The 57,671-nt window shown below is 39.4% G+C and carries 52 protein-coding genes (2 of these 52 cut by a window edge); 22 read left to right on the top strand and 30 right to left on the bottom strand.

Going from position 1 to position 57,671, the window contains the following annotated elements; all coding sequences use genetic code 11:
- The 8 genes in view from R2Q66_RS11420 to R2Q66_RS11385 are tightly spaced (at most 37 nt apart) and all read right to left on the bottom strand, a layout consistent with a single transcriptional unit that may run on beyond the window.
- Positions 1–1,018 carry the 5' portion of a glycosyltransferase family 4 protein gene (locus R2Q66_RS11420; RefSeq protein WP_316748975.1) on the bottom strand. Its footprint begins 83 nt before the window's first position, so 1,018 of the gene's 1,101 nt are visible here — the first part of the coding sequence; it begins with the start codon at positions 1,016–1,018; its stop codon lies off the left edge, out of view.
- Positions 1,019–1,035: 17 nt separating this feature from the next.
- Positions 1,036–1,713: a class I SAM-dependent methyltransferase gene (locus R2Q66_RS11415; RefSeq protein WP_316748973.1), complete on the bottom strand. Its 678-nt coding sequence runs from the start codon at positions 1,711–1,713 to the stop codon at positions 1,036–1,038.
- Entirely contained in the window at positions 1,658–2,950 is a 1,293-nt protein-coding gene (locus R2Q66_RS11410; RefSeq protein WP_316748971.1) for a hypothetical protein, read from the bottom strand. The genes R2Q66_RS11415 and R2Q66_RS11410 overlap by 56 nt, the downstream gene beginning before the upstream one ends.
- 37 nt (positions 2,951–2,987) lie before the next feature.
- Positions 2,988–3,584, bottom strand: coding sequence for a sugar transferase (locus R2Q66_RS11405; protein ID WP_316748969.1), 597 nt, complete (start codon positions 3,582–3,584; stop codon positions 2,988–2,990).
- A 20-nt stretch (positions 3,585–3,604) separates the two neighbouring features.
- Complete coding sequence (locus R2Q66_RS11400; RefSeq protein WP_316748967.1) at positions 3,605–4,714, bottom strand: glycosyltransferase; 1,110 nt, start codon at positions 4,712–4,714, stop codon at positions 3,605–3,607.
- 23 nt (positions 4,715–4,737) lie between these two features.
- Positions 4,738–5,610, bottom strand: coding sequence for a glycosyltransferase (locus tag R2Q66_RS11395; protein WP_316748966.1), 873 nt, complete (start codon positions 5,608–5,610; stop codon positions 4,738–4,740).
- Positions 5,611–5,620: 10 nt separating this feature from the next.
- Positions 5,621–7,060, bottom strand: a complete 1,440-nt coding sequence (locus R2Q66_RS11390; protein WP_316748963.1) for a lipopolysaccharide biosynthesis protein — start codon at positions 7,058–7,060, stop codon at positions 5,621–5,623.
- Positions 7,061–7,064: 4 nt separating this feature from the next.
- Positions 7,065–8,357: a nucleotide sugar dehydrogenase gene (locus R2Q66_RS11385; RefSeq protein ID WP_316748961.1), complete on the bottom strand. Its 1,293-nt coding sequence runs from the start codon at positions 8,355–8,357 to the stop codon at positions 7,065–7,067.
- Between the two features lie 633 nt (positions 8,358–8,990).
- On the opposite strand from R2Q66_RS11385, the gene R2Q66_RS11380 reads away from it, so the two are divergent.
- The 8 genes from R2Q66_RS11380 (at position 8,991) to R2Q66_RS11345 (ending at position 14,681) form a co-directional block, all read left to right on the top strand.
- Positions 8,991–9,359, top strand: coding sequence for a helix-turn-helix transcriptional regulator (locus R2Q66_RS11380; RefSeq protein ID WP_316748959.1), 369 nt, complete (start codon positions 8,991–8,993; stop codon positions 9,357–9,359).
- Positions 9,360–9,551: 192 nt separating this feature from the next.
- Entirely contained in the window at positions 9,552–10,508 is a 957-nt protein-coding gene (locus R2Q66_RS11375) for a helix-turn-helix domain-containing protein (protein ID WP_316748957.1), read from the top strand.
- A 110-nt stretch (positions 10,509–10,618) separates the two neighbouring features.
- Positions 10,619–11,599, top strand: a complete 981-nt coding sequence (locus tag R2Q66_RS11370) for a helix-turn-helix transcriptional regulator (RefSeq protein ID WP_316748955.1) — start codon at positions 10,619–10,621, stop codon at positions 11,597–11,599.
- 198 nt (positions 11,600–11,797) lie between these two features.
- Positions 11,798–12,439, top strand: coding sequence for a hypothetical protein (locus tag R2Q66_RS11365; RefSeq protein WP_316748953.1), 642 nt, complete (start codon positions 11,798–11,800; stop codon positions 12,437–12,439).
- Between the two features lie 106 nt (positions 12,440–12,545).
- The gene (locus R2Q66_RS11360) at positions 12,546–13,022 is read left to right on the top strand and encodes a hypothetical protein (protein WP_316748951.1); all 477 of its coding nucleotides are present in this window, start codon (positions 12,546–12,548) and stop codon (positions 13,020–13,022) included.
- A 354-nt stretch (positions 13,023–13,376) separates the two neighbouring features.
- Positions 13,377–13,835, top strand: a complete 459-nt coding sequence (locus tag R2Q66_RS11355) for a MauE/DoxX family redox-associated membrane protein (protein WP_316748949.1) — start codon at positions 13,377–13,379, stop codon at positions 13,833–13,835.
- A gap of 115 nt (positions 13,836–13,950) precedes the next feature.
- Positions 13,951–14,271, top strand: a complete 321-nt coding sequence (locus R2Q66_RS11350; protein WP_316748947.1) for a hypothetical protein — start codon at positions 13,951–13,953, stop codon at positions 14,269–14,271.
- Positions 14,272–14,339: 68 nt separating this feature from the next.
- On the top strand, positions 14,340–14,681 hold the full coding sequence (locus tag R2Q66_RS11345; RefSeq protein WP_316748945.1) for a hypothetical protein: 342 nt from the start codon (positions 14,340–14,342) through the stop codon (positions 14,679–14,681).
- Here R2Q66_RS11345 and R2Q66_RS11340 read toward each other — a convergent pair.
- The 6 genes from R2Q66_RS11340 to R2Q66_RS11315 form a co-directional block, all read right to left on the bottom strand.
- Positions 14,678–16,219 carry a TlpA disulfide reductase family protein gene (locus R2Q66_RS11340; RefSeq protein ID WP_316748943.1) on the bottom strand — a complete coding sequence of 514 codons (1,542 nt, stop codon included), beginning with the start codon at positions 16,217–16,219 and terminating at the stop codon, positions 14,678–14,680. The two genes, R2Q66_RS11345 and R2Q66_RS11340, sit on opposite strands and share 4 nt — an antisense overlap.
- A 2-nt stretch (positions 16,220–16,221) precedes the next feature.
- Complete coding sequence (locus R2Q66_RS11335; RefSeq protein WP_316748941.1) at positions 16,222–17,619, bottom strand: RagB/SusD family nutrient uptake outer membrane protein; 1,398 nt, start codon at positions 17,617–17,619, stop codon at positions 16,222–16,224.
- 10 nt (positions 17,620–17,629) lie between these two features.
- On the bottom strand, positions 17,630–21,073 hold the full coding sequence (locus R2Q66_RS11330; protein WP_316748939.1) for a SusC/RagA family TonB-linked outer membrane protein: 3,444 nt from the start codon (positions 21,071–21,073) through the stop codon (positions 17,630–17,632).
- Positions 21,074–21,410: 337 nt separating this feature from the next.
- On the bottom strand, positions 21,411–22,514 hold the full coding sequence (locus R2Q66_RS11325) for a FecR family protein (RefSeq protein WP_316748937.1): 1,104 nt from the start codon (positions 22,512–22,514) through the stop codon (positions 21,411–21,413).
- Positions 22,515–22,664: 150 nt separating this feature from the next.
- A complete protein-coding gene (locus tag R2Q66_RS11320; RefSeq protein WP_316748936.1) occupies positions 22,665–23,252 on the bottom strand; it encodes an RNA polymerase sigma-70 factor in 588 nt (195 codons plus the stop codon).
- A 976-nt stretch (positions 23,253–24,228) separates the two neighbouring features.
- Positions 24,229–24,738 (bottom strand): GNAT family protein, encoded by a 510-nt coding sequence (locus tag R2Q66_RS11315; protein WP_316748934.1) that lies wholly within the window; start codon positions 24,736–24,738, stop codon positions 24,229–24,231.
- A 315-nt stretch (positions 24,739–25,053) separates the two neighbouring features.
- Between R2Q66_RS11315 and R2Q66_RS11310 the strand changes: the two genes are divergently transcribed.
- On the top strand, positions 25,054–27,525 hold the full coding sequence (locus tag R2Q66_RS11310; RefSeq protein ID WP_316748932.1) for a transglycosylase domain-containing protein: 2,472 nt from the start codon (positions 25,054–25,056) through the stop codon (positions 27,523–27,525).
- Between the two features lie 165 nt (positions 27,526–27,690).
- Here R2Q66_RS11310 and R2Q66_RS11305 read toward each other — a convergent pair whose 3' ends face one another.
- On the bottom strand, positions 27,691–28,041 hold the full coding sequence (locus R2Q66_RS11305; protein ID WP_316748930.1) for a GIY-YIG nuclease family protein: 351 nt from the start codon (positions 28,039–28,041) through the stop codon (positions 27,691–27,693).
- 134 nt (positions 28,042–28,175) lie between these two features.
- Between R2Q66_RS11305 and R2Q66_RS11300 the strand changes: the two genes are divergently transcribed.
- The 3 genes from R2Q66_RS11300 to bioD all read left to right on the top strand — a co-directional run bounded on the left by R2Q66_RS11300 (position 28,176) and on the right by bioD (position 30,784).
- On the top strand, positions 28,176–28,952 hold the full coding sequence (locus tag R2Q66_RS11300; protein ID WP_316748927.1) for an XRE family transcriptional regulator: 777 nt from the start codon (positions 28,176–28,178) through the stop codon (positions 28,950–28,952).
- A 94-nt stretch (positions 28,953–29,046) separates the two neighbouring features.
- Complete coding sequence (locus R2Q66_RS11295) at positions 29,047–30,171, top strand: 8-amino-7-oxononanoate synthase (protein ID WP_316748925.1); 1,125 nt, start codon at positions 29,047–29,049, stop codon at positions 30,169–30,171.
- Position 30,172: 1 nt separating this feature from the next.
- Positions 30,173–30,784: a dethiobiotin synthase gene (gene bioD / locus R2Q66_RS11290; RefSeq protein ID WP_316748923.1), complete on the top strand. Its 612-nt coding sequence runs from the start codon at positions 30,173–30,175 to the stop codon at positions 30,782–30,784.
- A gap of 91 nt (positions 30,785–30,875) precedes the next feature.
- Here the strand turns inward: bioD and rplT are convergent, their stop codons facing one another.
- The 8 genes from rplT to R2Q66_RS11250 all read right to left on the bottom strand — a co-directional run bounded on the left by rplT (position 30,876) and on the right by R2Q66_RS11250 (position 39,219).
- On the bottom strand, positions 30,876–31,220 hold the full coding sequence (gene rplT / locus R2Q66_RS11285; protein ID WP_316748921.1) for a 50S ribosomal protein L20: 345 nt from the start codon (positions 31,218–31,220) through the stop codon (positions 30,876–30,878).
- 74 nt (positions 31,221–31,294) lie between these two features.
- Positions 31,295–31,495, bottom strand: a complete 201-nt coding sequence (gene rpmI, locus R2Q66_RS11280; protein WP_062547998.1) for a 50S ribosomal protein L35 — start codon at positions 31,493–31,495, stop codon at positions 31,295–31,297.
- Between the two features lie 27 nt (positions 31,496–31,522).
- Positions 31,523–32,092, bottom strand: coding sequence for a translation initiation factor IF-3 (infC, locus tag R2Q66_RS11275; protein ID WP_316748917.1), 570 nt, complete (start codon positions 32,090–32,092; stop codon positions 31,523–31,525).
- Between the two features lie 13 nt (positions 32,093–32,105).
- The gene (gene thrS / locus R2Q66_RS11270) at positions 32,106–34,031 is read right to left on the bottom strand and encodes a threonine--tRNA ligase (protein ID WP_316748915.1); all 1,926 of its coding nucleotides are present in this window, start codon (positions 34,029–34,031) and stop codon (positions 32,106–32,108) included.
- Positions 34,032–34,426: 395 nt separating this feature from the next.
- Complete coding sequence (locus R2Q66_RS11265; RefSeq protein WP_316748913.1) at positions 34,427–35,164, bottom strand: (Fe-S)-binding protein; 738 nt, start codon at positions 35,162–35,164, stop codon at positions 34,427–34,429.
- 32 nt (positions 35,165–35,196) lie between these two features.
- Positions 35,197–36,501 (bottom strand): MFS transporter, encoded by a 1,305-nt coding sequence (locus R2Q66_RS11260; protein ID WP_316748912.1) that lies wholly within the window; start codon positions 36,499–36,501, stop codon positions 35,197–35,199.
- Between the two features lie 44 nt (positions 36,502–36,545).
- On the bottom strand, positions 36,546–37,256 hold the full coding sequence (locus R2Q66_RS11255; protein WP_316748911.1) for a head GIN domain-containing protein: 711 nt from the start codon (positions 37,254–37,256) through the stop codon (positions 36,546–36,548).
- Between the two features lie 55 nt (positions 37,257–37,311).
- Positions 37,312–39,219, bottom strand: a complete 1,908-nt coding sequence (locus R2Q66_RS11250; protein ID WP_316748909.1) for an ATP-dependent DNA helicase RecQ — start codon at positions 39,217–39,219, stop codon at positions 37,312–37,314.
- Positions 39,220–39,280: 61 nt separating this feature from the next.
- Here R2Q66_RS11250 and R2Q66_RS11245 point away from each other — a divergent pair, with 61 nt between their 5' ends.
- Positions 39,281–42,520: an amidohydrolase family protein gene (locus tag R2Q66_RS11245; protein ID WP_410479430.1), complete on the top strand. Its 3,240-nt coding sequence runs from the start codon at positions 39,281–39,283 to the stop codon at positions 42,518–42,520.
- An 81-nt stretch (positions 42,521–42,601) separates the two neighbouring features.
- On the opposite strand, the gene R2Q66_RS11240 is transcribed toward R2Q66_RS11245, so the two are convergent.
- Together R2Q66_RS11240 and R2Q66_RS11235 are read right to left on the bottom strand one after the other, a co-directional pair.
- A complete protein-coding gene (locus R2Q66_RS11240) occupies positions 42,602–42,997 on the bottom strand; it encodes a DUF1801 domain-containing protein (RefSeq protein WP_316748905.1) in 396 nt (131 codons plus the stop codon).
- A 20-nt stretch (positions 42,998–43,017) separates the two neighbouring features.
- Positions 43,018–43,284 carry a hypothetical protein gene (locus tag R2Q66_RS11235; RefSeq protein ID WP_316748903.1) on the bottom strand — a complete coding sequence of 89 codons (267 nt, stop codon included), beginning with the start codon at positions 43,282–43,284 and terminating at the stop codon, positions 43,018–43,020.
- Positions 43,285–43,481: 197 nt separating this feature from the next.
- Here R2Q66_RS11235 and R2Q66_RS11230 point away from each other — a divergent pair, with 197 nt between their 5' ends.
- Positions 43,482–44,336 (top strand): cupin-like domain-containing protein, encoded by an 855-nt coding sequence (locus tag R2Q66_RS11230; protein WP_316748900.1) that lies wholly within the window; start codon positions 43,482–43,484, stop codon positions 44,334–44,336.
- 149 nt (positions 44,337–44,485) lie between these two features.
- Here R2Q66_RS11230 and R2Q66_RS11225 read toward each other — a convergent pair whose 3' ends face one another.
- Entirely contained in the window at positions 44,486–45,715 is a 1,230-nt protein-coding gene (locus R2Q66_RS11225) for an NAD(P)/FAD-dependent oxidoreductase (RefSeq protein ID WP_316748897.1), read from the bottom strand.
- 17 nt (positions 45,716–45,732) lie between these two features.
- Here R2Q66_RS11225 and R2Q66_RS11220 point away from each other — a divergent pair, with 17 nt between their 5' ends.
- Positions 45,733–46,872, top strand: coding sequence for a 5-(carboxyamino)imidazole ribonucleotide synthase (locus R2Q66_RS11220; RefSeq protein WP_316748895.1), 1,140 nt, complete (start codon positions 45,733–45,735; stop codon positions 46,870–46,872).
- The gene (gene purE / locus R2Q66_RS11215) at positions 46,872–47,363 is read left to right on the top strand and encodes a 5-(carboxyamino)imidazole ribonucleotide mutase (RefSeq protein WP_316748893.1); all 492 of its coding nucleotides are present in this window, start codon (positions 46,872–46,874) and stop codon (positions 47,361–47,363) included. Before R2Q66_RS11220 ends, purE begins: the two co-directional genes overlap by 1 nt.
- 77 nt (positions 47,364–47,440) lie before the next feature.
- Here the strand turns inward: purE and R2Q66_RS11210 are convergent, their stop codons facing one another.
- Positions 47,441–48,004, bottom strand: coding sequence for a YqgE/AlgH family protein (locus tag R2Q66_RS11210; RefSeq protein ID WP_316748891.1), 564 nt, complete (start codon positions 48,002–48,004; stop codon positions 47,441–47,443).
- A gap of 49 nt (positions 48,005–48,053) precedes the next feature.
- Between R2Q66_RS11210 and pdxH the strand changes: the two genes are divergently transcribed.
- Genes pdxH through R2Q66_RS11190 form a run of 4 tightly spaced genes read left to right on the top strand, consistent with a single transcriptional unit; the run spans position 48,054 to position 52,239 of the window.
- Positions 48,054–48,704 (top strand): pyridoxamine 5'-phosphate oxidase, encoded by a 651-nt coding sequence (pdxH, locus tag R2Q66_RS11205; protein WP_316748889.1) that lies wholly within the window; start codon positions 48,054–48,056, stop codon positions 48,702–48,704.
- A 23-nt stretch (positions 48,705–48,727) separates the two neighbouring features.
- Positions 48,728–49,618: a 3-hydroxybutyryl-CoA dehydrogenase gene (locus tag R2Q66_RS11200; protein WP_316748888.1), complete on the top strand. Its 891-nt coding sequence runs from the start codon at positions 48,728–48,730 to the stop codon at positions 49,616–49,618.
- A 36-nt stretch (positions 49,619–49,654) separates the two neighbouring features.
- Positions 49,655–50,677, top strand: coding sequence for a Holliday junction branch migration DNA helicase RuvB (gene ruvB / locus R2Q66_RS11195; protein WP_265839913.1), 1,023 nt, complete (start codon positions 49,655–49,657; stop codon positions 50,675–50,677).
- 53 nt (positions 50,678–50,730) lie between these two features.
- Entirely contained in the window at positions 50,731–52,239 is a 1,509-nt protein-coding gene (locus R2Q66_RS11190) for a GNAT family N-acetyltransferase (RefSeq protein ID WP_316748885.1), read from the top strand.
- A gap of 78 nt (positions 52,240–52,317) precedes the next feature.
- On the opposite strand, the gene R2Q66_RS11185 is transcribed toward R2Q66_RS11190, so the two are convergent.
- On the bottom strand, positions 52,318–52,536 hold the full coding sequence (locus R2Q66_RS11185) for a hypothetical protein (protein WP_316748883.1): 219 nt from the start codon (positions 52,534–52,536) through the stop codon (positions 52,318–52,320).
- 86 nt (positions 52,537–52,622) lie between these two features.
- On the opposite strand from R2Q66_RS11185, the gene queG reads away from it, so the two are divergent.
- The gene (queG, locus tag R2Q66_RS11180) at positions 52,623–53,561 is read left to right on the top strand and encodes a tRNA epoxyqueuosine(34) reductase QueG (protein WP_316748881.1); all 939 of its coding nucleotides are present in this window, start codon (positions 52,623–52,625) and stop codon (positions 53,559–53,561) included.
- A gap of 59 nt (positions 53,562–53,620) precedes the next feature.
- Here the strand turns inward: queG and R2Q66_RS11175 are convergent, their stop codons facing one another.
- Both R2Q66_RS11175 and R2Q66_RS11170 read right to left on the bottom strand, forming a co-directional pair.
- Complete coding sequence (locus R2Q66_RS11175) at positions 53,621–55,483, bottom strand: M1 family metallopeptidase (RefSeq protein WP_316748879.1); 1,863 nt, start codon at positions 55,481–55,483, stop codon at positions 53,621–53,623.
- An 84-nt stretch (positions 55,484–55,567) separates the two neighbouring features.
- Entirely contained in the window at positions 55,568–56,557 is a 990-nt protein-coding gene (locus R2Q66_RS11170; protein ID WP_316748877.1) for an exonuclease domain-containing protein, read from the bottom strand.
- Between the two features lie 240 nt (positions 56,558–56,797).
- On the opposite strand from R2Q66_RS11170, the gene R2Q66_RS11165 reads away from it, so the two are divergent.
- Positions 56,798–57,671 carry the start of a DUF3857 domain-containing protein gene (locus R2Q66_RS11165; RefSeq protein WP_316748876.1) on the top strand. It continues 1,100 nt past the right edge of the window, so only the first 874 of its 1,974 coding nucleotides appear in the window; its start codon is at positions 56,798–56,800; its stop codon lies off the right edge, out of view.

Below are 57,671 nucleotides of genomic sequence, written 5' to 3'. Positions count from 1 at the left end.
CCCTGATTCTAGACTTATCCTGGGAAAATACGGCTTCCTTTATCGCCCGATAATAACTATCCACGCTATTGTCCTGACTTAAAAAACCGGTATCCTTGTGGTTGATCATATTTTGAATACCGCCTACTGCTGTGCATATCGAGATACAACCAACTGATAGTGCTTCAATTAAGGAAATCGGCATCCCTTCATAAAAACTGGACAGGCAGAAAAAATCGGCGATACTCAGGTAATCCACGATATTTTCCTTTCCACCAAGGAATTCTATGTATTGATCATCCGCTACCAGCGCCAGGAGTTTTTGGTACAAAAGTTCGTCACGAACTTCCCCAATGATTAACAACCTGCATTTCTGCGCTTCTCTTCTATTGAATTTTTGTACAGCTTCAATTAATAACTGCTGATTTTTCACTTTAATAATCCTGCCCACATGAATCAAAAGAAAAGCATCCTGATCTTCTTTGTATTTACTGACCAGTTTTGGATATTCCTCGGTTTTGGTTAAAAATGGCCTGCCATTTTCAATAACCAGATCATTGTCCAGCCCATAATATTTACGGAAGGACTCACTTCCATCATTTGAAACTACAATAGGGGTGATTAAATTTCTTTTGTATAGATTTTTCCGGAATGATTTCAGGAAAAAACCAGGGCATTCTGCTTCTGCTGTAGAGTGAATTGTATGAAAGAACCTGGTATTCTTTTTTTTTAACCGATATAGCATTAAATATTCCAGGGCATTTAAATGGGTATGAACCACCTGGATGTCCTGCGCAACCAACCAGGAACTGAGCTCTAAAAGCACACGTAAGCTGAATCCAGGTGTTTTATCAAAAGATACATAGTTTACCTTCGTACTGATTTCCGTCACAAAAGTAGTATCTGGATGATTGTCAAACAGGGAGACCAGATACACTTCATTTTGTTCGTTTTCTGCAAGTTCATTACATAAATCAACCACAAAACGTTCCGCGCCACCTCTTTCCAAAGAACCAATAATATGTGCTATTTTGTTCATGAGCCAACGTTTTTTTACTATTTCTCAGCTACACCGATCAGGATGTAATGCATTTTACCCGGAATCATCTTTTCTATTTTACCATCTATCCTTCCCAGGATATTTCTTTGCGTTTCATTTCTTCCCAAACAACCTAAAAAGCCCACTGTAGTAAAATTGACACTTTTATAAGACTGAAATATATCTTCAATCTCATCTAGCCTGACATAATTCCAATCTGGTGTACCAAAATTCTTCCGGAGTATTTTGTGAAGCATAGAGGCTTCCAGATTTTCCGCAAACAACAACTTTCCGCCCGGTTTAAGGGCTTTATGTATTTCGTTTAATGTTTTCAGTTTGTATTCATTGCGTCCATTCTGGCTGATTCCGCCGAGTATTGATTTAAAAGCAACAATGTCAAAATGATTCTCAAAAGGTATGCTGGTTGCATCCATTGCCAGATATTCAATATTGGGGTGACAATGATATTTTTGGTGAATATTTCGCGCGGCTTCTTTTGGCTCCATCAGATCAGTACAAAGGACTTTGTTATGATGTAGTGATAACCATAATGATAATCCACCATTAGCGGTTCCCAACTCCAGACAATTATATCCTTTGTTTTTCAGGTCCACATTTTTCTCCCAGTAGTCTAAGGCTTTAGCCCAGTTCACGACATCCCAGTTTATGATTTCTTTGATTGTTACTTGTATCATAATTAAAGCCGTTTAGTTTATGATCATACTCATCAAGGGCTATTTCAGCGGCTTCCTGAGTATTTTTTTGGTGTTGAATTTTCGCGAGGTGAAGGATACTGAAATATAGAAACAAGGTAGGTCCATCCGCACTCACCAACCAGCCATTGTGCGAGAATGCGTTAATGGATACTCCTAAAAATGAAAAGCATAAACCGATTAACAGTGCATTCTCCTTTAGTTTGATCTTGAATAATACACCCAGGAATATTTTTCCTATCCTATAATACAAGGATAAAAGCAATCCTAATCCAAGAAAGGGACCCAGATAAGTCAAGAACATCAGGTAGGCATTATGGGAGGTTAGTCCGGAAGAGAAGATCGTACTTCGGTAAGTAACATCGCTCCAGTTTTTCCCATAAAAAATCAGGCCATAAGGGTAATCTGCGTATATTTTCAAATTCTCTTCAGACATCCCTACCCGGTTATAGTAGTTGGCATTCTTTCCCTCATTTTTAGTCAGAATATTATTTTTAGCATCGAAATTCCCTTTAATGATAAAAGCATAAGAAACGAAGCCAAATAGTACGGCTGCAGTAATGATAAAAATAGATTTATACCTATAATAAAAAACCACAAACAGGAAGGAAGAAGTTAAAAAGGTGACAAACACAGACCGGTTCATTCCGAGGTATATAAAAATAATACAGATGACAAAAGCGAGAAGTTTAACCAGGATATTTAACCGGAATACATGAGTAAAAACAAACAAGAAGGACACCAAAGCGGCCAACTGATATCCATAGTTAAACTGGGTTAGCGCCAATCCTGCCGGGCTTTGTATAATGGTATCATCCAGCAATGTCCCCCTTAACTGGTCTATTCTGCCCGGAAGAAAATGATTCAGCACCATGATGATCGCGGAGAAAAAAAGCAATACATAAAAGATCATCATCGAAATATTGAATCTGCGTCTGTTATAGCCTATGAAATAATTAAAATAAAGGATACAACAGGAAACTACAATCAGACTTGCAAAAAAACCTATACGATCTCCCATCCCAATAAAATCATAGGTAAGAATGGCTAAGAAGAATAAAAAAGCTTCTTTAGCGTATAAAAAAGGAGGCTTTTTCTCACTGAAAAACAAAACCAGGGGAATGCACAAAACAAGTGGTGCAGGAATTCTGAAAATATGAGTCATGAAGATCCCGAAAGACAACGTATAAAGATAGGCTGTCATAAATACTGTGATCATTAACTTTTTGAATAACATATCTCTATATTTTTACTGATTACCTGATCATTATTTTTTTTAATGTCAGAAATATGATGGTGAGGTCAACCCAGATGTCATGCTTATTGATATATTCTAAGTTCTTTATGATTTTGGATGGGATAATTTCTTTGATATAAAAGTTTTCAGGATCATCCGACTGCTCTAAAAGTTCATTCTCATCAGAAAAGGCTATCGATGCCCAATCCGTAATTCCAGGTTTAACAGAAAGAACCTGTTGCTGTTGTGCATCATATAATGCGACATATTTGTTAACCTCAGGCCTTGGTCCTACAAAACTCATATCCCCTTTCAGTACATTAAAAAGCTGGGGGAGTTCATCGATTTTATACTTCCTAAGCCAGTATCCCAGTCTGGTGATTCGTGCGTCATGACTCCCAACAGTTAATAAACCCCTGCGATCTGAGTTCAGATACATTGTTCTGAACTTCAACAATTCGAAATCAACCATATTCCTACCCACACGTATTTGCTTGTAAAAAACACCCCCATTAGAGTCCATTATAATTAATACGGACACAATTAGAAAAAGCGGCAGCAAAAATAATATGCCCAGGAAGGCCAGTATAATATCAAAAGATCTTTTAGCGTACATAATTGATGGCGATTAAGAGGTTAGTTTACCTGGACCTGGCTCAATATTAATTCCTCCCATTTTGAGGTAATGGCCTTTTGGGAATTGGTTTCATTGATCAGTTTTGCCTGCTTTGATAATCGTTTCTTGAGCCGGTCATTATTCAGTACTACAGACATCGAGTGTGCCAGCATAACTATGTTTTCATCTTCGACAAGAAAACCATTTAAGCCGTTTTCAATAATCTCTGATGGGCCAAATTCACAATCCATTGCAATACTAGGGCATCCCATACTCATGGCTTCAATTAAAGCGTTGGGATAACCTTCATTTCTGGAAGACAGGACAAATAATTCCGCCTGTGCGTAATAGTCCTGTAGGTTATCTTTTGATCCGACTAAAAACACCTGCTTAGATAAGCCGAGTTCCTCAATTTTTTTGGTCAGGCTTTCGCGTTCCATACCTTCCCCCACAATAACCAGGTCAATTTCCCCGGTTTGAATTTTGCTATAAGCTTCGATCAATTGGTCGAAACCCTTCTGTTGCGTCAGCCGACCTACACCAAGAATAAACTTCTTATCGTGAACTGGTTTTAAATCTAAGGGCTGAAAGACGCTCACATAGTTTTTTATGGAAATGAAATTATCCAGCTTTCTGAACGACCTGGTTTTCTTTAAGCAGGCCTCCATGGCTTTCGCTGGCAGTACAATGGCTTTTGATTGACGGTACACCATATAAGAAAGCCATTTTAAGAAGGGGTTAAAACTGTTAATGGTGAGGTCCGGTGTGATCCGTTCAGAAACGATAAAAGGAACCCCCGTTAAGCTACAAGTTAAACCCGCCCAGAGATTCGAAGAGGTCATAAAAGAAATGACACATCCTGGTTTCTCTTTAATTAGTAAATGTAGGAGTTTAAAAAAAGTAATCAGTCCAAATCTCATCCTGTCAAATATCCCATGCCTGTTATCTCTTTTGGTAAGTTGAATCAGGTGTACACCATCGTTTACCGGATAAACCGGACGCCCATCATTAAGGCAAATCATGAATACCTGAAAACCCTGGTCATTAAAGTAATTCGCCAGATTGGTTACCACACGCTCTGCCCCACCCGGGTTTAATGCGTTAATTACAAAGAATAATTTTGGCTTCATGGTATGGAGTTGAACATTTTCAATCATTGCTTCAACAATAAATATTTGATGGTATTAAAGGCATTGTTTATCTGGAGGTTTCGGATATCATGACGCAGGTAATTCCTGCCATAGACTTTTAATAATTTCCATTTCAGGGCAGCGGGATATTTAAAGTTTTTGATAATTACGTTAAAATCATTCAGCATCCTACCTGTTATTTCCCTGGGGTCCACCATGCTCCATACCCCCCCAACATGTTTTCTATAGCAACTCATCACTTCCGGCATCACATAGATCTTCTTGCCGGTAACGGCTGTAGCATACAGTTTTAAAAATTTATCCGGAGCATGGCAGTTGATGTACCAGTCTTGCATACTCATGTGAGTTACGTCGAGGCTGGTCCTGTAAATTAGCGTAGCGGTAGCTGTTTCATCTTTATTTCCCTGTAAAACATCTTCATAGCCAAACTCCAGACTTACTGGCTGAGGGTGTACGTATAGCAAATCACCTTTTTCATCAATAATCTTAGAATAGTGGCAACACATAATGTATTCCGGGTGACTTTCGAGAAAATCAATTTGCTTTTGAAGCTTGTATGGATCAGTCCAGAAATCGTCCCCTTCACACATGGCCATATATTTACCTTTGGCTGCATCGACAATCCGATTGAAATTATTCTTTATTCCTACATTTTTAGCTGAGGTCACTAGTTTAATGATTTCTGGATGTGCCTTCTGGTAAGCATCTACAATTTTCCTGGTTCCATCGGTAGAACAATCTTCTCCAATCAGAACTTCAAACTTAAAATTGGTCTTCTGCATTAAAAAACCTTCAATTGCCTCAGCAATAAACTTTTCATGATTGTACGTTAAGCAGGAAATGCTAACTAAAACATTAGAATCCTTTGTTTCCATAGCGCTGTATTTATTTTTTCACCAATAATTTAAAATCTATAATGGCCGAGAGGTTAATAAAGTTGCTAAAGCCCAGATAAATAGAAAAGTAAAATAGAAAGACTACGATGATCCGCGCCAAATCGGGAAAGAGAAGCGGAATCATGAAATATTTATCAAATAAATAGGTTGATATTCCAATAAAAGCGGATAAAGCGATGGTCGGTAAAATATCCATGACTTGTTCTTTGGCAGGATAACCGATCAGTTTTCCACTATAAACGGAATTGATATAAAATCCCAGGAATGAAAAACCCATTTGAAAGTAAAGCAATCCATAAATTCCGAATGGGATTACACTGATGATGCCAATCGCACCGATTACTTTTTTAACAATTTCCAGTTTTAAAAAGAGATCACTTCTACCTTTAACCTTTAATATGTTCAGATTATAAGAGTGTAAAGGATACATGATCCCGGTGAGGCAAAGTATTTGAAAATAAGGAACTGCTGGCAACCATTTGTCTGTGAGCAGGAATCTAAAAAGGGGTTCCGCCACAATGCAAAGAAAAATCAGTATCGGTGCATTCCAAAAAATGACCTGTTGGGTTACTTTTTTATTCACGCGTTTAAGTTGTTCATTGTTCTCAGCTATCTGCGAGAACATGGGATAGGTTACTTTATTAATCGCTGCAGAAATATTTGAAATGGGTAGCTGACTAATAGAGTCTGCTCTGGAATAAAAGCCAAGTTGTGTTGCCGAATAATATTTACCAATGATCAGTGTATAAATGTTTTGGTAGGCGGTTTCTAATATTCCTGATAGCGTCATTTTATATCCAAAATGAAAGTGGTGTTTGAAACTCACTTTATCAAAAACTAAGGAAGGGCGCCAATCTGAGTATATCCAATTAAATACGGTAGAAAGAAATGCGTTTAACAGGGCCATCCATACGAGGCTCCAAACGCCATATCCCATTTTGGCAAGTACAACCCCAAGGATGCCAGCGATGATCGCTGAAGGTATCTGTATATTGGTTTGTATTTTAAATTTCATGTCCTTGATAAGCCGCGTACTCTGCACAACAAAAAAGGCATTTAGAATCAATGTTAAACCGTAAACTCTAACGATACTACTGAGCACAGGTTGATGGTAAAACAAGGCGATCCATGGCGCGCTGAAATATAAAATGAGGTATAACAGTACACTTCCAAGGAGATTAAAATAGAATACGGTAGAATAATCATTCTGGCTAACCTCGGAAGACCGGATTAATGAGGAAGTTAGGCCGCTATCTAACAGCGTGTTCCCCAGCGCTATAAATACGGACAACATGGCGATTAATCCGAATTCAGCAGGTGTTAAAATCCTGGCAAGCACTATGGTGATCACGAAGCCAACTAGCTTTGAGCTAAATTGCTGGGTAAGGGACCATATAATTCCAGATATTGTTTTTTCTCTTAAGCTCATCAGATTAAAGGCGGGAACTTACCATGGCATCTGGCAAAATAGATTTGATGTCATACACCACAGTGTTCTTTTTACATAGGGTTGCCAGGTCAATATTTTTAAATTCCCGATGGGCCACAGCTAATAGAATCCCATCGTATTTCCTGGTTTTTGACTCCCCATTCTCACATATAATTCCGTATTCATGTTTGGCATGTGCCACATTTGCCCAGGGATCGTGAACAGTTACCTCCACATTGTACTCTTTCAGCCTGTTGATAATATCAATCACCTTAGTGTTCCTGACATCCGGACAATTCTCTTTAAATGTAAAACCAAGGACCAGTACCTTTGCACCCACAATATGTGTGTCCTTTTGAATCATTTGCTTGATGAGCTGGTCCGCTACATAGGCGCCCATGCCATCATTCACTCTCCGCCCTGCCAAGATAATTTCCGGGTGATACCCTGCTTCTTGTGCCTTCTGCGCCAGGTAATAAGGATCTACCCCAATACAATGTCCGCCAACCAGGCCGGGTCTGAAATTTAGAAAGTTCCATTTGGTACTTGCTGCATCCAATACCTCATTGGTATTAATCCCCAGGCGGTTAAAAATCATTGCCAACTCATTTACAAAGGCAATATTGATATCCCGTTGTGCATTTTCGATGATCTTGGCAGCTTCTGCAACTTTAATACAGGATGCTTTATGAGTGCCGGCAACAATAATGGATTGGTACAATTGATCTACGATCTCTGCAATCTCAGGCGTAGAGCCAGAAGTTATTTTCAGGATATTGGCCAGGGTATGTTTTTTATCCCCGGGATTAATCCGTTCCGGAGAATAACCGGCAAAGAAATCTACATTGAATTCCAGACCGGAAATTTTAGCTAAAACAGGCACACATTCATCTTCGGTAACTCCGGGATAAACTGTTGATTCATAAATTACAATATCACCTGGTTTAAGCGCCCCACCTACCGTAATGCTTGCATTGATTAAAGGCATTAAGTTAGGTCGGTTATTTTTATCTACCGGAGTAGGTACGGTCACAATAAAAATAGTACAGTTTTTTAAAATTTCGGGATCATTGGTACAGTACAATCCTTGTACAGTAGTACAATCTCTGGTGAGCACCTCAGTTAACAGTTCTTCTTCAATTTCAAGCGTATGATCAAATCCAGAATTAAGTTCTGAAATACGTTCTTCATTAGTATCAAAACCCAATACCTTGTATTTCTTTGCGAATTCTACAGCCAGAGGTAGCCCTACATAACCGAGACCGATAATGCCAATTTTAGTACGCGAGTCAAGCATATTAAAGGTTTTAGAAATAGATGAATCAGAAAATTTATAGAATCTTTTTTGCCTGAGCGGCGGGATGGAGTACGTCAATATAGCTTCGCCAATTCAGTTACAGTAGCTGATTTTGAAAAAAAAATACTTCTGAAAAATCTCCCTCTCAAATAGTAATTGTTCCGCCAATTGTTCAGACTGTTCATCATGAAAATTAGCTTCTGTTTAAAACCACATGAATAGCAGTGATTTCGTAGAATAAAGCTAGGGAATTATTATCGAGAAAACACTGTAACTGTAAAAGTTGTCAATCTATTGTGAAATTTACACATAGTCCTTTACATTTTTGTAAAACAAGACCACATTCCTGCCATACAATTCCCCATAATTACTCAATTACCCGGTTCCTCTTCGAATATTGTTCTCAAAACAAAATTGTGAATGAAAATATTTCATTCTACAATTATATTCACAGTATTGGTAGAATTGAACAATTCAGTAAATATTCTCAATATGCTGAATCAATATTGTGCCGTAAACACAAAATTTGCCGAATTGGTATCATTATTTCATGGTAGTTAGTAGATCAGCGGATCCAACTGATCGGGTATATTTTGATAATAGGATTAAGTTGAATTAAACTATCTACAAATTATGACACCTAATAGAGGAGATGTGATCGAGCGTGTAGTACGCAAAAAGATCGGAATCAGCGAGCTTTCGAGAAAGCTTCATGTGAGCAGAACAGCCATATATAACTGGTTTGAAAATGGGCAGATAAACCTGGAAACCATCTGTAAAATTGGCGAGGCTATAAATTATGATTTCACAAAAGAATTTCCTGAGGAATTTGCACTTGCTCAGGATCTAAAAACCATTGAGATTGCCAACACCATAGAAAAACGGGAGGAGTCTGCTAATCATTCCGTAGACCATTGGATGAACAAGTACATTAGCCTATTGGAGAAATACAATGATTTGTTAGTCGACATCTCCCATCATACACATTCAAAAGCCAGTTAATCTCCCCAGCTTCCAGCGCACAGCAATCATTTCGGCTTTTAATACCCGGAAAGTTTTTGCCTGATGATATTTTGTCAAGAAAAAAAACAAAATATTCTGTGGTGAAAACGCAACTATTATATTTAATTTTATTAAGTTTACATAAACAATTTTAACATTGTTAGCTCTCAAATCAACGAATGTCTTTCCTGTATGAAAAATATCGCTCGTTTACTGAATGATTTCAATAATACAACTCCGATTTCGCCTGGGTTTTGGAACGATATACAGCCATTAATGGTGGAGAAAAAACGAAAACCAGGTTATGTCTTTATAAAACCTGGTCATATTGCCAGTAAAGCCTGGCAATTGCTTTCCGGTTTTATTTTAACCATCCGAACCGATCCCAATGGAGAAGATATTGTGGCAAGGATTTATTATCCCAACGATATTGTAACAGATCTGGAAAGCTTTTTTGAAATCGTTCCTACACGCTTTAAATTCATAGCTGGAACTGAGGTCACTGTCCTTGAAATCAAAAGATCGGATGTTATCAAACTGGAAAAGTATCCAGAAACGAATAAATTATTCCAGCATGTTGCCTTTATAGAAAAGAAAGGTACTGAAGATAACAATCAAATGCTTCGGCTGCCCGAAGAAGAAAGGGTGAAGTTTTTTCTGGAAAACTACCCTGTTACCGGTTTAGCGGCTCATTACTGTGCTTCCTTTTTAAACTTAAAATTGGAAAGCTACTTAACACTGGTAGAAGTTTTAATCTCTTCAGATCAAATAAAACCGAAAGAATCAAATCTTAATCAACAAAACGACCTTGAAAACACAGGGAGTATTGCCTATAAAATCATCGCTTATTTAATCGCGAATTATACGAGATCAGACTTGGGTAATACTCAGAAAATCGCCGGATTATACCATATGACAAGCGTGACTTTAAACAGATTGTTTATTAAGACTTTCGGCTGTACCATAACCAAATTTATTACGAAACGTAGAATGGTAGACGCGGAGGAAATGCTCAGGAACAAAGCTTTTACCGTGAGCAAAGTAGCAGCATCTGTTGGATACAAAAACATCTACCATTTTAGCAAAGCTTTTAAAAGTTACTATGGTTATCCACCTAAGCAAGGAAAACAGAATAAATACTCCTCTTAGGAATAATTTATACTTTTTATACACTAAATTGAATATTTGATACAAAAATTGTAAACTTTAGCCATTTTTTTTCAGCGCCTAAGTGATTAAGTTTGATAAAAGACATATTCATGCGCTCTCACGTTAAATTGCTTCAAACCCCAATATCTGTAATTAACTGCCCATTTGATCAGCGATCCTCGCTGACTGCCCTCCCTTTAAAATCAGCAGAGGCCAGTTATGTGACTTTAGAAGAATCAGACATTTTGGTACAATCTATTAGTCAACATCTGTTTCATTTTCAATCTTATGATTATAAGGTAAAGGTGGATTTTGAACTTGATTTTGAAATTACGGAGAATTCGTTTTTTATGCATGCCATGAAAGACAGCTCTTCCATACTTTACAACCATGTCGGTAATATTTTATCTGAAACATTAAACGGGTCTTGCAAACTTGGTTACCTTAAAGCAGGAAAATACAAGCGAAAATTAGTAGCTGGAAATTACCCGGTAGCGTTGTTAACCATCAGTCCGGAATGGCTGATCACTAAATATGGAGAACATGAGGAGTTATTTGAGTTAATTTCCTACTACAATAACGGTGAAGAGCAGATCTATGATTTACCCGGTTTTAATATCGCAGCACAACTATTTGATGGGGTTAAGAAATTATGCAAGCTACCGACAAAAAGGGATATCGAAATAGACTTGCATATCTTTTTAAATGAGTCTTTCAACAGGTATCTGATGAAACTAAAGCAAACCACCGCTACCACAAAATACCAGGAGGCTAAAGCAAAGGAAATTGCAGACTTTGTAACAGAAAATTATGCCAGCAAAATTGTTGGTGATGAAACTATCCTCGCTCAGAAGTTTATGATCTCTAAAACAATGTTGGTCAGATTGGCAAAAATAGCCTTTGATAAACCTTTGCATAAACAGGTCATAGAGCTGCGAATGCTTAACAGTTTAAAACTGTTATTGACTACCCGAAACACCATACAGGAGATTTCTGCTATCGTGGGTTATGATGATCCCAAATACTTTAGCCGCGCATTTAAAAAGAAATTTAAAATCACCGCTCAGGAAGCCCGGCTCACTGTAATCTAATCCCGGACAGGTGGACTTTTGCTTCACAACTTATAGGTGTAAATAGATTCATTTTGAAAGAAAAGTCCGTTTGAACCCGAACATCCTGTTTGTAACTTTATTATTATCAACGTTTTACAAACTCCCTCTCAAAATGAATAACTCACTCAAAACCATCTTCCCCATCTGTATTTGTCACCAAATTCTTAAACTGGAACTATGAAAGTACTTGGAAATGAATCAAACAAAGCAAGACTAAAACTGATCATGATCCAGGAAATAATTCCAAAAATAGAATTACTGGTCGGGCCCTTAACGCAGGAATGTATTGATTTTATCATCTCCAGCAGCAGGTTAAAGCAGATAAAAAAAGAACAATATATTGAAGAAAGCGGTCCTTATGAAGGTGGTTATCTACACTATCTATATAGCGGTATTGCCCATAGTTTCTATTATCATGAGAAGACTAACAAAACATTTGTTACGCGTCTTTGGAAAAAGGATGATATCATGTTTGATGTAAATAGTTTTGTCAACTGTGTAGATAGAAAAGAAGAAATCCAGATGTTAGAAGATGGGGAAATCATTTCCATTGGTCATTTTCATTTGAAAAGCCTGCTCAACAACTCTCCGCAGCTGTTAACGCTTTCCACCTACTTACAGATAGAAAGAGACGCTTACAGTAAGTTTTATCAGCATATGTTAAAATCTAATGTTGAGGAGAGACTTAGCTTGTTCCTAAAGCATAATCCGACTATCATTAATAGAATAAATAATGATTTTATTGCGCAGCACTTAAATGTCTCCAGATCGAGGTTAAGTACAGCGTATACGCAATACAAGCTCAATAGAGGCGATTAAGTCCTAAATTATGTTACATATGTAACACACGTTTGTTGCATATGCAACACAAATCAGTTAAAAGAGCCCTTACATTTGGTATAACAAAACGCTAATCATTATTACTATGAACGCTGAGAAAAGAATCTATTTCGTGAAACCTAAAAGGTATGATGTAATGGATGAAGTCTATGCTGTTTTTGACAACAAGGAAAAAGCACAGCAGTTTATAGGAAGTTTTAAAAGCGACGCTTGTCTGGAAATCATTGATGGAATTTTAAACCCGGATCTCATCACGGAAGACAAGAGAATCGCTTACTATATCTCTATTGAGCAAACAAGTAATACACCCAGAGATATTTTTATGTGCGATACCAATTGCGATGTCGATGAAACAAAAAATGAAGAACATAACATCTGCTTTTATGGCGGAGCAGAAAGTCATCATGGTTTATTTATTTCGAAGGTATTCGCAGCGCATGAAGAAGAGGCATTAAGAAAAGTAATTGAGATAAGAAATGAAGCAATCGTAAGTGGTGAATGGGACTTTGCCTGGGAACGGCACAAGTTACACCAGTCGCGGTTAAATAAAAAAGGCAGGTAACATACACGAAACCAAACTCTATATAGTTTTTAATCTGAAAGGGCCGCGGGCTGAAATTCGGGAATTAGCCCCGGTCCCTTTCCCAGAATTTAATGTTGCAGCCATTGGCTGATCGGTTTGTGCGTTAAGGCTTTAAAAGACATTAAGCTACAAGACGTTTCTCCAATTGTAGTTTACAATATGGTGCAGGAAAATATAGAGTATGATCATTTAGAATAACCACCTTACCAAATCCCGATCACGCCAACTATGCGGGTTTTATGGCACAGATGCAAAGTCAATAAATCAACTCTATATTCCTTGCAACAGCAAGTGTTAAAGAAATTAAAATTGTAACTCTCAAAAATTATAAAAATGGAAACAACATTGAAAAAAACTTCGAGATTTCATCTTTCTGACAAAGCAAAAGAGATTACCATTGATGCGGTCGCGTATATTTTTATCGCTCTGTTTATCTATACCGCAACAGATAAGTTCATGACCATGGACGTATTCATAAAGTTCATCAGTAGACTTGATATGATGCATTCTGTAGGGAAATATGTAGCCTGGTTGATCCCGATTACCGAAGTTGTTATTTCAATCCTTCTGATGGTTCCTATAACGCGGAGGAAGGGACTTATTGCATCAGGGATACTAATGACGGTATTTACGCTTTACCTCATTTACATGAAAATATTTATCGAAGTAGTTCCTTGTCATTGTGGGGGGGTAATAAGCTCACTTACCTGGATGCAACATATTTGGTTCAACATCATTTTTATCGTTTTAGCGGGAATTGCAATTTCCTTTTCCAATAAAAGGGCAAACTAATAAAACTTAATTACAACCATTTTTAATGGTTTATAAAGACTTTACGCGTAATGCAGGTTGAAGCTGTATCCTGAGTAAAATATGGCATTATTAAATCACTTAAACTATAAACATTATGAAAAATTTATTTTTTAGCCTGCTAGTTGTAGGCGTAGCTTTTGCTGGAAGTGCATTTACCAACCAAACAGTGACTGAATCCCACTATGTACAAAATCAAGATGGTCAATATGTTTTGATGACAGCTGATTTCCAACCATCTCTATGTACAACAGCATCACTAAAAACTTGTGCTTTTAAACAAATTTCAGGCTCATCATTAGGATCCATTTTAACTCCTGAACAGGTAGAAACTCTTACCACAGAAGCTCCAATCAGATTACAAGAGGTCACAGACACCTTCGACCAGCCAATTAAAGGCATTTACAATTCATTGTAAAATAAAAAGAGGGTGCTCCATTTATGGACCCCTCCATTTTCCATTCATTAATTATTAAATTAAATGTTATGAAAAATTCAATGATTAGTCTAATAGTTTTGGTCTTAGCTTTTAGCGGAAGTTTATTTGCCAATAAAAACAGAACCCCTGTAAATATCTACGCACAACACGCCGATGGTAATTACCTCCTTATGAGTAGCTATGATTTCTTCCCTGTGTTATGCTTAAGTCGAAACGAAGAAATCTGTGCGTATATTGTAATTAAAGATAAATATAATTTACCCAAAATACTTACAACTGAACAAGTACTTGAATTATCAGACCCCATATATGGTCCGATAGAACTTGAAGCTATGGTCGACACTTTCCAACTACCTATCAAAGGTTACTATTATTTTGATTTACACTAAGGTAAAATAGAATTATCATTTAATGCTTCTTCAATTAACGAAATAAATGCGACTCTAGCCTCAATATGATCTGGTAATGTAAAAGAAGGACCGGGCCTTGGTGGAGATGCTGAAATTAGTTTTCCATTTTTTAATACGAAGATAGCTGGATAGCTACGGACATAGTACTTTTCAATCAATGGATGATAATAACCTAAACCATTAGTATATAAATTCAATCCGTTAGGATCTGCGTATTTCCCAGAAGCAACACTTTTTAACCACAAAAACTTATCTTCGTCAATACTAACTGAAACAAATTCAACCTTAGGGTTATTCTTGAATTTTTCTACCACAGGTTTCATTCCCTCGTGTAGAATAACGCAATTTCCACAGCCACTATACCAAAAATCAAGTACAACAACCTTTCCGTTTAAATCTGACAATCGAGTTATAGCTCCCTTTGTGTTTTCTAACTCAAAGGGAAAGAAAGTGCTACCTTTAGCCTTAGTGTTTTTTATATTGAGCAGAATGGATACAATTTCATTGCTTTCGACAAATTGCATCGCTTCATCTAAGTAATGATAGCTTTCTGAATAGTCTTTATATTTCAAAAAAAACATAGCAAGAAGTTTTTCTCTTAGAAGTCCTTCGTAATTTTTTTTAATTGTATTAAAAACCAAACCTGGCATTTCAATATTAGATCGTAACTTCTTTGATTTACTTTCAATCAAATTGTCAAGCGAAATTTTCTCCAAGAGAAAATTGCAATAATTTGGTGATGCAATCAAGATTGCAGGCTCGAGTTTTTGATTCAAAGTCAGGTCTATATTCTGATAAGCTTCAGACTCTAAAAAGGCTGGAAGTAAGCCGGGATCGGATAGTCTACTCATAATGAGTGAATTTAAATTTGAAGCATATCTGTTTCCATAAGCGTTGGCCAACATAATTTCAGTCATTTTTTTTCCAAGTTTCACAGCATATTTATTGACAACCCCTAGCTGCTTTTCAAATATAGAATCTGCTATTTTATTTCTAGCCTCAAAATAATCTTGATACTGCTTATCATTTAACAGTTTAACATCATTCTTTGAAGGTCTATATCTAATATCATACATTTCACTCTGACAATTAAGCTTTTCCGCTCCCTTCCCATAAAATTCATAACTTTTTTCTGATACCTTACAATTCACGCTATCACCTTTCTCAAAAATATAGACATTATTTATAGAACTCCTGTCTACAACCTCATCAAACTCAAAATTGACATAAGTAAAATTAGTTGTAGAAGGTAGAACAATTTTAAAGGGCTTTTCAATACTTAGATTAAATGTATAAGTCTTGGAGGGAGCAATGAGAAAATTACTCCCCAAAGTTGTTACATTTAATATCACATTCCGTTTTTTGTTAGATTTGGGTGCAAGGTTATTGTCGAATGCAGTAACTTCTATTACTATTTTCGCTTCTAGAGGGGCTACTGTCTCTTGGGCGTTTAAAATTATTGCAAAGAATAATATTAATAATAACGTCAGTACGAGATTCTTTTTCATATTTTTCATAATTATCTTATATTTTGTTGAATTCCACTTAAGCTTATTTCACTATCAGGGATGGGAAATACATACCTTGGGTCATTTGGAGGTAAAGCGTAAGTTTGTCCATTAATTGTTCGCATCAAAGTTATGTTAGCACCAGCCTTATTAAAGCGCTTCAAATCATCCCACCTTGACCCTCTAAATGCCAATTCCTTCCTTCTTTCCAGTAAAACTTTAGCGAGTGCTTCCATAGTATTAGCTGCCTTAACAGACTTAAAAGGTACGGGAGGAAATGTTGCGTCTGGATTCCAACGCTTAATTAAGAGTTGATTCAATACATCCATACTCGGTTGAACCTCTCCTCTCCTAGCTAGGCATTCCGCCTTTATTAAATAAACTTCATTTGTAGATAAGCCCAAAAAAGGGTAAATACCAAGATTACCAAAATAACTCCTTTTAGTACGATAGGTCCCGTTTGTTTGTTTTGTATAAAAAATATTCAACCTTAAATCATTTGCCCCGTAAAGCTCAATGAGCTCTGGGGCGACATCAGCTGTAGTATTACCTAAGTTTGCATAAACGACCTCCGGTGTTGCTTGCCTAGCATAAATTTGCTCATCGTGATTTTCCAAAAAAGGTCCCAGGGAAATCTTACTTAAGGTATTGTAATCAATTAATTTACTATAGAGACTCAAACAAGAATCGGCATGCAACTCAGCCTGATTATATTTACCCATATTTAAAAAAATTTTGGAGAACAGTGCATGAGCAGCTACTTTTGATGGTCTTGATCTTCCTACCGGAAGAGCTGTATTCAATAAAACGCTCGCTTGGCCGAGGTCTTTGAAAATTCTTTCAAAAACTAGTTGTACAGAGGAGCGCGGTAATATTTCATCAATAGAAGGGTTTAATCGTAAAGGAACACCCAAATCAGTTGACGCCGTTTTTTCATCATAAATTGGAGCGAAATTATTGACTAAATCATAATAAGCATAGGCCCTTAAAAACAAAGCCCATCCTTTTATTCTATCCCATTCCACTGCATTTTTAGATTCCCTTTCGATTTTCTCAATCCCAACTAACACATTATTAGCATAAAATATAGATTGATATGGTGTAACCCAATGCACACTTATTGCACCGCCTCCAAAGAGATCTTTAGCCCATATATAAGAATTTCGAGCAGTAATTGAAGGAACAGCTAACCAAGTTGCATCGCTGCTATACCGGTATTCATCTGCCCCCATCACCCCCAAACCAACACCATTAGTTAAAGCTATATTATCAAGAAGTAGCTGAAAGTCCTCTAGCGTCACTGGTTGAACAATATTTGTGCTAGGTTTTGCGTTTAAAAAATCTTTTTTACATCCGTTGATAGTCATTATAAACATGCAACCGCTTAATAGAAATAAAAATTTCTTCATGGTATTTTATTTAAAAATTAGTTTTAACTCCAAAAGCTATAATTCTTGGGTTGGGATAAGTATCGACATCTGGGTCTAGCTTATATTTATTTGCCTTCCATAGCAATCCAAAATTCGTAGCGTACGTATAGATATTTATGGTATCGAATGGAAGTTTAGCAAACTGTTTTCTTGATATTGTATAATTCAGTTGAATATCCTGAAAACGAATATGATCTCCCTTCGCTATTAATACTTCCGAATTTTCATAAAATGCATCCCGATTAGTATTATTTGGATAAATAAGAGCCGGCACATTTGTTAGTAATTCATCTCCTGGCTTCTGCCATCTTAAATCAAAATCTCTAACCCTAAAGCTACCACCGATAACGTTGGAATTCACCATAGATCTACGTTTGAAGTAATACCCCATCTTATATGTAATATTAAACGACAATTCAATATTCTTATACGAGAATGAATTCCTTAGCCCCCCATGAATTGTTGGGGTCCTTGAACCAAAGAACCGAAGTTCGCTCGGGTCTGCAGAATTTAGAATCTTAGCATAGTCAGTACCAACCACTCCATTCAAAAAACCTTGAGGATTACCTGATGCATCTAAACCGGCCCATTTGTAGGCGAAAATCGAGTTAATTGGGTAATTGATCAACGGAGAAAGCCCTGCTGATGAGGAAGTTACAATACTAGCGTTTCGACCAACCACAGCCTTATAACCTGTCACCTTATCTTTTACATAGTTAAAAATATAAGTTGTATTCCAATTGAAAACACCATTGAGGTTTATTGAATTTAACTGAAGATCAACCCCCTTAGTGTGGGTATCAGCAGTATTTCCTTTGAAAACCAACACCCCTGTTTGCGAAGCAATTGGACTAGAAGCAATTAAGTCCATTCCATCCTTAATGTAAAACTCTAGGCTTCCAGAAATACGCGCATTTCTTGTAGAAAATATTAATGCGGTATTAATATTCTTTACTCTTTCCCACCTCAAATTGTCGTTTGGTGGATTTACTATTGTGTAAGGACGCAGTCCTGTAAATTGATTCATCACAGATGTAGGGCTTGCCGTTAAATAAGCTGATATTGATTTATTTACATTTCCATTATACCCATAAGTTGCTTTTAGTTGTAAAGTTGAAAGCCAATTCACATTGAAAAAAGGCTCTTTGTCTAAATTCCATGCTAAACCAGCAGACCATAATGGCACTCCTTTTTGATTTGCCTTAACACCAAATAAATTAGACTCATCTTTACGATAGCTACCTGATATAATATATTTGTTATCGTATATATATGAAGCATTTCCGTACAAAGAAATATACCTGTCTATTGTGCCTTTTTCTGAAGGCTGTCCTTCTCCTCCGACTCTATCTTGACCGCCAGTAACATAATTTGGAAAAAATGAAAATTGGTCTACTAAAATATTAGTGGTTGTTTCAGGGTTATATCCGTAAACTGCAAATGAATTACTTCCCCCTTGGTTATCTCGAACCTCATAGCCAAGAATAGCAGCAAGGACATGTTTTGATGCAAAATTCTGATTAAAATTCAATTGAGCTCTTCCATAATTAGACTCCATACGTTCAAATGAAGTTGTATAAATATCACCCATCGGAATTGGCCTCGTTACTGCGTTTGTTAAGGAATTTATCTGAGAATATGTATTAATTAAATCCCTAGTATAAAATGAATTTCTATTTTTGTTTATTTCACCTTTGGTACTCGCATTATAGTATTGATAATTTACACTAAAATTTAAAGCATTTATAATCTTATAGACCATCCCCAGATTGATTCTATAATCGGTAAGGTTATCTGAGTTCTGCGTGTAACCTTTTCTTAATTCCTCTAAAGGTCTATTCTTCCAATCTAATAATCTACCTTTTCCAGCGGTATCAGTATATGCAGTTCTCAATCCACTACTACTTAATGTTGCTAAGGCATTGCCATTTTCATCTGCTAATTGTTCATAAGGGACATAAGTAAAGTAGCCATTAGTATTTGTATTCTTGGATTGAGATTTAGAAAACATAATATCTGTATTCAATTGTAAACGGTTTTGAAGCAAATTGTAGCTATTATTCGCTTTTAGAGTAATTCTAGAATTAGATAAAGCAACCTGATTTGGTAGGGCTTTATCATAACCAGCAAAGAAATAATAAGTCTGTGCGTCGCCTCCACCTCTTACTTCTGCAGCATAACGCTGTTGGGTACTCTTCCTGAAATAGTATTTATTCAATTGATCTCTATAATCAATACCTCTTAAAGCATCAATTTCAGCTTTTCCCTGAATAGCGTAACTTTTATCAAGCTTAATCTTTTCCAAAATGGCAATTACGGGAGATATTGTACTATAACCATCCTTGATTTTAGCTGCAAATTTTCCCTTGTCAAAAAGAAACTGTTCCACATCGATAAATTGGCTACTGCTTAACTGGGGTTCATAATACAGATCTGGCTTCGACCCAACCGTTAAATCTGCCTTTAAACTAATAGCCGGAGCTTGATTAAGCTTCCCCTTTTTTGTGGTGATTACGATAACCCCATTTCCAGAAAACGCACCCCATATAGAGGCTGCTGCTGCGTCTTTTAGAATGGTTACACTCTCCACCATATCTGGGTTTATCGTATTGATATCCCCTTCAAAAGGGAAATTATCCACGACTATTAAGGGTAATGTATTGGAAAAGATTGTACTTCTTCCTCTAATGTTAAAACCGACTGTCTTATCCACCAAAAGCCCATTTGTAATACCTTTTAACCTCGATATTAAATCCGGCGAAACCGACCTGTTTAATAATTTATTATCTACCAGCGTAAAAGACCCCGTAGCCCTTTCTTTTGGTAAGTTTTGATAACCCGTACTTACAATCTCTACCTCATTAAGTTTATCATTAGTCGGAACCAACCTGATAGAATTTGAAGATTGCGATGCAGGAATTTCCAGCGTCTGATATCCTAAATAAGAAATCAACAAAACCGCTTTATCCCCTACATTTTTCAAAGAGAACTCCCCGTTATTATCCGTTACAATAACTATTTTCGTATCCTTAATTCTTACTATCGCTCCAACCAGTGGTTTATTATCGTCATCGAGAACACGCCCACGAACATCAATTGAAGGAAGAACCTTATTGATCCCAGGACGAAATGAAGGCACATCCCTCCTTATCACGACCATCTCATCTTGTATAATATAGGATAGCGGCCTCCCGGCAAGGACTTTCGTCATTACCTCATCAATGGTTGCATTAGTAAAATTAGCATCCATCATTTCGGTCGTTTTGATCACCTCATCAGACCATAATACTTTATAGCCGGTTTGTAATTTCATGGCATTAAAAACACCCCATAAATCTGTCTTTTTCTTTACGTAAGTAACCTTCTTCTGGCTAAAGCCTGAGGCACTTACCTGCATTAGGGTCGCGATAAGAATAACGGTGGTTAGGCGCATTATCAGCAGGAATTTTAGGACATACCTCTTAGGTATGTCTGGTTTAAGGCATAGTCTGTTCATTTTGTCGGGTACGACAAGTCTTAGCGGCAGATAGATCCGTTATTTTGCTTTGTGGCGAAAATGTTCTAAGTTTGTTTGTCTGGTTTTTTTAGGTTACACTCAATTAACTGTAATTTCCGGGCATCGGGCCAGGAAGTGTTTCGAGCACTCCTGGCCTTTTCATGCCTCGTCCTTGGGGGGGACTACGTTGAATCTCTTGTTTTATGCCGCATCTTTAATAGCTTTAAATTGTTCACAGATTAGGTTAATTGAGAGCATTAATCTGGTGAGAACCTTAATTTGTAACTATTATTTTTCCGTCGGAGATTTTAAACTTCACATCTCCGGTCAATTCCAACATACAGAGCACCTTGGAGGCCTTTTCAAACTTGGAAATTGATCCTCCAAACACTTTTCTTTTAGCAGCCTCGTCTTCGAAAACCACTTCTACATCATACCATCTGGATATATTTTTCATGATATCTTCCAGCGACTCATTCTTAAACGCGAATTCGCCATTTTTCCATGCGATGGCTATCCCCGGGTCTACCTCCTTTATGTCAAGCGCAGTACCGGTATTAACCGCTTGCATCCCCGGCTTAAGCACCTTCGCTTTACCCTTTACAGCACCTCCTGATGCAGATAAAAGATCTACACGAACACTACCTTCCAGCAGCGTAGTTTTAACCGAGGGTTCATCAGTATAACTATTGATGTTAAAATGCGTCCCCAGCACGGTAACGGTTTGTTTATCGGTACTTACAACGAAGGGATGCTCCTTGTCTTTTGCTACTTCAAAGTAGGCCTCCCCTGTCATCTTAACCCGTCTGGAACCTCCATCCCCTTTTAAAGGCGCACTGTAAGTTAAACTGGATGCTGAATTTAACCAGGCAACTGAGCCGTCCGGAAGACGAACCTGATAAGTTCCTCCACGTGGTGTAGAAATGCTGAAAGTCTTAGATTGCTCATTGTTAATGACCGTTCCATCATTATAAGTCAGTTTCGATGCATCCACTACAATTCCTGATTTGGCATCACTTAGCTGTATTTTCTGACCGTTTTCTAAAGTCAGTACCGCTTTATTACCACCAGGCTGAACATCACCCGCATAATTAATGGTATTGGTATCCTCTTTAGAAAGTAACGTGAATAGTCCACAAACCACTATGATTGTAGCAGCAACCATTAAAAGGTTCCCTGGCCAGATCCGTCTTTTTATTTTTAAAGGCAAGCGACCTGTAGTAGTTTTATATTCCTCCAATTCGTCTTCCATACTTAGAAGATCCTGAGGCGTAATTCCTTCATGTACGATGTAGCCTTGTACAAGTGCTAATTCTTCAACCGTACATTCGCCAGCTTTATACTTATTTAGTAATTCTTCAGGATTGATTTGGTTCATCTGTTTTGATAATTATAACTACCACACAACACTATGTTAGCTTGGTATTCAAAAAATGTAAAGAAATTATTAAGGCTGTATTTATCGCATAAAAAAACCGCCTTTGCTTTAACAAAGGCGGTCTTCAGTAATTTGTTGAACAACTAACAACTATAGGAAGGGAAAAAGTACCGACATATTCCCGGAAGGCAATTTAACCCTTAGAATTTTTAAAGAGCGCTGCAGATTAGTTTTCACCGTATTCTCCGGCATACCTAAATACTCCGAGATCTCTTTTCGGTTCATGGACTTTTTTCTACTAAGCTCAAATACAATCCGCAGTTTCTCTGGTAACGCGGCAACTTCTTTCTCAATCAATGTGGACAAATCATTGTGTCGTACCAAATGATCTGTATTATTCTGGACATTATTCAGATACTTTCCAAAATTCTCAATATACTTTCTGGTTACCTGTTGATGCTTGAAATGATTCAACACCCTATTTTTAACCACCTGTACCAAATAGGCTTCCAGGATTCCCTCGATAACAAGGACTTCTCTTTTCTCCCAGATATTTGCAAATGCATCATGAACCAGATCTCTTGCCTGTTCCTTATTATCCAGTCGCCTGTAGGCGAATGAGAATAGCAAGGTATGGTAGCGGTTCACAATTTCAGTGAATGCCATTGCATTACCTTCATTTAATAATTGGACAAGTTGACTGTCGGGAAGTTCAGTATATTCAGCTCTTAATGCCATATAATTTAACCTAAAAATATCAATGTCTGGGGCTTAACAATTATTAAGCCTTTATAGGATGTTTAAACATTTGGGTTTTATTCATTTTATTCATTCTAAACGCCATTGCTTTCAGCACATTTTCCAGATCATTCCGCTCAATTCCCTCTAAAGAAAAATCCAATGAAACGCTAATGTAAAATCTAAAAAAAGAGCATACAGCTATAAAAAGGCTGATTCCTCCTATTTTTCTTGTTTACGTAATCCAAACTAATTCAGTTTTTCAAATATTAAATATTTTGAAAAATCGCAACACATAAAGATCAGACACACAATATTTTGACGTTATTCTAAAGAATAAAACACGATTTAAGCTTGTTTTCTAGGGAGGCATAAAAATTTGGCATGAACAGTGATGATGGAGGTGTTTTTTATACATAATTGACATTTTTAAGGGTGTTTATTTCGCAAGGTTACATTCGATATTGGGTAAAATTACCTGGCTCTGAAAGGGTTAGCCCTGAGCAGTATTCACCGTAAAAAAAAAGGCAGGACTTCAATGACATTTTCCAACAAACCAATTGATAACCAAATCATTCCACACGAAAAAACAGCATCAAACTCAGACAACCGTTAAGATCCCGGAGTTGAATCAGGCTTCCAAAAAGCCGCATGGAAATAGATAATTAACAAAGAATAACAGAAGGTTAGAAAATGAGCAAAAAACTGAAAGCCATACCAACGAACAGCAATGACAATTAACAGTCGAAAAGAAAGGTTTTGGAAACTTAAAGAGTAAAAAACTCAATTGCCAGATGTGAGGATTCACACTGAGCGGATTTCAAAAATAACATACAAATAATTACAGTAGTTTATTTACAATAACTAATATAACCAAAATAATCTAATTAACAAATTAATTTTCTCATAAAGACAAATTAAAGTTTTTATTGTTACAATGCTTATCATTAGAAGGCAACAAAAAAAACACACTAAACTAACTGACAACCAGCGTGTTTTCAAATCCAACTTTACTAATCTTCATTTGAATAAAGCCGGTTTTCTGATTTGTAGCAAAAGGTATAAAGCCTATTTTATCATAAACAGCCCTTGCGGCGACATTAAAAACATGAACCTCCAACAAGACCGTTGTTAACTCCAGCTCAGAGAAAGCATAGGATAGCAACAAACGAGTCGCATATTGTGAAATTCCCTTCCCCCAAAACAGCTTTTCTCCGATAAACAAATGATACCAGGCCGCCCCCCTTTCTATATCAATGAGTTGAATATTTCCGATATACTGGTCACTTTCTGCCAGACAAATGGCAAATCTTTTTTCATAAGGCTGAAGCAACTTACGCTTTAACCAGTCGGCTTCCATTTCCGGAGAAATAAAACGGTCTGGTTTGAACTCGGTAAACTTCCATATCTCAGCATCATTTCTCCAGGTCCAGGAGATTTTAGCATCATCAACTACTAATGGTCTTATATAGACTAAAGATTTCATATCATTCCAGCTTGTTTTTCTCTCCTCAAAAGACTCAGGTAAAACTCCAGCCAAAGTCCGGAAGAAGTTTCGAACAATAAGTTACCAATAAAAAAAGAATGCCGTACAATGCCAGCTGAACGATATTTGTACCTCTTTCCTGGCGATTAGCACAGTATATTGACACCTTCCCGCTCCTGCTTTACACCCGAAAGAAACAACAAACGCTTTTAAACAACAAATAAGAACATTCGCAATTTTTTTACGTTAATTTGCGTTACAAGTTTTAACACTATTTAACACGAACTGTTTTACGTTTTTTTGATCTTTACTTCCATGTTTAAAGAAATCCGCAATAAGTATATTCGCTACGCCAGCATATTCCTATATTGCATCATTATATTCTTCTGTGCGCTCCAACTAAACTTTTTATGGCTATTTGGCTACTCCCCATCTTATAAAGACATTAAAGCGCCCACGCAAAGTGTAGGTTCTGAACTGTACACAGCTGATGGAAAGTTGATCGGCCGTTATTATAAAGAAAACCGTACTCCGGTAAGCTTTAAGGAGATCTCTCCGAGCGTAGTCGAAGCCTTAATTGCCACAGAAGATGTTCGTTTTTACAGTCACATGGGTATAGATTTCCGCTCCCTCTTGTCTAGCGGAATCTCTACGGCTACCGGTGATAAACGTGGCGCCAGTACCATCACTCAACAACTTGCCAAAAACCTTTACCGAACCCGGTACAACAAATCACAAGGTATCATTAAACATATCCCCGTAGTACGCACCATTGTTTCCAAGTTAAAAGAATGGATGACTGCTGTAAAACTGGAAGCCAATTACTCTAAAAACGACATCATCACGATGTACCTCAATACCGTCTCTTTCGGGAACAATGCCTTCGGTATAAAAACAGCTGCAAGAGTTTATTTCGACAAAGGTCCGAATGAACTTCAGGTTCCGGAATCTGCCTTACTGGTGGGTATGCTAAAAGGAACTTCTATTTACAACCCGATAAGAAATCCTGAAAAAGCACTGGAACGCAGAAATGTGGTGCTCGCTCAGATGAATAAATACAATTACATTACTAAAGAACAATTAAACACCTATAAGGATAGTCCACTACAACTTAAAGTAGGCAGCGTGGATGACGGTAGTGACGGAGATTCTTACCTACGTGCCGCAGTAGACAAATACCTGGAAAAATGGGCGGACGATAATGATTACGACCTTTATGAAGATGGTTTAAAGATCTACACCACCATCGACTCCAAGCTACAGAAATACGCAGAAGAAGCCGTCGCAGATCAAATGAAAATCATTCAGAAGAGATTTTATAGTGTCTGGGGAAAAGAAGACCCATGGCAGGATTCTGAAAAGAAAAAAGTAGACTATCCGGATCGCGCCATGCGCAAATTACCAGTCTATGCGATCTTAGAAAAAAAATACAGCAATACTCCGGATTCCATCAAAGCCTATTTCGACAAAAAGAAAAAGATGAAAATCTTTACCTGGAAAGGTGACAGGGATACCCTATTCTCTACCATGGATTCTATTCGTTATTACGGAAAGATCATGAATGCAGGAATGATGACCATGGATCCTTTCAGTGGAAAGATTAAGGTATGGGTTGGTGGTATTGACCATAAGTTTTTCAAATATGATCACGTTAATCAAAGTAAAAGACAAGCAGGATCAACTTTTAAACCATTTGCCTATCTGGCTGCCTTAGAAGCAGGCATGAGTCCTTGCGACACCTTCACCGATAAGCCGGTAAAAATCGCTTATCAGGAAAAAGGAAAAACAGAATACTGGGAGCCTAAAAATGCAGATTGGAACTATAGCTACAGAGAAATGTCTTTAAGATGGGCCATGGGTAAATCTGTAAACACCATTACGGCACAGGTTACCGAAGCTGTAGGCGCAGATAATGTAGTAAAATGGGCTAAAGAATGTGGCATTGAAAGTCCACTACAAGCGGTACCATCTGTGAGCCTTGGCCCGAATGATGTGTCCGTATATGAAATGGTACGAGCTTACAGTACCTTCCTGAATGAAGGGGTAAGAACAGATCCGATTTTAGTAGAAAAGATCACAGATCAGGACGACAATCTAATTGAAGACTTTAAAGCGAAAACAAAAAGAGTGCTTTCTGAAGAGATCGCATGGCTGATGTTATACATGCTTCGTGGAGGTATGGAAGAACCAGGAGGAACTTCTCAGGCACTTTGGGAATGGGATCTTTGGAAAAAAGGAAACCAGATTGGTGGAAAAACAGGTACTTCGTCTGACTATGTCGATGCCTGGTACATGGGCGTTACCAAAGATCTGGTAACCGGTGTTTGGGTAGGCTGCGATGAACGTACCGCTCACTTTAACAATGGTGCTACCGGCGAAGGCTCGAGAACAGCTTTGCCAATCTTTGCCAAGTTCATGGAAAAAGTTTACCATGATCCTAGTACTGGTTATACCTACGGTCCTTTCCCGAAAGCGAAAGTAAAAATCACAAGGAACATCGACTGCCCTAGTCCGAGGATTAGAGTAGACACCACCACTACTGATAGTCTTGCGGTAGATTCTACCAGCACGGACGAACCTTTAATGGACGATCAGCAACCGGTATTAAAAGAAGAAGATATCATCAGAACAGAGGATAAGAAAACTCCGGAACCGGTAAAACAACCTGCTACTGAAGTTCCTTTAACCCGAAAAGAAAAAAGAGATCAGAGAAAGAAAGAACGTGAAGAAGAAAAGGAAAAAGAACGTATAAAAAAAGAACAGGAGAAAGTTAAACCGGCAAAATAAACTGGTTAAATTTAAATCAACTTCTGCTTTAACGCCTATCGATTTCAACTAATGTCCTGTAAAACAAGCCTGAACACCGGCTTATTTTACAGGACATTTTTGTATACAGAAATAACTGTGTCCAGAAATAACGACATAGTGTCTCGTATAAACCCGAATAAATCCTCAGGACATACTATGAAATGGCAGGATCACCTGATTCACTATCGGCTTACTGCTAAGGAGATGTTCAAAATCCAAACCTATCGTCAAATCAATCCAATTCGGGTTACAAGCTCTGATCATCCTTTCCTTCTGCATCCTTGTAAAGCGGCTGATCACTTTAAATCTTCCTAAGGCCTGGGCCTCCGTCTTGAATTCTTCGAAATATACCAACCTGGTGAGCTGCTGCCCGCAATCAAAGAACAGATTCGGCATCTGCTTATAAAAATCAAGCGTTTTAATCAGATCAGAACTCATTCCAACATGCAAACTCTTGCGGTTTCTATCGGTTACGATATATACAAATTTCTTCATGACTGTAGGTTTAAATGATACAAGCTAATTATGTTAGTACAACTATTTGGTATTCAAATTAATATTACTAACTTTATTGGTACAATAGTACTAATATTATTAGTAAAAACAAATAAATACTAAACTTTTATTTTATGTCAAATATATCCCCTAACCTAAAGTACCTTAGAAAGAAAAAAGGCCTCACGCAACAGCAATTCGCTGATGCCATGGAGGTTAAGAGATCACTTATCGGAGCCTACGAAGAAGACCGTGCAGAACCGAAATATGACTTACTAAAAAAAATAGCAGAGTTTTACGACCTCACTATCGACGAATTTATTAACGAAAAAATCAACGATAGCTGGAAACCGAAGCTAAAAAGTCAGGGATCTAATCTAAGAATACTCAGTATCTCGGTAGATAATGACAATAAAGAGAATATAGAAATGGTGCCGGTAAAAGCAAGTGCGGGCTATTTGAACGGCTTCGCAGACCCGGAATACATCAAAGATTTACCAAAGTTTCAACTGCCTCTACCCTTCTTAAAACAGGGCACATTCAGAGCCTTTGAAATCTTAGGAGATTCCATGCTACCTATCCAATCGGGCAGTATCATCCTTGCTGAATACCTGGACAACTGGAATGACATTAAAATAGGAGAAACCTATATTGTCATCAGCAAAAACGAGGGCGTAGTCTACAAAAGAGCGGGCAATAAATTCAAAGAAAATAAAGAATTGAAGCTGGTATCAGACAATAAACTATACGATCCTTATACCATTCCTTCTGATGAGATCCTGGAAATATGGAAAGCTAAAGCATTTATCTCTTCTACACTTCCGGAACCAACACCGGAACCTAGCATTGAAACCCTGAGCAGTATGATGGCACAAATGCAGAAATCTATCTCTAACCTGAATAAAAACTAAAATAACCGCTTAAAAAGCGTTAATAAAACCAAAACACTGGCATAAATTAAAAATAAAGAAAGCAGGTTCATCCTGCTTTCTTTATTTTTGGGCAATGAATAAGACCTGGCAGTTTATACTACACAAGTTACAGGATAGAAAGGAAAAAGGATCATTGAGAAAATTATCCAGCATCCACTATCCTATCGATTTTTGCTCTAACGATTATCTGGGATTTTCCAGATCGACCGAATTGCAGCAAAATATCAGTGCTACTTTAAGCCAGATCCCACATTCAGCCATCGGTTCAGGTGGCTCCAGGTTACTCAGCGGCAATCACGCTTATACCGAAGAAACAGAAAATTTCATTGCTGATTTCCACCAGGCAGAAAGCGGGTTGATCTTTAACTCCGGTTATGACGCCAATGTTGGACTGATTTCCAGTTTAGCACAACGTGGCGATACCATCATCTCAGATGAACTCATCCATGCCAGTCTGATTGATGGCGCACGCCTCAGTCATGCCAACCGATATACTTTTAAACATAATAACATTGAGGCTCTGGAAGCCAAGCTCAAACTCGCTACCGGAAATACCTATGTACTTGTAGAAAGTGTCTATTCTATGGATGGCGACCTTGCTCCTTTGCAGGAAATCAATGCCTGCTGTAAGAAGTATGATGCTAATCTTATCGTAGATGAGGCACACGCAGTCGGTGTTTTTGGTCTTTACGGAAAAGGAAGAGTGCAGGAACTTGGACTGGAAAAAGAAGTATTTGCAAGGGTGGTTACCTTCGGAAAAGCGCTTGGCTGCCATGGCGCCATTGTGCTGGGAAATGCACCATTAAAGGAATACCTGATCAATTATGCAAGGTCTTTTATTTATACCACGGCAGCTCCGCTCCACAGCATCGTGAGCATCAACTGCGCTTATCAGCTGCTCGCTTCAGCAGACCATACCCCATGGTTACAGCAAACAATTATGCAGTACAGCGATGCCCTGAAATCAGCAGGATACCGCGGTCTAACCAGCAAAAGTACCATTCAAACCATCAGATACCAAAGCAATACGGCGGCAAAAAATGCAGCAGAAAGCCTGCAACAAAAAGGATTTGATATCCGTGCGATTGTGAGTCCGACGGTTCCTATAGGAACGGAAAGATTAAGAATCTGCCTGCATACCTATAATACAGAAGAAGAAATTAACGCCTTGATTCAAACCCTGGTCTTATTAAAATAACATGAATAATACGTATTTCATTACCGGAATTGGCACAGGCATCGGAAAAACGATTGTCAGCGCCATCCTTACCCAAAAACTCCAGGCAGATTACTGGAAACCGATACAATCAGGCGATTTAGAACAGAGCGATAGCTTATCAATACAACACCTGATCAGCAATACAAAAACGATCATTCATCCGGAACAATACCGTTTAACCAGGCCCTTATCGCCTCATTTATCCGCCAGATTAGATGGAATCGAGATTAAGGCAGCAGCATTCAAAGTGCCTGAAACCAATAACAACCTGATCATTGAAGGTGCGGGCGGTTTAATGGTCCCAATCAATGAAAAAGAATTGATCCTGGATCTGATCCCTGTATTGAAAGCAAAGGTGATCATTGTTTCACAGAATTATCTGGGCAGCATCAACCATACTTTACTGACACTAGAGGTCTTGAAATCAAGAAATATCGAGGTAGAGGGAATTATTTTCAACGGGGAAGCGAATCAGGAGTCTGAAAGCTATATCGCCAACTATACGGGTATCCCTATACTCGGAAACATCCCAAAACTGGCCGCTTTAGATCAGCAAGCTATTGCTGATGCGGGGCAATTCATCCGGTTATAAGAAAATCAAAAGCATTCTCAAACAAAAACCTTATTCCATAAAAAAGGGAGCTTTTGGCTCCCTTTTTCTATGATTAAAATGATCGTTAGATCTATTTTACTGCATCAATAACGGCTTTAAAAGCTTCTGGATGATTCATAGCTAAGTCAGCTAAAACCTTACGGTTTAAACCAACATTTTTAGTAGCTAATTTACCAATCAGTTGAGAGTAAGAAATACCATGTTGACGAGCTCCAGCGTTGATACGTTGAATCCATAAACCACGGAATTCTCTTTTCTTAACTTTACGGTCACGGTATGCATATTGCAAACCTTTTTCAACCGTATTTTTAGCGATTGTGAAAACCTTACTTCTTGATCCCCAATAGCCTTTGGCCATATTTAGGACTTTTTTCCTTCTTCTTCTCGAAGCTACTGCGTTTACCGAACGTGGCATAGTGTGTTGTTTTTTGATAAACGGTGTTGCGTATTACAGCAAACTTACTACCGGGTACCTGGTTAAAAATTTAATTATTTACCGATGGCAAGCATACGCTTAACGTTGCCCATATCAGCTGCGGACACCATTGAAGTGTGACCCAAATTACGCTTACGTTTAGTCGACATCTTAGTTAGGATGTGACTTTTGTAGGCATTCTTCCTTGCAATTTTACCTGTTCCAGTAAGCTTAAAACGCTTTTTAGCACTGGAATTGGTTTTCATTTTTGGCATAACCTGTGATTATTATATGTAATTTATTTATTTTTTAACAACTTTTGGAGCTAGCGTTAAAAACATACGCTTACCCTCTAACTTAGGTAATAATTCTACTTTACCAATATCTTCAAGCGCTTGTGCAAATTTAAGCAAAAGAATCTCTCCTTGCTCTTTGTAAACGATTGCTCTACCTTTAAAGTGAACATAAGCCCTAACCTTTTCCCCGTTTTCAAGGAAACTAACCGCGTGCTTCAACTTAAATTGAAAATCGTGATCATTTGTATTAGGTCCAAAACGGATCTCCTTAATGACGGTCTGTTTTGCGTTTGCTTTAATCTCCTTCTGCTTTTTCTTCTGCTCGTAAACAAACTTACTATAATCAATGATCCGACATACCGGAGGCACTGCATTTGGAGAAATCTCAACTAGATCTAATTCCAATTCGTCGGCAAGGGCTAAAGCTTTTGCCAAAGGATAGATCCCTGGTTCAACATTATCTCCAGCTAATCTAACCTCCTGAGCCCTGATAAACTGATTAATATTATGTTCTGCTTCTTTTTTCTTAAAAGGAGGACGTGGTCCCCTGTTAAATCCTGGTCTGCCTAATGCCAAATTTATATACTATTTAAATTGTTATTTCTTTGATTAATAATTCACTAAACTCTTGCTGAGTCATTTCTCCTAAATCTCCTTCACCGTGCTTCCTTACTGATACCTTGCCTTCCGCCATTTCCTTCTCACCGATAATCAACATATAAGGGATTTTCTTCACCTCAGCGTCCCTGATTTTTCTTCCAATCTTCTCATCACGAAAGTCAATCAAACCGCGAATATCGGAATTATTTAGCTCATCTGAAACTTTTTTTGCATAATCTTCATACTTTTCTGAGATCGGAAGAATAATAAATTGCTCAGGTGACAACCATAATGGGAAATTACCAGCACAATGTTCGATTAATACTGCAATAAAACGCTCTAGAGAACCAAATGGAGCCCTGTGGATCATTACCGGACGGTGCTTCAGGTTGTCGCTACCAGTGTATTCCAATTCAAAACGCTCTGGTAAGTTATAATCTACCTGGATCGTTCCCAACTGCCATTTCCTGCCTAGCGCATCCTTCACCATAAAGTCTAACTTAGGACCATAGAATGCAGCTTCGCCATATTCTACTACCGTAGATAATTCCTTTTCTGCTGCAGCCTCAATGATTGCTGATTCGGCCAAAGCCCAGTTCTCATCCGTACCGATATACTTCGTTTTGTTTTCAGGATCTCTCAAAGAAATCTGTGCAGTATAGTCCGTAAATCCTAAAGATTTAAACACATATAATACCAGGTCAATTACTTTCTTGAACTCTTCTTTTACCTGATCCGGGCGACAGAACAAATGCGCATCATCCTGAGTAAAGCCACGAACTCTGGTTAAGCCATGAAGCTCTCCACTTTGTTCGTAACGATATACGGTTCCAAACTCTGCAAAACGCAAAGGAAGGTCTTTATATGAACGCGGTTTAACTTTATAAATCTCACAATGGTGAGGGCAGTTCATCGGTTTAAGGAAGAACTCCTCCCCTTCTTGTGGGGTTTTAATCGGTTGGAAAGCATCTTTACCATACTTCTCGTAGTGACCAGAAGTAATGTATAAATTCTTATGTCCGATATGAGGCGTAACTACCTGCTCATATCCTGATTTTGATTGTGCTTTTGTTAAAAACTGAACCAGACGTTCGCGCAATGCAGCACCTTTAGGCAACCACAATGGCAATCCCATACCCACTTTCTCAGAGAAAGCAAATAATTCCAGTTCCTTACCCAACTTACGGTGATCTCTTTTCTTCGCCTCTTCAATCATATGAAGGTACTCAGTCAGTTCACTCGCTTTAGGGAAAGTTACCCCATAAATACGGGTCAGTTGTTTTTTAGTTTCATCACCGCGCCAGTAAGCACCTGCAACATTCATCAATTTTACCGCTTTAATAAAACCGGTATTTGGAATGTGTGGCCCACGACAAAGGTCAGTAAACTCACCTTGATTATAGAATGTGATCTTTCCATCTTCCAGTCCTTCTAACAGGTCTAGTTTGTACTCATCACCTTTTTCTGTAAAATACTTAATCGCATCAGCTTTAGAAACGCTCTCCCTTACAAAAACTTGTTTTTGCTTGGCCAGCTCAATCATTTTGGCTTCAATAACTTTAAAGTCATCCGAAGAAAACTCTCTTTCGCCGAAATCTACATCATAGTAGAAACCAGTTTCAATTGCAGGACCAATACCGAATTTTGTACCCGGATATAAAGCCTCCAATGCCTCAGCCATAATGTGCGCAGAAGAATGCCAGAAAGTAGCTTTACCAGCAGCGTCATTCCAGGTCAGCAACTTTACAGTCGAATCGCTTTCAATTGCTCTGGAAGAATCCCAGATTTCGCCGTTTACTTCCGCAGCTAATACGTTGCGTGCTAATCCCTCTGAAATAGAGAGTGCGATTTGATGAGCTGTTACGCCCTTTTCATACTGACGACTAGAGCCATCAGGTAGTGTAATATTAATCATCTACAACTATGATTTAAGTTAATTAATTGATTTAAAATGATTTATACAATTCTTATTCTACGTGTAATAAAATATTATATAAATAATGGGGATATTTATCTCCGCCACTGTTACAAATATAACAATTCATTCAGAAATCAGGTTCTAGTTATGGGAATCATTTTATTAATTTCACCTCAGATCTGAGGTAAGTGCTGTGTTAAGCTTTACAAACAGGCAGTACCAACGCTATACAGTTGCTATACTGGTTGTAGTTCCTGAAGTTTTGATTAAGAGTTGACGAAGGGTTGGTAAGGGATAATACCTAAGCAACCGTCATCAACTCTTAATCAACCCTACGCCAGGTCTCCGCCAACCAGCACTAGTATAGCACTGCTATAGCATCTATGTAGCGTCTAATATTCTGTGCTTTCCAACCAGCCGTTGGCTAAAACATCTGCTAAATGCATTGTTTTCAAAGGAATGTTATTTTTATCAATGTACCCTTGCAAATGCATCAGGCAGGATAAATCTGTAGAGATCACATATTCCGCGCCTTGTTCGAGCGCATTATTTACTTTTTGTTCGGCCATTGCCGAAGAAATCGCATCAAATTTAATAGAAAACGTACCACCAAAACCGCAGCACATATCTGTATCTTTCATCTCTACCATCTCCAGCCCATGTACTTTAGACAGCAGCTGACGGGGTTCATCCTTAATCTTGCACTCTCTTAATCCGCTGCAAGAATCATGGTAAACGGCCTTTCCGTCTAGCTCTGCACCGAAATAATCTCTTTTCAAGACATTCACCAGAAAATCAGAAAGCTCATAAACATGCTGTTGAATGCTACGGCATTTATTATGAAGATTGGTATTGGTAAACAAGTCGCTATAACCATTTTTCACCATACCTACGCAGGATGCCGATGGGGCAACAATATAGTCTACACCCGAAAAATCGTTTAAAAACTTCGCTCCTGTTTCTTTGGCCTGCTCCCAGTATCCGGAATTATAAGCCGGTTGTCCGCAACAGGTTTGTGCAGAATTATAAAACACCTCACAACCCGCTTTCTCCAATAGCTTTATCGTATTAAATGCAGTCTCAGGATATAACTGATCAACAAAGCAAGGGACAAACAATTCTATTTTCATGTGTATTTAATTCTTATTAAAATCTATCATGGTTAACCTTTAACCAATTTTGGTTCTGCTTTTTTCAACAGCAGCAAAAATATCAAACCTATTATAAAAAACGAGGCCAATGCCAGCACAGAATTCCTGATACTCCCGGTTTGTTCCTCAATATAAGCAAAACTAAAAAGACCAATCACTACGGCCAGCTTTTCCGTTACATCGTAAAAGCTAAAAAAGGACGCAGTATCTGGTGTGTTTTCTGGTAAAAACTTAGAGTAAGTAGACCTTGATAAAGACTGGATACCACCCATAATCAAGCCAACTACTGCGGCTAAACCATAAAATTCAAATTCATTGGTGATAAAATAAGCAGAAACACAAGCCCCTACCCAAATCACTACAACCAGAATCAACACATTCACATTCCCAATTTTCCTGGCCAGTTTCGACATCAGTATAGCGCCCCAGATGGCCACCAGCTGCATAATCAAAATTACAGCAATTAATTTAGAAGTTCCCAGATGAAGGGTTTTCTCTCCAAAACCTGCCGCGGCCAACATCACCGTCTGCACGCCCATCGAGTAAAAAAAGAAGGCAATCAGATAACGTTTTAAAAACGCCATCTGCTTGAGTTGCTTCCAGACTTTACTCAGTTCCTCAAAACCGCTATGCATTAAGTTTTTACTGACAGGGACGTAATTAGGACTTCCGGCAGGCAATTTACGAAAAGGAATCTGCGCAAAGGCGATCCACCAGATGCCGACCAGCAGAAAGGACAATCTTGCCGGTAAAGAAGCATCGGTAATACCGAAAAGCTCTGGTTTTAAAACAAACACAAAACAGATGACCTGCAAAATAACACTCCCTACATAACCGTAGGCAAAACCTTGCGCGCTCACCCGATCCTGTTGATCTTTGGTAGCGATTTCCGGAAGGTAGGAATTGTTAAACAATACCCCACCGATATAACCCATGGCCGCAATCGCGAATAGGATAATGCCCAATTCCAGGCTTTCCAGTTTAAAGAAAAACAAACCCATACAGGCAAAACCGCCGATATAGGTAAAGATTTTCATAAATATTTTCTTGTTGCCCCGAAAATCCGCGGTGGCGGAAAGCAGGGGCATTAGAATCACCATCACTAAATAAGCTGCCGAAAGCGCATAATTTGACAGTGCCGTATTGGTAAAAGTATGCCCAAAAAACGTCACTTTATCGCCATGCTCGGCTGTGGTGGTAATTATGGTATAATAAGCGGGAAAAATAGTAGAGGTAATAACTAAATTATAAGCAGAATTTGCCCAGTCAAAAAAAGCCCATGACCGGATGACTTTCTTGTCGTTTTTTTGTTCCATGTATCAAATAAGGCCGCTAAAATAGCTAAAAAACAACAATCTGGCTAATTAACTTTCTCCAGTTTTGCTGCTCCAGATTTTTTCTCGCTTACATTTTTAGGATTCCCTTTATAATAGATCTCACTTGCTCCGGAAGTCTTAACTTTCAAGTCGTTCAGCACATTGATATTGGCTTTTCCGATACCATCAATATTGATGTCGTATACACCGGCAACAAAATTAAAAGCATCCAATTTGGCAGTACCACTTGTTTTCAGGATATGAGTTCCGGTTTGGCCGGTCAGGCTGAGTTTTCCGATACCCTCGATTTTTGAAGTCAATTTACTCGCGTTTAGGTCGAGGTTTACATCAGAACTACCTTTTAAATCAAGATTAAGGTCTTGCACATACATTGGTCCGTCTCCGATTACACGCACCATACCATCAGTTTCCAGCTCTTTCAGCTCGCCAACACCGGCATAAATCACGACCGAATCCGTACCGCAATATTTTCCGTTTTCCAGTTTAAGTTCCAGTTCTCCGCCGCTCACCCTTGCTCTGATCAATGGCACTACATTAGAATCCGCCTGAATCTTTACATTAAAAGTGCTGTCCTGCGTTAAAATCAGCTTAATCGTACCGCTCACATTGATTTTATCGTAGTTTTTAAGTTCCAGAACCTTAGTAATCTGAACTCCGGAATCTTCGATACATTTAGATGTACATCCTGCCAGTAGCACAGGGATAGCCAATACGATAAGTTGTAGTTTCTTCATAGGGAATATATTTATTGCAATTTAATTTTTTCGTAACTAAGGTATCAACCCAAAATCAGAGGTAAAAGTTTTTACCATCTGTTTTAATTTTCCCGGCATCCATCAATTCGCGGATACGAGCCATCCGTTCGTCTTCATTACCGCTTTTAATCCCCTTCACCAGACTATCGAAGGTATGCATTTTCGTTTGCAGCAAGGTAACCAGCTCAAAATCGATCCTATCCGCACGAACATCCCAGTCGTCGGCTCTTTTCTCTGCCAGACAAACATCGCAGACGCCACATTTATCCGCATCAGGTTCATCGAAATACCTCAGCAACTGCACACTCCTACATTTATCGTTTTCCGTATATTCTAAAACCGCATTGATCTGATCCAGCTGAATTTTCCTTCTCATTTTCATGTACTTCTGGTCGATATCCATGTGTACAAAATCTACCCTTGGGCGGATATATTGAAGCTGTGGCTGATCTGATTGCGGCAGATAAGACAATAATCCCTGCTCTTCCATATTGCTGATCATCTTTCTGGCCGTGGCAAAAGACAATCCTACTTTTTTGGCGATTTCATTTTCTTCAATTTTCACATATTGATCAAATGCACCGCCATAAGACCTTAAGATCGCTTTGATCAAAGGATCATATCCGGCATTCTCAATTTGAAAACGGTAAACATCTTCATGAGCCGCGGTGAACAAGATTCTGGAAGGTAAAAATATGTTTTCAGAAAGTGTCAGGTAACCATCATGCTCTAGAAATTTAAGGGCAGCCATGGTCTTGATTACTCCTACTTTAAACCGCTTGCAAAATTCGGCAAGATCAAAGTTAAACGTAAGACCTTCACCCGCGCCAAAGGCAAGCTGGAAATAATTCCCGAGGTAATGGTATATCTTTTTAACATCGTCTACAGTAGGGAAATTATCCGCGTATTTAGCTTTTAGGTCCATCTGGTCGGATTTATTGGCCAGCAAGACTGCATAAGCCTTTTCTCCGTCTCTACCCGCCCTACCAGCTTCCTGATAGTATGCTTCCAGACTTTCCGGCAAATCCAGGTGTACTACAAAACGAACATCAGGCTTGTCGATTCCCATCCCAAAAGCATTGGTAGCCACCATCACCTGAATTTTATTTTTTTTCCATTCGTCCTGTTTCCGGAAGCGATCTGCCTTGTCAATTCCGGCATGGTAAAAATCCGCAGCAACCTGATTTCTGCTTAGGAAAGCGGCCACTTCGACCGTTTCTCTCCGGTTACGGACATACACCAACCCGCTTCCTTTCACATTTTTCACGATAGAAATTAGTTTCTTATACTTATCATCTTTATCGATTACTACATAGCTCAGGTTTTTACGCTCAAAACTTTGCACAAATACCTTAGCATCATTAAATTTCAACTTTTCTACGATATCTACGCGCACAAATTTAGTGGCAGTTGCGGTTAAAGCAAGGATGGGTACTTTAGGATGGATGTCGCGGATTTCGGCAATCTGCTGATAAGGCGGGCGGAAATCATATCCCCATTGGGAAATACAATGCGCCTCGTCTACCGCGATCAGATTTACATTCATATAAGATATACGGATGCGCACAATTTCCGATAATAATCTTTCCGGAGACAGGTACAAGAACTTAATCTTGCCATAAATACAGTTATCGAGCAGGATATCGATCTCTCTTTTTCCCATTCCTGCATAAATTGCGACGGCTTCAATTCCTTTCGCTTTCAGGTTTTCGACCTGATCTTTCATCAGGGCAACCAGTGGAGAAATGACAATACATATCCCCTCCTTTACCAGTGCAGGTATCTGAAAGCAAAGGGACTTACCTCCGCCGGTTGGCAATAACGCCAGGGTATCATGACCATTTAAAACGGAACTAATAATGTCTGACTGTAGTGGTCTGAAAGTATCAAATCCCCAGTATTTCTTAAGTATCTCGGCTTCGCTCATAAAAAGGTTACTCATCAAAACTATAAAAATGAACTGATATTATTAAATTGCAGGCTTATTTACACCGACCTACATGATGAAAAAAACTTTACTACCATTGGCCTTACTCTTTATTTTTCAGTCCGCCTTTTCTCAGGAAAAGAAATGGGACATCGAAAAATACATGGGGCCAACAAAAACCTTCAGCATTGATACCGACGAAGGAACCTGGATGAACCTTGATGTTAGCGCGGATGGTAAAGATATTGTTTTTGACTTATTGGGTGATATTTATAGCATGCCGATTACCGGTGGTGCGGCTACCCTACTGAGCGGTGGCATTCCCTGGGATATCCAGCCACGTTTTAGTCCGAATGGAAAATACATTTCCTTTACCAGTGATAAAAACGGCGCCGACAATATATGGATCATGAACCGCGATGGTTCGGGCAAAAGACAAGTGACCAAAGAAACTTTCCGCCTGCTTAATAATGCAACCTGGATGCCGAACAGCGAATACCTGGTGGCACGTAAACACTTCACCGGCTCCCGTTCCCTTGGCGCAGGAGAAATGTGGATGTACAGCGTTTACGGTGGTGAAGGTGTACAATTAACCAAGAGAAAAAACGACCAGCAGGATGCCGGTGAACCTAATATCAGCCCGAATGGCCGATACCTTTACTTTAGTGAAGACATGGCTCCGGGACCTAATTTTGAATATAGCAAAGACCCGAACGGGATGATTTATGCGATTCGCCAGTTGGATATGGTGACCGGGAAATACACTGACCTGATTGCACAACAAGGTGGTGCCGCCCGTCCACAGATTTCTCCTGACGGAAAAATGATGGCTTACGTAAAACGTGTCCGCTTAAAATCGGTGCTTTACGTACAAAACCTGCGTACTGCCGAAGAGTGGCCGGTATATGAAGATCTTTCACATGATCAACAGGAAACCTGGGCCATTTTTGGGGTATATCCGAACTTTGCCTGGACACCTGACAATAAAAACATTGTCTTTTATGCCAAAGGAAAGATCAAAAAAATTGAGCTTTCTACGTTGATTAGCAACGAGATTCCTTTCCAGCTGACCAGCAAGCAAACCGTTCAACAAGCGTTGCACTTCCCTCATCAGGTTTTTAGTAATGAATTTGATGTGAAAATGATCAGACAACTGACTACTTCGGCAGATGGGAAAATGGTGATCTTTAATGCCGCAGGATTCTTATATAAAAAAGACCTTCCAGACGGTACGCCGGAACGTGTAACCAACGGAATTGATTTTGAGTTTGAACCTAAAATCAGTAATGACGGGAAATATGTGATTTATACCACCTGGAATGATGAGCTGAAAGGTGCGATCAAAAGAACAGACCTGAAATCAGGAAAAACGATCACACTGACGGATGAAAAAGGTTTTTACTATTCTCCATCCTATTCTAATAAAGGAGATAAAATCATTTTCAGAAAAGGTATTGGGAATGATGTTTTGGGTTATGCTTATGGCAGAGGCACAGGAATTTTCGTGATGTCGGCCAATGGCGGACCAAAAACTTTAGTTTCTGATAAAGGCATCAAACCGCAGTTCAATACAGACGATACCCGCATTTATTTCCAGGGATCTGAAGGTGGCAAAAAAGCCTTTAAAAGCGTCGATTTGTATGGGGCAAACGAAAGAACACACTATACTTCTACTTATGTAAACCAGTTTACGCCTAGTCCGGACGGCAAATGGATGGCTTTTACAGAGCTGTTTAATGTGTATATCACGCCAATGATTACGGTGGGTTCTCCATTGGAATTATCGGCAAGTAACAAGGCGATCCCATTGACCAAAATCACCAAAGATGGCGGAACATATATCCATTGGAGCAACGACAGTCAGAAATTATTCTGGACATTGGGTGATCAGTACTTTAACAAAGACATCAAATCTGCGTTCAATTACAATGATGCCGGTGTAGCAGTTGCAGAAAAGCAGGATGCGGAAGGTTTGTCTATCGGATTAAAACTTAAAAGCGACCAGCCTGGAGGATTACTTGCTTTAACAGGTGCCAGAATCATTACGATGAAAGGCGATGAAGTAATTGAAGAAGGTACCATCCTCGTTGAAAACAATAAAATTATTGCCGTTGGAAAGTCGTTGGAGATGACGGTTCCTGCACAGGCAAAGGTGATTGACGTGACCGGAAAAACGATTATGCCGGGCATCGTTGATGTGCATGCGCATTTGAGAACCAGTCCGGATGGTATTTCGCCACAACAGGACTGGTCGTACCTGGCCAATCTGGCTTTCGGGGTAACTTCCGCTCATGACCCTTCCAGCAATACGGAAATGGTGTTTAGTCAGGCAGAAATGCTGAAAGCAGGCAGAATGGTTGGCCCGCGTTTATATTCTACCGGCTCGATTCTTTACGGTGCTGATGGCGATTTTAAGGTCGTGATCAATAGTCTGGAAGATGCTTTATCTCATTTGAAAAGGTTAAAATCTGTAGGTGCGTTTTCGGTAAAATCATACAATCAGCCGAGAAGAGATCAGCGTCAGCAGATCATTGAAGCAGCCAGACAGTTGAAAATGGAAGTCGTGCCGGAAGGTGGATCTACGTTTTTCACCAATATGAACATGATTGCAGACGGGCATACGGGTATTGAACACAGTATTCCTGTGGCGCCGGTTTATAAGGATGTAACCTCTTTCTGGGGCAATACTGCCGTTGGCTATACGCCTACTTTGATTGTGAGTTACGGCAGTCAGTGGGGAGAAAATTACTGGTACGACAGAACCAATGTCTGGGAAAATGAACGACTAATGGCCTTCACGCCACGCGCGATTATTGATCAGCGTGCCAGAAGAAGAACCACTTCCGAATATGGTGATTACGGGCATATTGAAGTGGCCAAAGCCACTAAGCAGATTGCTGATGCCGGTACTAAAGTAAACCTTGGTGCCCACGGACAAATACAAGGCCTTGGCGCGCATTGGGAATTATGGATGCTGGTACAAGGTGGCATGTCGCCATTACAAGCTATCAGAAGTGGTACTTTAAACGGTGCAGCTTACCTTGGCATGGATAAAGAAATCGGTTCTCTGGAAGCTGGCAAACTAGCCGATCTGGTGATCATGGATGCCAATCCATTGAATGACATCAGAAACTCTGAGAAGATTAAATATGTGATGATTAACGGTCGTATTTTCGACAGTCTTTCGATGAATGAAGTCGGTAACAGAGAAAAGTTGCGTAGTAAGTTCTGGTTTGAAACTGGTAAAGGGATGATTTATAGTTTCCCTACAGGTGTTGCAGAAACGTATACGTTTACGATTCCTAACTGTGATTAGAATGCAGTAAATCGGTTAAAAATATAATGCCCCGGATTGCTAAGCTTTCCGGGGCATTTTTCGTTAAGCCGCGACATCCTTCTAAGTAGATATACGCAATAAAACGCCTTTTCTTTTGACGATGTTTTTATAGTCCCATTGTATTTTCTTCGACTTTTCAATCCAGCGGGCAACATCGTCCAGATTAATCTGCTCCAGGTCAGTATAGGTAATCGAAGCGTCTTTAAATTTACCGGTGCCTGGCTTTAGCTCCGGTTCATCAAAATCGGCACCACTCCAGAACATCAAACGAATACCGGCTTTCAATTTACTATAACCAACAATTGGGTTCCCATCTATAAACCAAACCGGGTGAGCATGCCAGATTTTACTTTCTTCTTCGTTTAGGTTGCGGTTGATTTCCCTGGCTAACAAATTACAGATTTCCTGATCTATAGCAGATTGCGAATCATTATACGCCTGTATATCTCTATTCATTCCGATTTAGTTTTTGATGATTACCATATACATTGGGAGTATTCCCCAACCAGCATTTCCCACTCTTCTGCTAAGGAGACCCGGGGTCTCGTCTTCCCTGCCTTTTTATACCAATAATCTGCGTTCCAAATGTCGCCTTCCTTGCGATGCAGGTAAGCATGGATATGCGCAGATCGCTGATCTGGTAACTGGTCAATCAAATCATGCGCTCTTTTCCAATCACCTGTTCCGTCGTGCCATAGGGCCTGTAAATACAGCGGCAAATCAGCTGGTAACTGCTTATCCATTACAGACTGTTTGAAATCAATTACATCAATCATAACTCAAATATACTGACAAAGCGCTAAATCCTATTTTACATTTGTAAATCTATCACGAAAAATTCTTAACTTCATGTAACCATTATCATAACTATTCTGATACCTCCTCCATTCTTCCTGGTATTAGAATTGTATACATAACAATAGCTCAACATAGGGACAGTATGACAACAATTGAAAGAAGGAAAAACCTCTCTTACAAGGAATTCATAGAGAAGTATCAAAAGCCCGGTATTCCGGTCATCCTTGAAAACGCAACGCAGGTATGGAAATCCAACCTGATCTTTACGCCAGAATTTTTCAGAGAAAAGTTTGGCGACAGAACCACCTGGTTCTCCAACAAGCAATACACCGTATCAGAATTACTGGATTTAACCGCCAACAGTACCAAAGAAAACCCGGCACCCTACCCTGTTAAATTTAACCTCCTGACCCAGCTTCCGGAAATCTTCGAATACATGGATCCGATGGACATGAATCTGGTGAAACCAAACTGGCTCAACCACAAGATCCTGAAAAACAAACTGGGAAACGGGATGGATTTACATATTGGTGGTGCAGGAAACCATTATTCTGTGCATAAAGACGCTTATGATGTCCATGCCTGGCTGATACAGTTATATGGCGAGAAAGAAGTTATTATTTTCCCGAGAGATCAGGAGGAATTAATGTATCCCGGAAAGGGAGGATTATTAGAATCCAGGTCACCAATAGACATTTCTAATCCGGATTACGAAAAGTATCCAAGGTTTAGGGAGGCCACACCAACCACCATTACGTTAAAAGCTGGAGAAGTTTTATATATCCCCAGTGGCATCTGGCATACCACCAAAGCAAATGGTCAGAACATTTCAACGATTATTGATCAGGTAAACAGCTCCAATTACCAGGCCTGGAGAAGGGATGTTTATGTGTATAAAAAATACCACAACAAATACCGTGCATTACTGGATTATAGCGCGGCAACAGCCATTGGCAACGCCTTTAAGCTAGGGGAGCTGATGGGGATGAAATTTTAAACTAAAAAACTGTATATCAACAAATTGATATACAGTTTCAAATCATTACCTTAGTATACTAAACCCCTTAAAATGGAAGTATTATTCGAGTTTCTGCTTATATTATTTACAACCAACTGGTCTAAATCCAGGCGCCCGCTCAGGAAAGTTTAAATATTCTGCGCAATCACATAACCATTTGCCCAGGCCCATTGGAAATTATATCCACCAAGCCAGCCGGTTACATCCACACATTCGCCCCCGAAATACAAACCCGGAATGCTCTTACATTCCAATGTTTTCGAGGACAATTCATTCGTATCAATACCACCCCTCATCACTTCCGCCTTATCATAACCTTTATCTCCTGCCGGTTTCACTTTAAAAAAATGAATCGTCTGCTGTATGGTTTCCAATTCCGTTTTAGTCAGGGCTGCAACCTGCTTTTCTAAAGGAAGGAATTTTCCCAGTGCATCCGTAAATTTCTTCGGATAATAGCGGTTGAGCAGTGTAGAAAGCAATAACTTGCCATTAAACTTACGCTCCTCCTCAATCAATTCTAAAACCGATTGCCTCGGCAACAAGTCAATATTGATCGATTCCCCTCTGCGCCAATACGAAGAAATCTGTAAGATTGCCGGACCGCTTAATCCCCAATGCGTAAACAAAATGTTCTCCTCAAAAGAGATGCGGTCGTTGCTCACTTCGCAAAAAACAGAGTTCCCCGATAAAGCGGCATACCAGTCCTCATCTTTTCCGGTGATCGTTAGCGGCACCAATGCAGGGGCCGTTTCTACGATATTCAAACCATGTTTTCTGGCAAATCGCAAAGCGAAATCTGTAGCACCCATTTTCGGAATCGGTAAACCACCTGTGGCAATCACCAATTTCGGGGCCTTCAAAGTTTTCGTTTTGTTTCCTTTATCGAAGCTCACTGAAAAACCATCCGCGGTTTGTTCAATGTCCGTTACCTCAGCATTACAAATAATCTGCTGACCAAAATCATTACAAATCTCTGTAAATACGCCTACAATATCCTTCGCATTCTTGCCATCAGGAAAAAGTTGTCCTAAAGTTTTTTCTTTTCCGCTGATGCCGTAAGTTTCAAAAAAGCTGATCGTATCCTCAACTGTCCACTGCGTAAAAGCAGATTTCGAGAAATGTTTGTTGTTGGAAATAAATTGTTCGTCACTGGCAAACAGGTTGGTATAGTTACACCTACCTCCGCCCGAGATCAAAATCTTAGCGCCTGGTTTATCGCTTTTTTCCAACAATATTACCCGCTTCCCCAAATAGCCCGCTTGTACTGCACACATTAAACCGCATGCCCCGGCACCAATAATTATAGCATCTGCCTCCATCAATCCGTTTATATTGTTATTTTTGTGCAAAATAAGCATAACTTTTTCATATCGATATGGCAAAACAAATAAGTGATTTAAAATTAGGCATATTAGGTGGCGGTCAATTGGGCAGGATGTTGATACAGGAAGCCATCAATTATAATTTAACCACTTTAATTTTAGATCCGGATACTGACGCTCCATGTAAACACCTCGCAAACTACTTTGAATGTGGTTCTATTACCGATTTCGACACCGTTTATAACTTCGGCAAGAAAGCGGACATCATTACTATTGAAATAGAAAAGGTAAATATTGAAGCACTGGAACAACTGGAAAAAGAAGGAAAACTAGTATACCCACAATCAAGGGTAATCCGGTTAATCCAGGACAAAGGTGTTCAAAAACAATTCTTTAAAGAAAACAATATCCCTACTGCGCCTTTCCAATTGGTGAACACCAAAGAAGACATGGCCAACAGTCACATTCCATTCCCATACATGCTTAAACAGCGTAAAGATGGTTATGACGGTAAAGGGGTAATGAAAATAAACGGCCTTGCCGACATTGAGAACGCATTTGATGCGCCTTGTCTGATCGAAGAGCTGGTAGATTTTGAGAAAGAAATCGCAGTCATCGTTTCCAGAAACCCTAACGGCGAAATGAAAACCTTCCCAATGGTGGAAATGGAATTCAATGCCGAAGCAAACCTGGTAGAATTTCTAATCTCACCTTCTACTTATCCGGCATCAATTCAGGAAAGAGCAGAAGTGATCGCCAAAAACATTGCAACCTCATTAAACATCACCGGCTTATTAGCGGTAGAAATGTTTGTGACCAAAACAGGAGAAATTCTGGTGAATGAACTGGCCCCTCGTCCACACAATAGCGGACACCAAACTATTGAAGGAAACTACGTATCACAGTTTAACCAACATTTACGTGCGATTTTCAACCTTCCACTGGGAGATACCCGTGCTACAAACAATGCGGTAATGATCAACCTTTTGGGAGAGAAAAACCACAATGGCGTAGCAAAATACAAAGGATTAGAAAAAGTAATGGCCATTGAAGGCGTTTACGTACACCTTTACGGTAAAAAATATACCAAGCCTTTCCGCAAAATGGGACACATCACTATTGTGGATCAAAACCGCGAGAAAGCAATTGAAAAAGCCAATTACATCAAAGAAACACTAAAAGTTATTTCCTAATGAGCATACAAGTAGGTATTATAATGGGCAGCAAGTCTGACCTTCATATCATGAAAGACGCAGCCGATATCATGAAAGAATTCGGTATCCAATTTGAAATGACCGTTGTGTCGGCTCACCGTACTCCGGAAAAAATGTACGAATATGCTAAAGGCGCAGCATCAAGAGGTTTAAAAGTGATCATCGCCGGTGCAGGTGGTGCAGCACATTTACCTGGTATGGTGGCTTCCATCACTACCCTACCTGTAATCGGTGTACCGGTAAAATCATCTAATTCTATTGACGGATGGGATTCTATCCTGTCTATTCTGCAAATGCCAAACGGCATCCCTGTAGCAACAGTAGCCTTAAATGCAGCAAAGAATGCAGGTTTATTAGCCGTGCAGATCTTAGGCACCGCAAATCCAGAGATTTCTGCGAAAATGCAACAGTATAAAGATGATTTAAAGAAAAAGATTGAAGAAAGTGCAATCGATCTTGAAAATTACTAATCAATTGATCTAAGCAATTAATGCGCTAATAGGAGCCTGTACAAACAGTTATGCTATTAGCGTGTTAAAAAGCAATACTAATTCAGATTGGGATTCTGCGGAAAATTACTGACATGGGCGTATTTAGGCCCGAGGTTAATGATCACTTCCTTCCACAGTTCCTCTTCATTGTTAGAGAATACTAAATCAGCATCAAACTGATCGGAGACAATCCAGGTATTCTCTTTCATTTCTTCTGCCAGCTGCTCGGCCGACCAGCCGGAATAGCCGATAAAAAACTTAATATCTTCTGGTTTGATGTGGTGACTATTCACCAATACCTTCAGGGCTTCGAAATTTCCACCCCAATAAATCCCTTTTGCAATCTCCTCGCCATCCGTTAACAAACTGGAACAGCGGTGAATAAAGTGAATCGTATCTACAGCGACCGGTCCGCCAAGGTATACCGGAAAATCACCCCCGGTAAAATCAGGCACCAGATCACTCAGCAACAAAGTACTTTTATGGTTTAAAATAAACCCAACTGTCCCCTCTTCCTGATGTTCCGTCACGAAAACTACAGAACGCTTAAAATTAGGATCCATTAAAAATGGCTCTGAGATTAATAATTTACCTGCTGATGGCGCTAATCGACTTAACATTTCGGAAATTTAGCGATAATATTAAATAAACTAAAACCTATTTTTGTATATGGAGCTGAATAAACAAAATCTACAAGATCTAAGACAGGAATATCGCGCAGCAAAACTGTCCGAAACCGATGTGGAAAGCAATCCCATCCTGCAATTTAAAAAGTGGTTTACCGAAGCGGTAGACTCGAAATTATTTGAACCAAACGTAATGACATTAGCCACAGCGAGTGCTAGTGGAAAACCTTCCGCACGTATCCTCCTGCTAAAAGGCTTCGATGAAGATGGCTTTGTTTTTTACACCAATTATAACAGTGATAAAGGAAAAGACCTGGCAGAAAACCCACAGGCTTCTTTAGTGTTCTTCTGGCCGGAACTGGAAAGACAAGTACGCATAGACGGTACGGTAAGCAAACTTGCAGAGGAAGATTCTACCGCCTATTTTCATTCGCGTCCCTTCGGTAGTCAGATTGGTGCAACGGCTTCCCCACAAAGCAGCGTGATCCCAAACCGGGAAATCTTAGAAGAAAAAGTAAAGCAACTGACGCAGGAATTTGAAGGTAAAGAGATCCCACGCCCGCTACATTGGGGAGGATATTTACTGAGTCCTACACATATTGAGTTCTGGCAAGGGCGCCCTAGTCGCCTGCACGACCGTTTAAATTACCACTTAGTGGAAGGTTCATGGATTATCAATAGATTAGCGCCATAACTTATTACCTTAAAGAAACATAAATGAAGAACATCGCAGTGATTGGCTCAGGAACCATGGGCAATGGAATCGCGCATACTTTTGCGCAATTTGGTTATCAGGTAAACTTAATTGATGTCAATAATGAGGCTTTAGAGCGTGCCCTGACTACTATTTCTAAAAATCTGGACCGTCAGGTCGGCAAAGGCACCATTACGGAAGCCGACAAAGCAAATACCCTTAAAAACATCAGCAACTTTACCGATATGAAAACCGGCGTAGCCGATGCAGACCTGATCGTTGAAGCAGCTACAGAAAATCTGGACCTGAAGCTAAAAATATTTAAAGACCTGGACAGCTTTGCTAAACCAGCAGCTATTCTGGCCAGTAACACCTCTTCCATTTCGATCACCAAAATAGCTTCGGTAACCAACCGGGGGGATAAAGTGATTGGCATGCACTTCATGAATCCGGTTCCGGTGATGAAACTGGTGGAAGTAATCAGAGGTTATGCAACCAGCGCTGAAACCACTGCGATCGTGATGGAACTTTCCACAAAACTGGACAAAACTCCTGTAGAAGTGAACGATTATCCGGGTTTTGTAGCCAACCGAATTTTAATGCCGATGATTAATGAAGCAATTTATACCCTTTACGAAAGCGTAGCTGGTGTAGCAGAAATTGATACGGTGATGAAACTGGGCATGGCGCATCCAATGGGTCCCCTTCAACTGGCCGATTTTATTGGCTTGGATGTTTGTCTGGCGATATTAAACGTATTACATGATGGTTTTGGAAATCCTAAATATGCCCCTTGTCCGCTTTTAGTGAATATGGTGACTGCCGGAAATAAGGGCGTAAAATCCGGAGAAGGCTTTTACAACTATGCTAATGGCATAAAAGACGCTGTTGTAGCTAATAAATTTAGTAAATAATATCAATTTCAAGCCTTTTATACTAACTTTACCCCCATGAATGAGAATCTGGACCCGAACGCTGAAAGTTTAACCCCTATAGAACGTGATATTGAAAAAGTATTGCGTCCGCAGGCATTTGAAGACTTTACAGGTCAGGAAAAGATCATGGAGAACCTAAAGATCTTTGTAGAGGCTGCAAAGTTACGCGGAGAACCTTTAGACCATGTTTTATTACATGGTCCTCCGGGACTTGGCAAAACAACCCTTTCTTATATCATCGCCAATGAGATGGGCGTGGGAATTAAAGTAACCTCAGGCCCGGTATTGGATAAGCCCGGCGATCTTGCCGGTTTACTGACTGGTCTGGACGAAGGTGACATTCTCTTTATTGATGAAATCCACCGCTTAAGTCCATTGGTAGAAGAGTACCTGTATTCTGCAATGGAGGATTTTAAGATTGATATCATGCTCGAAAGTGGCCCCAATGCCCGTTCCGTACAAATCAGCTTAAACCCTTTCACTTTGGTAGGTGCAACTACCCGTTCCGGATTATTAACGGCACCGCTAAGGGCAAGGTTCGGGATCAATTCCCGCCTGGCTTATTACGACGCCAAACTCCTGACCACCATCGTACTGCGCTCTTCTGATATTCTAAAAACCCCAATCACCGAGGAAGGTGCTTATGAGATTGCAAGACGCAGCAGGGGAACTCCCCGTATTGCCAATGCTTTGCTGAGACGTACCCGTGATTTCGCGCAGATTAAAGGAAACGGTAAAATTGATACCGCCATTTCCAGATATGCGCTGAAAGCTTTAAATGTGGATGAACACGGTCTTGATGAGATGGACAATAGAATACTGGTTACCATTATCGACAAGTTTAAAGGTGGTCCGGTAGGCTTAAAAACCATCGCAACCGCGGTTGGTGAAGATGAAGGAACCATCGAAGAGGTCTATGAACCTTTCTTAATTCAGGAGGGATTCCTGATGCGTACTTCACGCGGAAGAGAGGTTACAGAAGCAGCCTATAAACACTTGCAAAAGATCTATCCAGGACAAACAGGTAAACTATTTTAGCGTTTTACCTGCTTTAGGCATCATTTCTGTATTGATGACCTAAACCCAGGTATATGAACATAGAATTAAGAAAACTTACTTTAGCAGATTACAATGATTTAAAGGAATCCATGTCCCAGGCCTATGATACCTTAGGTGGGCAAATATGGAGTAAAAGCAGCATTGAAAGATTGCTAAAACTATTCCCTGAAGGTCAGCTCTGCATTGCTGTAGATGGCAAGGTAGTAGCGTGTTCCTTATCTCTTATTGTAGATTACGACGAATACGGCGATAAACATACTTACAAAAATATTACCGGTGATTACTCTTTCTCTACCCACGACAGAGAAGGCGATGTACTCTATGGCATAGAAATCTTTGTACACCCGGAATACCGTGGACTAAGATTAGGACGTCGCTTGTATGAAGCCAGAAAAGAGCTTTGCGAAAGTTTAAACCTTAAAAGTATTGTTGCCGGTGGTAGAATCCCAAATTACCACCAATACGCCGATACTTTAACCCCAAGACAATATATCGATAAGGTGAAAGCGAAAGAGATTTTCGACCCTACCCTTACCTTCCAGCTATCCAATGATTTTCACGTTAGAAAAGTATTGAAAAACTACCTTCCCGGTGATCATGAATCGAAAGATTATGCCACACTTTTGGAATGGAATAACATCTATTACCAGGGTGTAGATGCCTCTGCGCGTTCTGCAAAAACCATCCGGATCGGATTGGTGCAGTGGCAAATGCGCTTGTTCCCGGATATTGAAGGATTTTATGAACAGGTAGAGTTCTTTGTGGATGCAGTAAGCGGGTATCAGTCGGACTTTATCATGTTCCCGGAATTCTTTAATGCGCCATTATTACAACCATACAATGACCTTCCCGAGATGGAAGCGATGCGTAGACTCGCAGAATTTACCCCGGAAATTGTAGAAAAAATGCAGGAATATGCGGTCTCCTACAATGTAAATATCGTGTCTGGAAGTATGCCTTTAGTGGAGGATAATAAGTTGTATAACGTCACTTATTTATGTCACAGAAGCGGAAAAACGGATGAGTTCAGAAAGATTCACATCACGCCAAATGAACAGAAATATTATGGTATGGTGGGCGGAGATAAAATCCAGGTTTTCGATACAGACTGTGGTAAAGTCGGTATCCTGATCTGTTATGATGTGGAATTCCCGGAACTGAGCAGGATTTATGCCGATCAGGGCATGCAGATTCTATTTGTACCTTTCCTGACCGATACGCAGAACGGTTATACCAGGGTTAGAAGATGTGCGCAGGCAAGAGCAATAGAAAATGAGTGTTATGTAGCGATTGCAGGCTGTGTAGGGAACTTACCTAAGGTAAACAACATGGACATCCAATTTGCACAATCCGCGGTGTTTACGCCTTCTGATTTCGCTTTTCCAACCAATGCGGTCAAGGCAGAGACTACTCCTAATACAGAAATGATGCTGGTTGTGGATGTAGACCTTCACTTATTAGATGAAATCCATCACTTTGGGACCGTAAGAATCCTGAAAGATCGTCGTAAAGATCTTTACGAAGTACGTTTACTGAAATAAAACCAATAGATAGTACCATTAACGCTTGAAGTTGGTGGTGCTATTTAAAATTTATTGCTACTGTTTTTAGCGGATTCGCTACTTAAAGAACAGCCAGTAAATCAGCAAAGCAATAATTAGTATCGGAATAATCCATTTCAAGGCAACTGCTGCTCCATCCTTATCATATTCATCCACCGCTTCCCTGGAAGGTCCGGGATCTTCCTGATGCTTCGAATAGTTCGTTTCTATTGGTTTATGTGGCTTTAATGGCTCCTGATACCCGGGGTCATCAACCGGTTCTTTGTTATTTTCCATGATTTGATGATTTCTAAGTGTGGTCTACTCTAATAACAGTCTAACTTTTAAAAGGTTTTAGAGCTAAACCTTATCTTTGTACCAGAATGTTAAACAATCCGGCAAGATATAGTGCGTTAATTAAAGCGGAAGCCCTTCGGTTGGGCTTCATGCAATGCGGCATTGCCAAAGCCGGTTTTTTGGAAGAGGAAGCTCCCCGACTGGAGAAATGGCTGGAAAACCAGCACCATGGAGAAATGAATTACATGGAGAATCATTTCGACAAGCGACTGGATCCAAGGCTGTTGGTGGATGACGCAAAATCAGTCATCTCCCTGACCCTCAATTACTACCCGGAAAGCCAGCAACAAGATCCGGAAGCGCCAAAAATATCAAAATACGCTTATGGCATGGATTACCATGTGGTGATCAAAGACAAGCTTTTTCAATTATTAAACTTTATCTCGGAAGAAATCGGCGAGGTATCTGGCCGCGCTTTTGTAGATTCTGCCCCGGTTTTAGATCGCGCCTGGGCCAAAAAGGCCGGTATCGGCTGGATCGGAAAAAACAGTAATCTGATTAATAAAAAAAGTGGTTCTTTCTTTTTCCTGGCGGAACTAATTGTGGATCTGGAGCTGGATTACGACCAACCTTTCGAAACAGACCATTGTGGCACCTGCACCAGGTGTATCGATGCCTGCCCTACTGATGCCATTCTATCACCTTTCATTATCGATGCAAAAAAATGTATTTCTTACCTGACTATTGAGCTCAGAGAAGAAATCCCGAAATCATTTAATGATAAAATGGAGAACTGGATGTTTGGCTGTGATATTTGTCAGGATGTATGTCCCTGGAATCGATTTTCTGTTCCACATACCGAACCACTATTCCAACCCAACCAGAACCTCCTGAACATGAAAAAAGAAGACTGGATGGACATCACAGAGGATGTATTCAAAACAATCTTTAAGAATTCTGCGGTGAAACGCACCAAATTTAAAGGACTTAGCAGAAATATCGACTTTATTAAAACCACGAAATAGGATTCCATAAAAAAAGCACCATTGAAAAATGGTGCTTTTTTTATTATGAGTTGGGGCTTCTAGCCCACATTATCGCTTTTATCTTTATCCGGAACCAATGCCGATCCCAACACTGCTTTTGCAAACTTCTTGTCGGTCACCACTTTGATAATTACCTTTTCGTCTCCATTTTCCCATACGCCAATACTTTTGTGAATATTGGTACTAGAGCCGTCAGTAAACGTGATTTTCAAGTCTATTGGTAATGGTTTATTACTTTTATTCCTTACCGTAAACTCGTAACCATCTGCCGTTTTATTCATGCCTTGAAGCGCCAGATCCGTTACGCCTTCTTCAAAGAACCAACGTTTCCAGAACCAATCCAGGTTTTTTCCCGAACCTTCATTCATACTGTTGAAGAAATCGTAAGGCGTAGGATGTTTACCGTTCCACAAGGTTATATAGTGGTGCAAAGCTTTTAAAAACAACTCATCACCCAGGTAATCTTTAACAAACAAATAGCCTAATCCTGGTTTCGGATAGGAATTGGTGAAAGTCCCTGCCCCTTTAAGCTCCGTACTTAAAGTTACAATCGGCGTATCATCTTTGCTGCCCGAAGACATTGCCGTTGGTGCAATCCCATAATCATCCACCATCGTGGTATCGATCATCGGACCAATCAGCCATTCGCCAATTGTGGCCCAACCTTCATCCATCCAGGCATATTTCGTTTCATTGATCCCCATATAAAAAGGGAACATCGTATGGAAAATCTCGTGAACCGTCAGCGTAATCGCATCCTGTCTTTTGGCTACCGGGTTATCATTTACCATCATTGGATACTCCATCTGGTCAAGACCATCAAAAATAGTCTCATGAGCATAAGGATATGGCCATTTCGGGAAGGTGTAACTCATGGCATGTACCGTCTGACGCGCAAAATCGATCACCTCATAATAATCCTTATGGATGGGATTAAAAGCGGCATCTACACGCGTTCTTCTTCCTGTTGTAGGATCTACTACCAGACTGGTTGATTTCCATAAATAATGATCACTCAGTGCAAACACGAAATCCGTTACATTTTTCGCGTCAAATTTCCAGGTATTGTAAGGCTGATCCGCAGTAACCGCTTTATCAGCTAAATCCTGATCATTGATCACATCAATCACCTCATCTGATTTTTCCGCTTTCGCCAAACGTGAGGCAATATCTTTACGCAGTACGTGTTTCGCATTCATTAAATCACCGGTAGCCCAAACTACAAAGTTTTTTGGAACTGTGATTTCACCTTTGAAATTACAAAAGTCGTTGTAAAACTCTACATCGCCCGTGTAAGGAAACTTATTCCAACCGTCAATATCATCATACACAGCAATGCGAGGGAAGAAATAGGCCACAAAATGCGAACCTTCATCCACCTGACCTGTACGCATATGAGAACCTTTATTCAGGTCGTACTGATAATCTATTTTTAATTTAATCTGTTTTCCAGGTGCCAGCGGAGCGATAACCGCCTGCATATTGGTCCCTTCAATGGTGATTGCACTTTGTGCTATCTGATCACCATCAGCTATCATCGAAGCAATATTTACGCCTTCATTCAGGTCACGGTCGTTAAATTTAGTCTTGCGCTCCACCCCTTTTTTATACAGGTTTGGATATAATTTAAACCACAATTTTTTCAGTGTATCCGGACTGTTGTTGTAATAAACCACTTCCACTACCCCTTTTAAGGCTCTGGTTTCCGGATTAAAGTTCACCTTTAAATCATAATTCGCAGTATTCTGCCAGTATTTAGGCCCTGGTTTCCCTGAAACAGATCTTGTACCTTTAGCGTAAGCAGCCTGAATTTCCGGAAGCACCGGTAAACTTTGCTGGGCAGATACCATACCGGATAGCCCAATAGAAAGGATAAGAAAGGAGATTCTTTTGATCAGCATATAAATGTTGTTTTTAAACAAAAAAGAGGTTGCCCAAAGTTAATTAACTTCCAGACAGCCTCTTTGTATTTTTATTGATATTTCTTATTTACCGAATTTCATTTTCAGTTGCTCCAACATATCATTGGTTACGTCAACAGCCGGTTTTGGTTTTTTCTCTTGAGGAGCTGCTGCAGGTTTAACCACATTGCTTGCACCAGAATTTACTACTGGTTTTGGCTTAACAGCCGCTGCCTGTTGTTGTTGTTTTTCCTGCTTCAAAAGGTCCTTTTTCTTGTTCCATCTGGCCCAGATCTCTTCCAGCTTTTTCTTGGTATATAAAGGAAAATCTCCTTGTCTCATCCATGAATAATAGCTTGGCTCCGTATCAAAAACCTGTTCTACAGTTTTACCTTTATGTTTACCGAAGTTAAAAGTTTCCTGCCCTTGCTCATTAAATACCATTCTGCCGGCAAAATCTACCGGTTTGTTCATATTTGTGAAGGTGTGTAAAGCATCAACATCATTCTTTACCGGTTTAGAGATATTTCCTTGTTTATCTTCAAACTCAGTATCCTTATAACGCTCAATCTGCGCCAGTAATACATGGTAAGTAGCGGTAATATCTGCTTCCGCAGAATGCGCATTAACGATATCTTTATCGCAATAAAACTTATATGCAGCACGTAAAGTGCGTTGTTCCATTTGGTGAAAAACATTTTGAACGTCGACAAATTTCCTGTCGGCCATCTCAAAATCTACTCCTGCTCTTAAAAACTCTTCCAGTAATACCGGAATGTCAAATCTGTTAGAATTGTAACCAGCAAGGTCAGCATCTCCAATAAACTCAGCCAGTTCAGCGGCAACCTCTTTAAAGGTTGGTTCATTGGCGATATCTTTATCATAAATCCCGTGAATCAGGGACGAAGCTAAAGGGATCGGCATCTCCGGATTAATGCGCAGCGTTTTGATTTGCTCCGTACCATCAGGCATCGCTTTTAAAATGGCAATTTCAACAATGCGATCTGCACCTACATTAACACCTGTAGTTTCCAGATCAAAAAAAGCAAGAGGGCGGTTTAAATTTAATTTCATTCGTATATGTTGCTATTTTTAAAGGTTTGAATCCCCAGGAATCCATTAATTAACGCTTTGGTAGCAGTCCAAAAGTCGTAAAAATCATTCATTAAACCTGAACTTATTTAGTAATGCCCTAAATACCATGACAATGAATTCCATAAAAAGATTTTAACAAAGGCTTGAAGCTCAATTAATGTTAAAAATTCTTTTTTATCTTAAAGAAACTTAACTTCGTCTTTCGAATAATACGCTCTTATGAAATACCTGTTACTATGCTCCTTTTTAGTCCTGGCTAAACTTACTGTCCTTGCCCAGGACTTCCCTTTTGCGGCAATTACTCATGAAGATGTCGGGCTCAAAAACACGGTTATCGACTCCAGTGCTAACGCCATTGTACTTAAGGAATATGGAAGCGCCAGAATGCAGTTGAATGCCTATGACAACGGCTTAGTGATCCATTACCGCTACCATGTCCGGATTAAGATCTTCAACAAACAAGGTTATGATCAAGGGAACATTACCATTCTCCAGCGGGTTTCAGGCGATAAAGCAGATGAGATCTCCGAGATCAAAGCAGTCACCATCAATTATGTGGATGGGCAATTCAAGCAAAACGAGCTTGACCCGAAGAAGATTTTTAAGGAGAAAACCAGCCGTTATACCGCACAAACCAAGTTTACCTTACCGAATTTACAAGAGGGTAGCATCATAGAATACAGCTACCTGGTCACCATGCCCAATATATTTAACTTCAAATCCTGGGCTTTCCAATCCGATATTCCAAAACTTTACAGTGAATATGTTGCCTTTATCCCTGGCTTATACAACTATAATGTCGTTTTAAGAGGGGCCTTAAAACTGAGTGATACCAAAGCAGAAATCGACAGAGAATGTATGAGAATCAGCGGCACCCCTATCGACTGCTCAAAGATGACCTATATCATGAAGAACATCCCCGCATTTATAGAAGAGGATTACATGACTGCTCCGGTCAATTTTAAATCAGCCATTAACTTTGAGCTTTCTGATTATACCTTACTGACCGGTGCAAAAGTCAATGTGACGAAAACCTGGAAGAGTACAGATTATGAGCTGACTTCCGAACGCGCATTTGGTTCTCAAATGAAAA

Origin of the sequence: Pedobacter gandavensis (genome assembly GCF_032677645.1) — a bacterium.
Taxonomy (GTDB): Bacteria; Bacteroidota; Bacteroidia; order Sphingobacteriales; family Sphingobacteriaceae; genus Pedobacter; species Pedobacter gandavensis_A.
This window is presented reverse-complemented; position numbering and strand designations above follow the sequence as displayed.

What these genes read in the sequence shown, in the direction of transcription:
- R2Q66_RS11415 (WP_316748973.1), bottom strand. Translation starts at nt 1,713, where the DNA reads ATGATACAAGTAACAATCAAAGAAATCATAAACTGGGATGTCGTGAAC.
- R2Q66_RS11410 (WP_316748971.1), bottom strand. Translation starts at nt 2,950, where the DNA reads ATGATCACAGTATTTATGACAGCCTATCTTTATACGTTGTCTTTCGGG.
- R2Q66_RS11405 (WP_316748969.1), bottom strand. Translation starts at nt 3,584, where the DNA reads ATGTACGCTAAAAGATCTTTTGATATTATACTGGCCTTCCTGGGCATA.
- R2Q66_RS11400 (WP_316748967.1), bottom strand. Translation starts at nt 4,714, where the DNA reads ATGAAGCCAAAATTATTCTTTGTAATTAACGCATTAAACCCGGGTGGG.
- R2Q66_RS11395 (WP_316748966.1), bottom strand. Translation starts at nt 5,610, where the DNA reads ATGGAAACAAAGGATTCTAATGTTTTAGTTAGCATTTCCTGCTTAACG.
- R2Q66_RS11390 (WP_316748963.1), bottom strand. Translation starts at nt 7,060, where the DNA reads ATGAGCTTAAGAGAAAAAACAATATCTGGAATTATATGGTCCCTTACC.
- R2Q66_RS11385 (WP_316748961.1), bottom strand. Translation starts at nt 8,357, where the DNA reads ATGCTTGACTCGCGTACTAAAATTGGCATTATCGGTCTCGGTTATGTA.
- R2Q66_RS11380 (WP_316748959.1), top strand. Translation starts at nt 8,991, where the DNA reads ATGACACCTAATAGAGGAGATGTGATCGAGCGTGTAGTACGCAAAAAG.
- R2Q66_RS11375 (WP_316748957.1), top strand. Translation starts at nt 9,552, where the DNA reads ATGAAAAATATCGCTCGTTTACTGAATGATTTCAATAATACAACTCCG.
- R2Q66_RS11370 (WP_316748955.1), top strand. Translation starts at nt 10,619, where the DNA reads ATGCGCTCTCACGTTAAATTGCTTCAAACCCCAATATCTGTAATTAAC.
- R2Q66_RS11365 (WP_316748953.1), top strand. Translation starts at nt 11,798, where the DNA reads ATGAAAGTACTTGGAAATGAATCAAACAAAGCAAGACTAAAACTGATC.
- R2Q66_RS11360 (WP_316748951.1), top strand. Translation starts at nt 12,546, where the DNA reads ATGAACGCTGAGAAAAGAATCTATTTCGTGAAACCTAAAAGGTATGAT.
- R2Q66_RS11355 (WP_316748949.1), top strand. Translation starts at nt 13,377, where the DNA reads ATGGAAACAACATTGAAAAAAACTTCGAGATTTCATCTTTCTGACAAA.
- R2Q66_RS11350 (WP_316748947.1), top strand. Translation starts at nt 13,951, where the DNA reads ATGAAAAATTTATTTTTTAGCCTGCTAGTTGTAGGCGTAGCTTTTGCT.
- R2Q66_RS11345 (WP_316748945.1), top strand. Translation starts at nt 14,340, where the DNA reads ATGAAAAATTCAATGATTAGTCTAATAGTTTTGGTCTTAGCTTTTAGC.
- R2Q66_RS11340 (WP_316748943.1), bottom strand. Translation starts at nt 16,219, where the DNA reads ATGAAAAATATGAAAAAGAATCTCGTACTGACGTTATTATTAATATTA.
- R2Q66_RS11335 (WP_316748941.1), bottom strand. Translation starts at nt 17,619, where the DNA reads ATGAAGAAATTTTTATTTCTATTAAGCGGTTGCATGTTTATAATGACT.
- R2Q66_RS11330 (WP_316748939.1), bottom strand. Translation starts at nt 21,073, where the DNA reads ATGCGCCTAACCACCGTTATTCTTATCGCGACCCTAATGCAGGTAAGT.
- R2Q66_RS11325 (WP_316748937.1), bottom strand. Translation starts at nt 22,514, where the DNA reads ATGAACCAAATCAATCCTGAAGAATTACTAAATAAGTATAAAGCTGGC.
- R2Q66_RS11320 (WP_316748936.1), bottom strand. Translation starts at nt 23,252, where the DNA reads ATGGCATTAAGAGCTGAATATACTGAACTTCCCGACAGTCAACTTGTC.
- R2Q66_RS11315 (WP_316748934.1), bottom strand. Translation starts at nt 24,738, where the DNA reads ATGAAATCTTTAGTCTATATAAGACCATTAGTAGTTGATGATGCTAAA.
- R2Q66_RS11310 (WP_316748932.1), top strand. Translation starts at nt 25,054, where the DNA reads ATGTTTAAAGAAATCCGCAATAAGTATATTCGCTACGCCAGCATATTC.
- R2Q66_RS11305 (WP_316748930.1), bottom strand. Translation starts at nt 28,041, where the DNA reads ATGAAGAAATTTGTATATATCGTAACCGATAGAAACCGCAAGAGTTTG.
- R2Q66_RS11300 (WP_316748927.1), top strand. Translation starts at nt 28,176, where the DNA reads ATGTCAAATATATCCCCTAACCTAAAGTACCTTAGAAAGAAAAAAGGC.
- R2Q66_RS11295 (WP_316748925.1), top strand. Translation starts at nt 29,047, where the DNA reads ATGAATAAGACCTGGCAGTTTATACTACACAAGTTACAGGATAGAAAG.
- bioD (WP_316748923.1), top strand. Translation starts at nt 30,173, where the DNA reads ATGAATAATACGTATTTCATTACCGGAATTGGCACAGGCATCGGAAAA.
- rplT (WP_316748921.1), bottom strand. Translation starts at nt 31,220, where the DNA reads ATGCCACGTTCGGTAAACGCAGTAGCTTCGAGAAGAAGAAGGAAAAAA.
- rpmI (WP_062547998.1), bottom strand. Translation starts at nt 31,495, where the DNA reads ATGCCAAAAATGAAAACCAATTCCAGTGCTAAAAAGCGTTTTAAGCTT.
- thrS (WP_316748915.1), bottom strand. Translation starts at nt 34,031, where the DNA reads ATGATTAATATTACACTACCTGATGGCTCTAGTCGTCAGTATGAAAAG.
- R2Q66_RS11265 (WP_316748913.1), bottom strand. Translation starts at nt 35,164, where the DNA reads ATGAAAATAGAATTGTTTGTCCCTTGCTTTGTTGATCAGTTATATCCT.
- R2Q66_RS11260 (WP_316748912.1), bottom strand. Translation starts at nt 36,501, where the DNA reads ATGGAACAAAAAAACGACAAGAAAGTCATCCGGTCATGGGCTTTTTTT.
- R2Q66_RS11255 (WP_316748911.1), bottom strand. Translation starts at nt 37,256, where the DNA reads ATGAAGAAACTACAACTTATCGTATTGGCTATCCCTGTGCTACTGGCA.
- R2Q66_RS11250 (WP_316748909.1), bottom strand. Translation starts at nt 39,219, where the DNA reads ATGAGTAACCTTTTTATGAGCGAAGCCGAGATACTTAAGAAATACTGG.
- R2Q66_RS11245 (WP_410479430.1), top strand. Translation starts at nt 39,281, where the DNA reads ATGAAAAAAACTTTACTACCATTGGCCTTACTCTTTATTTTTCAGTCC.
- R2Q66_RS11240 (WP_316748905.1), bottom strand. Translation starts at nt 42,997, where the DNA reads ATGAATAGAGATATACAGGCGTATAATGATTCGCAATCTGCTATAGAT.
- R2Q66_RS11235 (WP_316748903.1), bottom strand. Translation starts at nt 43,284, where the DNA reads ATGGATAAGCAGTTACCAGCTGATTTGCCGCTGTATTTACAGGCCCTA.
- R2Q66_RS11230 (WP_316748900.1), top strand. Translation starts at nt 43,482, where the DNA reads ATGACAACAATTGAAAGAAGGAAAAACCTCTCTTACAAGGAATTCATA.
- R2Q66_RS11225 (WP_316748897.1), bottom strand. Translation starts at nt 45,715, where the DNA reads ATGCTTATTTTGCACAAAAATAACAATATAAACGGATTGATGGAGGCA.
- R2Q66_RS11220 (WP_316748895.1), top strand. Translation starts at nt 45,733, where the DNA reads ATGGCAAAACAAATAAGTGATTTAAAATTAGGCATATTAGGTGGCGGT.
- purE (WP_316748893.1), top strand. Translation starts at nt 46,872, where the DNA reads ATGAGCATACAAGTAGGTATTATAATGGGCAGCAAGTCTGACCTTCAT.
- R2Q66_RS11210 (WP_316748891.1), bottom strand. Translation starts at nt 48,004, where the DNA reads ATGTTAAGTCGATTAGCGCCATCAGCAGGTAAATTATTAATCTCAGAG.
- pdxH (WP_316748889.1), top strand. Translation starts at nt 48,054, where the DNA reads ATGGAGCTGAATAAACAAAATCTACAAGATCTAAGACAGGAATATCGC.
- R2Q66_RS11200 (WP_316748888.1), top strand. Translation starts at nt 48,728, where the DNA reads ATGAAGAACATCGCAGTGATTGGCTCAGGAACCATGGGCAATGGAATC.
- ruvB (WP_265839913.1), top strand. Translation starts at nt 49,655, where the DNA reads ATGAATGAGAATCTGGACCCGAACGCTGAAAGTTTAACCCCTATAGAA.
- R2Q66_RS11190 (WP_316748885.1), top strand. Translation starts at nt 50,731, where the DNA reads ATGAACATAGAATTAAGAAAACTTACTTTAGCAGATTACAATGATTTA.
- R2Q66_RS11185 (WP_316748883.1), bottom strand. Translation starts at nt 52,536, where the DNA reads ATGGAAAATAACAAAGAACCGGTTGATGACCCCGGGTATCAGGAGCCA.
- queG (WP_316748881.1), top strand. Translation starts at nt 52,623, where the DNA reads ATGTTAAACAATCCGGCAAGATATAGTGCGTTAATTAAAGCGGAAGCC.
- R2Q66_RS11175 (WP_316748879.1), bottom strand. Translation starts at nt 55,483, where the DNA reads ATGCTGATCAAAAGAATCTCCTTTCTTATCCTTTCTATTGGGCTATCC.
- R2Q66_RS11170 (WP_316748877.1), bottom strand. Translation starts at nt 56,557, where the DNA reads ATGAAATTAAATTTAAACCGCCCTCTTGCTTTTTTTGATCTGGAAACT.